Raw genomic sequence first — 57,671 nt, 5'->3', positions numbered from 1 at the left:
CTATGCTAGTATTGTGAAATATTTCCAAAAGATGGAGGGATGTTACATGGCGATCGTAGTTTCTGCACTTAAAGAAGCCGCTGGCGAAAATCGGGTTGCGCTAACCCCAGATGTAGTTAGTCGCTTGGTTAAGGGCAACTATGAAGTGTTAATTGAACAAGGTGCTGGTATTAATGCATTTTATCCTGATCAGGCGTATCAAGATGCCGGTGCAACACTGGTTAGTCGCGATGATGCGATTAAACGAGCAAATTTAATCGCGGTTATTAACCAACCAGATGCGACGACCAGCGGGCAGTTGACTGCTGGACAAACGTTGATTGGGTTACTAGCACCATTAACTGATCCGGATGGTATTGCGGCCTTAGCAAAGCAAAAGGTGACCGCATTAGCTTTTGAATTGTTACCACGAACGGTTTCACGGGCCCAAACCATGGACGTTTTGAGTTCTCAGTCCAGTGTGGCAGGCTACAAAGCCGCTTTATTGGCAGCAGATAAATTCTCCCGCTACTTCCCGATGATGATTACGGCGGCCGGAACAGCTAAACCGGCTAAAGTGCTCGTTTTGGGTACCGGTGTGGCTGGGTTGCAAGCTATTGGGACTGCTAAACGATTAGGTGCCGTCGTTTCCGGATATGATGTGCGTCCTGCCTCACGTGGTGAAGTTGAATCATTGGGGGCCACCTTCCTGACGACTTCAGTTTCTGGTGCCGGCGAAGGTGGTTATGCGCGTCAATTAACACCGGAAGAGACGCAACAGCAACAGGATGAATTGGCCGGATTCATTGCGGAAAACAATGTCATTATTACGACGGCGCAGGTTCCGGGACGAAAGCCACCATTGTTGGTGACGCAAAAATCTGTTGATGAAGCTAAACCAGGCACCATTTTCATTGACTTAGCAGCCAGTGATTTGGGTGGTAATGTGGCTAGTTCTAAGCCGGATGAGACAGTGACGACACCAGCTGGTGCACAAATTATTGGTGCCGGTGACATGGCCAGTCAATTGCCAGCCGCGGCGTCAGATATGTTTTCAAAAAATGTTCAAGCCGTAATTAACTATGTGACGAAAGACGATGCCTTAAGCTTTGACGTTGATGACGATGTTTTAGGTGAATTATTGGCAACCTACAATGGCGATATTATTAGTAACCGTCTAAGAGGAGTCATGAATTTACCTGAACGGTCGTCAAGTCAGCCAGAGCAAACAGCAGCAGAAACAGAGACGAAAGGAGCCGAACAGTCATGAGCCAAGAGTTATACGCGAATTTAGCCATTTTTGTGTTGAGTTTACTAGTTGGATTTGAAGTCATGAGTAAAATTCCATCCACGTTACAAACCCCGATGATGTCTGGTGCGAACGCGATTCATGGTGTCGTTGTCGTCGGTGCCTTTGTCATTGCGGCCGAAGCAAATAATTGGCTATTTTATTGTTTGGCCTTTTTTGGCGCCTTCTTTGCGGCCGTCAATGTGGCCGGTGGGTATACCGTTACCGATCGGATGTTAGGAATGTTTAATCGTCCTAAAAATTCACAACCAAAGGAGGATGATCACAAATGAACGCATTAGTGACAACGTCTTCACTGGTTTACTTAGTTTCAGCTGTTTGTTACGTCATCGGGGTTCACCTGATGCGATCGCCAAAGACCGCCCGTCGAGGGAATGGGCTGTCTGCGATTGGGATGTTTTTAGCCGTAATTATGATTATTATCACGATTATTGCTGAAGGCAAGATTACAGGGACTGGTTGGGTCGTGCTGATTGCTGGACTAGCCCTTGGAATTTGGTACGGTGTGGCGCGAGCTCGCAAAGTCCCAATGACCGATGTGCCTCAACTAGTTAGTCTATTTAATGCTGTTGGTGGGGGTGCCGCTGCCGTCATTGGGATCTTTGACTACATTGTGAAAGATGCCGGTTCCAGCCTCAATTTAGCCTTTTCCTTGCCCGTCTTTTTGGATGTGGTGATTGGGGGAATTACCTTCTCTGGTTCGTTAATTGCCACTGGCAAACTATCAGGTCACGTTTCTGGTAAGCCAATTACCTTTCCTGGGGCGCGGTTGGTCAACGCCTTAATTGTGATTGCGATTTTAATTGCGGCCTGGTTAATGATGGGCGAACCGACCAATGTTTGGTTCGTTGTCCTTGGTTTAGTGGCCAGCTTGATTTTTGGGCTGCTCATGACCATGCCAATCGGTGGGGCGGATATGCCAGTGGTTGTTTCGCTGTTAAACGCGTTTACTGGTTTGGCCGTTGCCTTTGCCGGGTTTGTTATTGACAATCAAGTGCTCATTATTGCTGGGGCATTAGTGGGTGCGGCCGGCACAATTTTAACGTTACAAATGGCTGATGCGATGAATCGTTCAGTTGCCAATATCTTGGCCGGTGGTTTCGGTACCGGTGACAGCGGTAGTAACAGCGCGGCTGCGGATGTACCGGTAAATGTTAAAGAAACCAGTGCCGATGATATTGGTTTACAATTGGCTTATGCTCAAAATGTCATGATCGTACCGGGTTATGGCTTAGCTGCCGCACAGGCTCAACATGAAGTTGCTGAACTAGCCAAGCTATTGACAGATAACGGGATTAACGTGAACTATGCGATTCACCCAGTGGCTGGGCGGATGCCAGGTCACATGAACGTGTTATTAGCTGATGTCAACGTGCCCTATGACCAGATGAAGCAGATGGAAGAAGCAAATTCGATGTTTGAAAATACGGATGTTTCTTTAGTCATTGGTGCTAATGATGTCACCAATCCATTGGCTAGAGAGTCAGGCAATGCCATTTCTGGGATGCCAATTTTAGATGTTGATAAATCGAAGTCTGTGGTCGTGATTAAACGGTCCATGAGTACCGGCTATGCTGGTGTGCAAAATCCATTGTTCTCATTAGACAACACGCAAATGTTCTTCTCAGATGCGAAGAAAGGGTTGCAAGACATTATTGCCTCAACCAAGGAGTACATTAACCAGTGATGAAAAAGGTTTGTGTGCCACGCAGATTTTAACAAGTATTTGATTTTTTGCTTGATCACCGGGTTAATCATCATTTCAATGCGGCACGAAAAAAGTCATCCAAATTGGATGGCTTTTTTTAAATCTCAAAATTGACAAGGTGGCTAAAGTTAACTAGAACTATTGATACTGATCGATTTTGGTTAGTGCTTTGTTAGGGATTTGCGAGCGTTTAACAACATTATAAGATTTAACGCCCTTTTTCTTTGAGTAAATGACCTTCAGGTAAGCCCCTTTCTTTAAGGGCGTGTTGTCTGACTTGACACTATGAAATTGAAGGCGTTGAGACGCACCCTGATTGTCGAAACCGGTTTGGTCATATTTATAAAACACGGATTGTGCGCCCTGACTAGCCGAGCCAGATTGACTGATGGGGGCGTTAACTTTGATATAATACGCGTGACCACCATAAGTGATCTGATTGTCAATCCCAACGCCAACAGCGACTAAGACGACTAATGTGATGAGGATCCATTTGAATCGTTTCATGTGCAGCCTTCCTTCCAAAAATTGGTAGTGTAAGCGTAACAACACAAAAGGGTCCGATGGCTAAAGAAAAGGTTAAGATCTCAACACTGATCACTTGAGACTGTCGATTAAGTTAATCAATTGGGCTGTTTGTGCGTCATTTAAGGGTTGATGTTGTAATAAAGTATCGATTTGCATGCCTGTTTCAACAATATCTTGTTCTTTCGGATTGGAACTGATGAAAAAGGCGGTCATGACGAAGCGTTGTAATTGTTTTTGGGCCATTTCATCGTGATGCAGGGCACCTTGAGCTAAGGTTGCAATGGTCTTGCGGAATTTCGCCTGCCGACGCTTAGACGCGCGAAAATTGTTTATGTAAGGTAAAAATAGGGCAACGCAGACCGCTAACAGTTCAGCGACGGCCGCGACCCATTCTGATAGTGGACCGATTTCCATTGAACCTCTCCTTAATGAAGAATGATGTAGTCAGCTGAAGCTACTTTCTTAATACGTTGATCATAGCATAAAGTAGTTCAATCGGAGAACGGATCAGGCAATGGTCGGGAAAATTTCGGCTTGGGCTAAATTTTGCTATGATGAAGTGGTATAAGGATTTCAGGAGGTTTTTGCGATGTCTTTACAGCTTGATTGGTGTCTTCGCTTACTATTAGCGGCTGCTTGCGGTGGCCTGATCGGTTATGAACGGTCCAGCCGTTTGAAAAATGCTGGCATTCGCACGCACATCATTGTCGCTGTTGGGGCCGCTTTAATTATGATCGTCTCCAAGTATGGCTTTGCTGACGTGCTGACCCGATCTGATGTTGTGTTGGATCCGTCACGGATTGCGGCTCAAATCGTCAGTGGCATCAGCTTTATCGGGGCTGGGACCATTTTGGTCAAACAGGATAATGTCAACGGGTTAACCACCGCTGCAGGCGTGTGGGCCACCGCTGCGGTGGGGATGGCAGCAGGGGCCGGTTTATATTTTATCGCCTTAGCCGCGATGTTAGTGGTCGTGGCAGTGCAATTCTTGTTTCGAGAACGACGGCTATTAAAATATTTTTTGAAACGATTACACATCCACTTTAAACTAACTCTGAGTCAAACGCCGAACGGCTTGGCGCAATTAAAACGCCAGTTGCAACTGGCGGGGCTGACACAAATCCAATTAGACATTAGGACGATTACCCAAACAACTGTCACGGTTGAAATAGACGCGGTGACGCAACAACCAGACCAATTGAATCAATTATTTGAACAATTAATCAATGAGTATGGCGTTCAAAGTGTCGAACGTTCTTAAGCTGCTTTAAGTTGAAATAATGCCACCTTTGAAATCGCTTCCAAAAATCGGTACACTAAAGACGGTTAAACGACCGATCGAAAGGGAGCTTATAAATCAATGGCAATTACAGTGGATAGACAACATAATTATCATTTACAAACCCAATCGACTAGCTATTTGATGGGACTACTTGAGAATGGGGAGTTGGGTCATTTTTATTACGGTGCGCGGTTGGCTGAACCGGTTAACTTTGCAGATCTGCGTCAACGTGATGTGCAATCATTAGAACCAGTCTTATCGACTGAGCACGCCGATTTTTCCAGTGATCGAATCATGCAAGAATATCCTAGCTTTGGCCATGGCGATTTTCATTATCCGGCCTATCAAATTCAGTATGAAAATGGTGCACGGATCTCGGAATGGCAATTTATCGGTGATGAAATTACTAACGGCAAGGCAGAATTAAATGGATTACCTTCAGCCAGTGCGCCAGTCGACGATCGCCACGTCCAAACGTTAAAAGTTCATTTTCAGGAAGCGCAAAGTGGCCTCCAGCTAACTTTAAATTACACTGTCTTCGAACAGACGGATGTCATCGTTCGCAGCGCAACTTTCGAAAATCGGGGCCAACAAGCATTAAAGGTGCCTCGGGCCTTGAGCTTAGCTTTGGATCTGCCAACGGCTCCGTATGACTTGTTACAACTTTCCGGAGCTTGGGCTAGAGAACGGCAGGTGGTTCGTCAACCACTCCGTTCAGGTGTCCAGTCGGTTAGTAGTACACGGACCGCAAGCAGCGCACAACAGAATCCCTTTATTGCGATTTTAGATCCCCAAGCGACGGAACAGAATGGTGCTGTTTACGGGGTTAATCTGATCTACAGCGGCAATTTCTTAGCGCAAGCGGAAGTTGATCAAGATGAACGAGCTCGTGTCACGATCGGCATTAATCCTTTTGAATTTGAGTGGACACTGGCACCTGGGCAAAGTTTTCAGACACCTGAGGCTATGCTAACGTATACAAACAATGGGTTGACTGAGATGAGTCACCATTTTCATCAATTCTTGCGGCAGTATCTCATTTCGAAACGATGGGTTGCTGAGGATCGGCCAATCTTAATCAACAATTGGGAGGCAACTTATTTTGACTTTAATGAGTCAAAACTGGTTCAATTCGCACAAAAAGCTAAACAATTAGGGATCGAATTATTTGTACTGGATGATGGTTGGTTCGGAAAACGCGACGATGATACGTCCTCCCTTGGTGACTGGCAAGTTAATTTGCAGAAATTACCACATGGTTTATCTGGCTTAGCACATAAAGTCCATGACTTAGGCCTGAAGTTTGGCCTCTGGTTCGAACCAGAAATGATTTCGATTGAAAGCAAACTTTACCAGCATCATCCGGAATGGGCAATTCACGTGCCAGACAGAAGGATGAGTCCATCGCGGCATCAATTTATTTTAGATTTTTCGCGGCCGGAGGTGGTTGAAGCTATTTTCAAACAGATGTCAGCAGCAATCAAGGCCACGCATTTGGATTACATTAAATGGGATATGAATCGGTATATGACGGAAGCATACAGTCCGGCTTTGCCAGCTGAGCGTCAATTAGAGTTTGGTCATCGATACATCCTTGGTGTTTATCAGCTGTATGATCGGCTCATCAAAGCGTTTCCAAATGTTTTATTCGAATCCTGCGCATCTGGTGGTGGGCGCTTTGACACGGGGCTGTTGCGTTACGCGCCGCAAGCGTGGACCAGTGATGACACCGATGCAATGGCGCGTTTGCGAATTCAGTGGGGCACATCGCTTGTTTATCCGCTCAATGCAATGGGGGCGCACGTATCGGCTGTACCCAATGCCCAACTTAACCGCGTCACATCTTTAGCAACCCGTGGCGCGGTGGCAGATTTTGGTGATTTAGGTTATGAACTTGATATCACGTCTCTGTCGGCGGTTGAACAGGCCGAGATCGTCCAACAAATTAAATTCTATCGTCAATATCGCGACCTCTTCCAACGCGGAACCTTTTATCGTCTGCAGAGTCCGTTTGCAGGAAATGTCACTACTTGGGAGGTTGTTAATGACGATCAGCAGACGGCGATCGTCGGGCGCTACCAAGTGCTTGCAATCCCCAATCCGGCGAGTGCCCGCGTTTGTTTTGCCGGGTTAAACGCGACACAGTTATATCGTGTCAATGATGGGCCAACAATGACCGGCAGTCAGTTAATGAATGCGGGACTGTGGATTGGCCAACAGACTGACGCAAGTGGTGCATTGACCCACGGAGATTTTGCCAGTCAACTTTTTGTTGCAAAGGCGATTCGATAACTACGTAAAATTTTTGTTGAATAAGTTGTTGATTATCCTTGCCCAAATTAAAAAATAGCGTTACAGTGTAGTCATTGTATTGATAGTTCGGTAGTAAGTGTACTAGTTCTTTGGAATGACAACCTTTCTCGCCCGGCTTTAAATGCAAAATTATAATTGCGCAGGTGCGCATGGAGGTTTCATTCTTATGGAACAAGGTACTGTTAAATGGTTTAACGCTGATAAGGGTTACGGTTTCATTACTCGTGAAAATGGTGACGACGTGTTCGTTCACTTCTCAGCAATTCAAGGCGACGGCTTCAAGACATTGGACGAAGGCCAACACGTAACTTTCGATGTTGAAGACAGCGACCGTGGCCCACAAGCAACCAACGTTGTTAAAGACTAGTTTTTAGTCGATAAAAGGCCATCCTCAAGCGAGGATGGCCTTTTTCTATGCAATCGATTAGTTTTGAGTAGGGGTGATTGCGACGGGAACAAAAGCGCCCTTGGTAAAGTCATAGAGCCCCTGGTCGGTCAGTTTTAATGTCGGAATGACCGGTAAACTTAAAAAGGATAGCGTAATGAACGGATCAAAATTGACCGTCGGCGCGATTTGATGAAAGGCCTGATGTAAGGCTAACAACTGATCATTGACCTGTTGGGCAGGTAACGAACTCATTAAACCGCCTACCGGTAGAGGTAAGGTCGTGACCTGATCGTCATTGACGACGACTAATCCACCATCTAAGTCCGTGATTGCCGCAATGGCCTTCATCATGGCATCATCAGAAGTTCCAGCAACAAGTAAGTTATGTGAGTCATGCCCAACACTACTGGCAAAGGCGCCTCGTCTGAGTTGAAAGCCGCTGACTAAACCAACGCCGACGTGGCCTGTATGGTGGTGGCGTTCCACAACCGCCATTTTGACGACATCTAAATGATCATCCCAGCAGAATTCTCCACGATCGGTGGTAACTTGTTTAGTTAAGGCGGTAGTGGTGATGTGATTTGGCTGGACACCAATCACGCGGGCTAGTCGCTCAGGAATTTTTAACGCTAAGTCTGCTATCTGACAACGATGATCGAGGTGAGTTAAAGTGTAAGGCATTGCTGTTATTGGTTTTGGCGCTAGTGACTGCCATTGACCGGTCTTCATGACCCGCTTGATGGTCACATGTTCAACATCTTGTAAGATGATTAAATCCGCGACCATCCCGGTTGTCAGGACACCTCGGTCAGCCAGCTGTTCACCTTCGGCGGCATGCAGGCTAGCCATGGTGTAAGCAAGTTCTGGGGTTAGGCCATTAGCGATGGCTAAACGAATGTTTTGATCAATAGCGCCTTCTTGAACTAAATCAGTCACTGTTTTGTCATCTGTGCAAAAAGCAATGCGATTTGCATTTTGCGCGTTGACTGCTGGCAAGAGGTTTAACAAATCTCGCTCGACAGTACCTTCTCGCAAGTAAACGTAAAAACCGGCACGCAAGCGTTCGACAAGTTCTTGTGGCGTCGTTGCCTCATGATCACTGCGAATGTGGGCGTGTTGGTACGGTAACAGCTGGTTGCCACTGAGACCAGCCAGGTGACCATCAACAGGTAGTTTTCGTTGATGTGCATCAGCAATTTTAGCCATGAGGTCAGGGTCTTGATGAGCTAACGCCGGAAAATCCATCACTTCAGCAAGGCCGTGAACCATTGGATTGTGATAAAGTGGCGCTAAGTCAGCAGCTGTTAATTTAGCTCCGGCATGTTCAAATGGAGCGCAAGGTACAGCTGAGGGTAACATGAAAAAGTAGTCGACATTAGCTTGCTTCGCATCATCAATTAGATAGGTTATCCCAGCCTGACCAGCGACATTGGCTAACTCATGTGGGTCCGCGACGGCGCTAGTCACGCCATGACTTAATAACAGTGGGCTAAGTTGGCTGGGTGTTAGTAACGAGCTTTCAATATGCATATGAGCATCAATGAACCCAGGAACAATCGTTTGGCCAGTTAAATCAAGCCGTTTTCTCGCTTGAAATTTGAGACCAGGGCGATCACCAACGATGAAGCCGTTGTTAATCCACAAGGTTGTTTGGCGAAAGGTTTGGGTATAAACATCGAGTACGTTGGCGTTAGCAAGTTCATAATCGACGACAATATCAGTGAGTTGTGGCATGTTGGGAGAGCTCCTTTTTGTGGGTCCGAAGGTTTCGAGTAGCTCGACCATAACCAGAACGTCATAATTTATTCATGACCAATGCCAATGATGAATTCAAAGAAAAGACCACCGTCAAAAAAAGAGACAGTGGTCGACGAAAATGGCTTATAGTCCGAAATTACGGTTCCGGGTAGAGACGAGTCGACCAATTACGACGCTTATATAAGCTGTTTTAATTAGATTGTGGTTTACAATAACATAGGTTAGCGTTGAAAACAACGGCCATCTGCATGGCAAATGTTGTTATACTAAAATTATTATCGGCATTTGTTTACTAAGCTAGTCAGCAACATTAGGGAGAGGTACTCGTGGTTCGAAAACAAAAGCAACAACAAACTTTGGGCGTTATTTTGGCCAGCACAGGTGCCCTCCTATGGGGCGTTTCGGGGCCAATTTCACAATTTCTATTTCAACATCGGCAGGTTTCGCCAGAGTGGTTGACGGGTTTAAAAATGTTAATCTCTGGTTGTCTGATTTTGCTGTGGGTTCGACGACAACAAGGGCGTCATGTTTTTGACCTATGGCATCATCGACGCGACGCCATTTTGATGGTGATCTTTTCAATTGTTGGTATGGGAGCTGTTCAATATGTCTTCTTTTTAACAGTTCGGGTCGCTAGTGCGCCAACTGCTACGATTATGCAAACATTAGGCACCGTGATGATTGTTCTATGGGGGATTTTTTATCATCATGATTATCCACGTCCTGCTGATGTGTTGGCTGTCAGTCTGGCTTTGTTCGGCACTTGGATGTTGGTGACAAAGGGGCATTTATTGCATTTAGCCATCTCGCCACTAGCACTGACATTTGGACTATTACTTGGCCTAGCAGGCGCCGTCAATACTTTGTTGCCCGCCAGTTTATTGCAACGCTACGACACGTTAACGGTTGTCGGATGGTCGATGCTGCTTGGTGGTTTACTATTTTCAGTTATTCATCCATTTTGGGTAAATGTGCCGCAATTATCGGGGGTAGAGTGGCTGGGGGTTGGTTTCATTGTTATCTTTGGGACTGGTCTGGCCTATATGACTTTTTTAGGTAGTTTAACCCTCATTTCGCCCACTGCGGCTGGTTTGTTAGATGCGTTTGAGCCACTGTCAGCGACTATCTTATCGGTTATCTTTTTGAAGATGAGCTTTAATGGCGCTCAAATCATTGGTGGCATTTTAATTTTGAGTACGGTGTTTATTCTCTCGCTAGCTAAACCAAAGGATCCACTGGCAGAAGACTTGGATCGTACTGGGGACTAGACGAGGTAATCTTGATAAAGAAAATGACGAAAAAACAATTAATTTTTCAGCAAGATGTGCATCGTTATGAGCATTTTATCTTAATCCTAGTGATCAGTTTATGGTTCGCCATCAGTAATGTTGGCTTATCGGTTCAGGCTGCAAAAGTGCAGGGATATACGTCAACACAAGCTCATCAGATCAAGCAGTGGCAGCATCGATATGATCAACTTAGCCAACAAGCTTATTCTGATCACGATATCTATCAGCAACGTCCGCGCTTTGCACCTAAACTGACGGCAGGTCAATTGCGAGCTTCCTATCAACGTGAGCTACTTGATTATGTCAATTTTTACAGAGCCCTCACTGGTCTGCCAGGTATTCGTTATGGATTAAACGCCAACAACCAGGCTCAGTGGGCGGCAGTTGATATGGCAGCTGCTGACGGATTTAGTCATGGGTTAATCAAACAACGACGTCCCAAACTGGTCACCAAAAATCAGTGGGCGATTGGGCAGCAAGTGACCGAAACGAGCAACATTGGTCAAATGGTGATGCCAGAACGAATCGATCAAACGATGGGTAATTATTTACGGGATAATTTTAACGTGGAAGGAAATAACACCGGGCATCGGGCTTGGCTGTTGTCACCAGTCGTGCATACAATTGGGATTGGGATTGCTCATCGACCCAAATCGACCTTTGGTTATAGTAATATTTATTTTGCCGATCAGAGTCAGCGAGCGATCACGCCTACTCGTAATCAAATTATCAATTATCCGTCCGCTGGTGTATTTCCACGAGCGATGCTAGTAAGTCAGCAACATAACCACCCAATTTATTGGTCAAGCAACTTTACGCTTGATGCGGCGACTAGTGGCCGGGTACGGGTCGAGATTCGCGATGACACGACCCATCAACAGCAATGGGCACACAATGTTCGCGTCAATCGTAGCCAACATTACGGGCAATTTGCGATGATCATCACTTACCGACCACCATTCACGGTTATTAATGGTCATCAATATACAGTGTCAATTACGGGTCTGACTCACCATCCGCATGGCTATCGTTATCGGTTTAGCCCCTTTAAGCTTGCTAATTAAATGGATTGACTTGACCAGGTATTTAGCAAAAAAAACGCACCAAGCGACCATAAATGGGCGGCTGGTGCGTTTTTAGTGGTGCGTTGAATTTAGATGGGGTTAAATCAGTCCACTAAAATGAGCTGATTAAGGACTCTAATTTACTAATAATTCCGTTTACACCACTGTCTTTTAAGGTATCGCTGGCCTGGGTTGGGGAGGTGCTGTTAGCCATGTCAGACATGGTGTCAGATAACTTATTTAACTGAGAGCTAACCGCTCCTCGCACAACAGCGTTAGCATTACTCTGCGAAACTTGGGCTTGCAAGTTGCTGACCTGCTGCTGTAGTGATGAAATCGTGGCCTGATACTGTGCATTGTCATTACTCGTTTTGTAATCAGTGACCGCTTGCTGCAATTGTTTGGTCATCGAGCTCAAGGCCTTGACCTGTTCTTTTAGACTTGAGACCTGACTTGACAGGCCACTATTTTGTGACGTTAACGCCGCCTGACGAGAAGAAGCTTCAGCCGATGAAGCAGCGGCGGCTGATGAACTGGCCGCTAAACTTGACGAAGAAGCCATCGCTGCCTCATTTTGGGCTTGATTATGGGCGTTGACACCCCAAATAATGAGGACTAGGGCGATAATGGCGATTAATCCACCAATGATCAGGTTGCGACGTCGATGGTTAGATTTTGGTTTAACGGCCTGTGTCGCGGCTTGACTAGCTGCTGCTGACGCGGGTGCAGATTCAACAACGATCGGGGATCGGCCATCTAAATCAGCTTCGGTATTGACAATCGTTAGCGTAAAGTAGGCCCGACCAACATTACCACGATCATCCATTACCGCCACCGGAACCTGATGTTGGCCAGCGACTGAGAAATCGATGTTTTCTAAATTGGCGTTTAAATGGGACGTGATATCAGCGCCTCGACTATCAATGGCACGTGCCCCAGCAGCTTGAAGTAGTCGCGCATTGGTTGGTCGACTGATGGCATCCGTTTTAACGATTCTCAGTTGCGGATGTGTAAAGCTAATCTGAGGTTCGGAATTGTTTTGCATAAGTGACTCCTTCATCAGGTGAATTCACAGGTACTTGATTACAGTTAATTTACCATATTAAGACCAGACAACCGACGGCTCCCATAAATCTTGACCAGAGTTTAACCTTCTTAGCAGAAATTATACAAACATGAGCTTCCACTCAGCACAGGTTGATAGAATGAAGATTTTTACGTGTAAAGAAAAACTCCTTGACACCATCGTGATGGTTGGCTAAACTAAGATTCGTTAAGAAATTTAGGAGGAATTTTCAATGTCTGTAAAAATTCGTTTAAAACGTATGGGTTCCAAGAAGCGTCCGTTCTACCGGATTGTGGTTGCTGATTCTCGTTCACCTCGTGATGGTCGGTTCATCGAACAAATTGGGACTTATAACACGCTAGTTAACCCTGCTGAAGTTAAGCTGGATGAAGACTTAGCTATGCAATGGTTAAACAATGGTGCGCAACCTTCTGACACAGTTAAGAACATCTTTTCTCATGAAGGTATTATGAAGAAGTACCATGAAGCTAAGTTCACTAAGAAGTAATTTGAGGCGATTAGCACATGAATTCTAGTCAGGAACACCGATTAACAAGTGAAGAAGTCAGGACGTTTATTGTCACTGTTGTCTCACCACTCGTCGATCATCCTGATGCGATCACGGTCGCAGTCAAGCCTGGAGAACGTTTTACGGACTATGCGCTACAGGTTGATCCCCATGATATTGGGGCTGTTATTGGTCATCATGGTCAGGTTGCTCAGGCAATTCGAACGGTGGTTTATAGCTTGCGGACGATCGATCATCGTCGCGTGCGATTGCTAATCATGGATGAGAATATGTAGTACGTTGGTTTATCGCTAACGTTTAAGTAGCTCGTTCAATTTTTAGACCCTATTTCCTGAGATTTGGGAAATGGGGTCTTTTCAGTTGATACATTGGTGTTTAAACTAACCTATGCATAGCGATTGCCAGATAATCAAAATGAAAGAGGGACTCATTGTGGCCTTTTATAACATCGGTAAAATTGTGAACACCCAAGGTTTAAAGGGTGAACTACGCGTGATTGCCACCACGGATTTTCCAACGCAGCGGTTTGCTAATGGTCAAACGGTTTATGTGACGGCTAACCGACCAGAGGCTAAACAAGAAGCTCTGACAATTGCTGCAGCGCGACCTTACAAATCTTTTATACTCGTGACATTTAAGGGCCTAAATGATATTAATTTGGTCGAACAATACAAGGGATCTGAATTGTACGTCACTGAAGCTCAACAGCAACCCTTGCCGGATGGTCAATATTACTATCATGAGATCATTGGATTGCGCGTTATTGATGAGCACCAACGAGAAATTGGGGTGGTCAAAGAAATTTTGGCACCGGGAGCTAATGACGTCTGGGTGGTTAAACGTCCTGGAAAATCAGATCTATTATTACCAGTTATTGATCCAGTCGTTAAAAAGGTCGATATTCAAGCCGGTTCAATCAAGATTGAAATGATGGCGGGGTTAGATGATGAGGATTGATATTCTAAGTTTATTCCCTGATATGTTTAGCGGCCCTTTGACAGAGTCGATTGTGGGCAAGGCAGTTGATAAGGGAATTCTTGATATTAACGTCACTGATTTTCGTGACTTTACTGCTGACCGCCATCATCATGTAGACGACACGCCCTACGGTGGCGGGGCCGGAATGCTTTTAATGCCACAGCCGATCTTCGATGCGATGGATCATGTTGAGCAGGAAGCGGGAGATCGTGGCCGGGTGATTTTGCTAGATCCGGCCGGAATTCCGTTTACAGAACAGGTGGCTGAATCATTTGCGACAGAACCACATTTAACCTTCATCTGTGGCCACTATGAAGGTTACGATGAACGTATTCGCGAACTAGTGACCGATGAGGTGTCACTGGGGGACTATGTTTTGACTGGTGGTGAATTAGGCGCCATGGTCATGATTGATGCAACCGTCCGTTTGATTCCCGACGTATTAGGCAACACGGATTCAGCTCCTGGTGATTCCTTTAGTAATGGGTTGCTTGAATATCCACAGTACACACGACCAGCTGATTTTCGGGGACGGTTGGTGCCTGAAGTCTTAACCAACGGCAATCATCAACTGATTGATGAGTGGCGCATGCGTGAATCTTTACGGCGCACCTATCAGAGGCGACCGGATTTACTGGCATCAGCGAATCTCACGACGGCACAACAGCGCTTATTAAATGATATTATTGATGAAGAAACTCGTGGTTAATGATTGTGCTTAATGGCCAGTCTACCGATGCCAAATGAATCGTGTTTTGAATTTTGAACTGGGTTGTAAAGGAAATTAGCTTTACAACTACTTGGGTTTTATGGTACGCTTTTTTGTGGCGATTTAGCCCATAATACCGACATTCCGCTGGCAGCGCGACTGTGAATGAATTTCGAGTGAAAGGAAGCTCATTATGAGACAGAACCAATTAATTGAAAAGATCACCGCTAGCCAACTACGCGATGACATGCCTGATTTCCGCGCCGGTGACACCGTACGTGTTTTCGCCCGGATCGTTGAAGGGACCCGTGAACGGATCCAGTTATTCGAAGGGGTTGTCGTTAAGCGTCATGGTGCTGGTATCTCAGCCACCTATACCGTTCGTAAGATTAGTAACGGGATTGGGGTTGAACGGACTTTCCCAGTTAACTCACCACGAGTTGATCATGTGGAAGTTACACGTCATGGTCGCGTTCGTCGCAGTAAGTTATATTACTTACGTGCCTTACATGGTAAAGCGGCTCGAATCAAGGAAGCACGTCGTTAAGATTTGCGCTTGATCCGTGACAAAAGCACGTTAGATTGACTAATCAATGTCAATCTAACGTGCTTTTTATTGTGGATTATTTTGTTGGTTGATTAAGCTGATGATAAATGTGCCTATGTTCGAGCGCACGCGATTTGCGAGTCTCATGAGAATTTTTGCAGGTATGAAGGCTCATTGCGTGCGAATGACGAAAACGGGTCGGCTAAAGTTTAAGCCATTGTCACTAGCATTGCAGGCGCTAGCGTTCTTGTCGTCAATTAAAGTGCCCCAATTAACTGTCTAAATTATTTTCCCGGTTGGCATAGAAAATCCAAGCAATTCCGCCGAAAATGATTGGACCGGCAACAGTTGCAATGGCAGTCACCCAATCTTTAACTAAGAAGGGTTGTAAAATAGTAAAGCCAATTCCGATACTTAAAGTAATCATGACTAGGGTGACGACAAACAGCATCCAGCGATGTGAGTGATAAGCGACGAATGGTCGTGGCAAATCTTCTCGTTTGAAATAAGGGAACGCCCCGACTAAGAACAAGTAAGGTAAAGTCGTCGACACGTTACTCATTGACGTTAAAACATTGTAGAAAAATTTAGCGTCTTGGTGAGTTAAGACTGACGCGATGGAGATTCCAGCAATAAATACAATCACAGCGACTGCCTGCATCCACATCGCAAATTCAGGCATACCATGGCGATTCAAGTGTGTCATTTTCTTTGGCCAAAGTTCTTTTGGCGATCCCAGGATAAAAGATTTTAATGGTGAGTAAATGAGGACAAAGAAAGAACCCAGATAAGCCAAAAACATGCTGACCCCAGCAAAACGGGAGAAGACTTCACCCAGAACATGGGCGTTGGCGACACTGAGACCAAGTGCAATGCCTAAGACATCGCCCAAGTTTCCCATCAAGACATAAGTAATGTTACCCAAATTAACATTTCCGTGGGCAATGACCATGCTCCAGTTTGTCGAAATTCCCCATAAGAAAATCGTTAGTGAGTAACCGATGCCAATCACCAAGGTCCCAATCAGGATGCCTTTCGGGAAAGTCTTTTCCGGTTGATCGAGCGAGTCGGTTACCCCACCGATTGATTCCAGACCACCATAAGCAAAAATGGCATAAATCACGAAGCTGATCATGGCAATGGGGGTTTGAAATTGCGGATTCGGCGAAGTTGCAAAATCTGACAAGTGGTTGATGGGTTGAGCCAGCTGAAAATGATTGGCAATTAAAATAATTAAACTGGCCAAAACTAGAATGACATTTAATGCCATCACCGCGATTCCACCGACCGACGAGACTCTGGCGATGGATTCCATACCTCGAGATGCGGCCCAAGTAATACCAATGATCCACAAAATGGCCAGTAAGCCAATGGTTAGGGTGGAGTTTAATCCAAATAGATGCCAACTGGGCGTCGTATCTTTACCAGTCAGAATGGTCGAAAGTGTAATCCAAACTTTCTGAGAAATCATAACTTGCCAAATGATCCACGCGGATAACCAGATAAAGGTGGCGATAAAGGACCATTGCTCCCCAATTGAAGCATCTAACCAGGAGTAAATCCCACCTTTAGAGCCTTTTAAGGAAGCGCCATACTCAGCAAACATCAAGCCACTCGGCAGGAAGAATAGGAGTGCACCTAATAAATACCAGAAGATTGCTCCATAGCCCATTTGCTCAAAGGCTGTGGGGGTATTACCAAAACCAAAAATAGTCGTAAAGATCATTAAAACAAGTGCACCAAGTGTTAAGGTCTTCTTGTTGCTTGATTCATTTTCCATTGTGAAACCTCATTTCATGTCATCGAGCTTGATTTATCCCATAATTGGAAATTGTGTTATAGTTTTTCATCCGTTTTGAAATTAAGCGGTGAAAAATCAGTACTTTCAGTCACAAGTTGGCTGATTAGCGACTGATACGCGGTTAACGCCTGTTCAGCCATCTGCTCATTTGATTTCGTTAAAAAACTGACTTGATCAGTTGGAGCTTGTTGAACAGCTTGTTGGTCGTTAGTTCGCAGTTGCGCAGCCAGTTGAACAGCCAAATCTGTTTGTACCCGTTGATATAACGGGCTGAAGTGTTGATAGTGCGCATCCCACAAGATACTAGCCAGTTTATAAGTCCAATAAGCGCTCGTGGGTGAATAAGTGCCTTGTCCGCGCTGATAAGCAATCGGCGTATCGCTTACAGCACTGTAAAATGGTACAAATGAACTCTGTGCAGCCACGCCCATTGCTAACCAATGAATGCCTACTAGGTTGGAGTCTTTTTGTGGTCGCAATTGTAGTACATGGGCTTCTTGCGTCTTAGCTAAGCTAATCGGCCGAAAGTCATGATTATGTTGCTGTTCCGGTCCGACCGGATCATAAGGCGTCCCTTCATAATGATTACTGAGGAAGCCTTGAACATCGTGGATAGATAGTTTGTGTTCCGGATAACGGATGAATGGTAATTCTTGATTCATCGGATCTTGAACCGTACTAGGATTGAACAACCGCTGTCCAGCCCACACGCGGGGCATGTTGTAGTGTTCATCGGCCACGGTGTGCGTCCCAAAAATCCGGCGCCAATTAAAACCATCTCGATCCGGATTCAAGTGATTCGTTTTAACAAATTCGGCTAGTCTAGACGCCGTCATGAAGTTATCTGGGTCGTCAAAATCAACCTGTTGAATGGCCAATTGGTTGGCAACCACGGCGTAGCCATCATCTGGGATCCGTTGAGCGACCCATTGATGACCGGCCGCAGTTTCCATATACCAAGCTTCTTGTTGATCGGCAAATAAGATCCCATTTGTTTCTGCGGTACCAGCGGTCTCAATAAGTGAACCCAAACGACTGACCCCTTGGCGCGCGGTCGTGATGTATGGGAGGACCACAGTAATCATAGCTTCTTCGTTTAGTCCGTCAGTGACGAAGGGGTCAGCGGCTAAGACAGTCGAATTCGAATAGGCACTCTCGGTTGCCGACATAGCGACATTGGCCTCGTTGATCCCATCTTCTTCGAACAATCCGAATTTTGACGTCCATTCAGGTGTGGCGGTGTACCGTAAAGCAATTTTAGGCAGGATTGTCTTAAAACCATTATCGTTGGATTGAAATGGTTGAGGGGTATCAAATACTTGATGGGGGTGGACCACGAAATGTTTAGGCCAGGAAGGCTTACTGTCTTCATTACGGCCAATCATAATCGAGCCGTCGATAGTGGCATAACGGCCTACCAAAATACTCGTGCAGGCGGAGGGACGCCGTTCGAAAAGTTGCTCCATTCATCAAAACCTCACTTCATTGATGGGCAAGACGGCAAAAGTCTTGCATAATTTTATAAAATTACATTAAAGTAAATTGTAGCAGAAAAGCGGCGCACCAGTTGATTTCACTCGCTATTCTAAGGGCTTTCATGCTGATTTCTAACCAAGCAACATCTTTGAGCTGACACCATCAATTTTTTTCTGTGATTTACTGGGAAATCTGGTGGTCAGGCATTAGAAGAATGTGGTTTAATTGGAACATTAAAGCAAACGGAGGAGTGCGCTCATGGCACGTTGGCAAAATCAAGATGGTCTCATTAAAAGCGTGATTCTCTTATTTTCATCGATTTGTTGTGCAGTCGCGTTAAATGAATTTTTGATTCCCAGTAATATTTTTTCGGGTGGTCTAAATGGGATTGCCCAGTTGCTACACTGGGGTCTGGTAGCAGCTAACGTCCATGTTTCAACAGGTTGGTTCATCCTGGCCTTTAATTTGCCAATTGGTATTATGGGCTGGCATAAAATCGGACCTAAATTCACTGCTTGGAGTTTTGCTAATGCCATTGTGACCTCGATCTTGGCCATTGTAATTCCTGAGGTGAGTGTATCGCATAACGCGTTGCTCAATGCGCTGTTCGGTGGCATCTTGACGGGCGTTGGGATCGGTTTTCCCTTTCGCTTCGGCTTTTCAACCGGCGGCATGGATATCATCGCGATGGTCTTACAAAAGACGACGGGGCGGTCCATTGGTACCTTGACCTTAGTGTTGAATTCCGGCATTGTGGCCGTTGCTGGTTTTTTTATTGGTTGGGAAAATGCGCTATTTACGATCATCACAATTTATGCAACTTCTCGTATGGTCGACACAATCCATACGCGACACCAAAAAATGACGGCGTTAATCGTCACTAGTCGTCCAGAGGAAATGATTCAGGACTTGCGCAGTCACTTATTTCGCGGCATTACCGTCTTACCCTCACGTGGTGGCTTCAGCAATCAGACGAATGCAACGTTAATGATCGTTATTTCGCGTTATGAACTTTATGATTTAAAGACCACGGTAAACCGCATTGATCCTGAAAGTTTCATGGATCTCGTCACTACCGTGGATGTCACTGGTAATTTCTTTGATGAAGCGACTCAGGAACGTTTACGGCAAACGCACAATCGGGTGGAATAGGGCCCCTGAAATTTGCTAAAATTAGCAAGGGCTTAATTTCATAACGCAGATAGGAGTCAATTTATGAGCGATGAACAGTACGTGATGGCAATTGATCAAGGGACCACGAGTAGTCGGGCCATGATTTTTAATCATCAAGGTCAAGTAATCGGCAAAGCACAGAAGGAATTCCCGCAATATTTTCCCAAACCAGGCTGGGTTGAACACGATCCGGAAGAAATTTGGGAAAGCGTCCAATCGGTGATGGCGGATGCCCTCATCCAAGCTCATATTCCACCGTATAAAATTCGCGGAATTGGGATCACGAATCAGCGCGAAACGACAATCATTTGGGATAAGAAAACGGGTAAGCCGGTCTATCACGCAATCGTATGGCAGTCAAAACAAACAGCCCCGATTGCGGACGAATGGCAAGCAGCCGGCTTGGCGGTTAAAATTCATCAGAAGACAGGGGTGGTCATTGATTCATACTTCTCCGCCTCTAAGATCAAATGGCTTCTTGATCAAGTGCCTGGTTGTCGAACAAGAGCAGAAAATGGCGATTTGTTATTCGGAACAATTGATACGTGGTTGTTATGGAAATTAACTGGCGGCAAAGTCCACGCCACAGACTATACCAATGCTAGTCGAACGATGTTATTTAATATTCATGAGATGCAGTGGGATCAAGAGCTGTTAACGGCTTTTAACATTCCACGAGGTCTGCTGCCGGAGGTGCGCAGCTCATCAGAGATATATGGGTACACAGCTGACTATACAATGTCAGGGGTGTCCGTACCGATCTGTGGGATCGCTGGTGATCAGCAGGCGGCCTTGTTTGGACAGACGGCCTTCGATGAAGGAAATGTCAAAAACACGTATGGTACCGGCGCTTTTATCGTGATGAATACCGGGTTACAGCCGGCATTCTCAAATAAAGGACTCTTGACGACCATTGCTTATGGCTTAAATGGCCAGATTAATTATGCGTTAGAGGGATCCATCTTTGTCGCTGGCTCAGCAGTCCAATGGTTGCGAGACGGCCTTACGTTAGTAACGTCCGCGACTGAAACGGAAACACTAGCCAACCAAGCTGAGGGCGATGATGGCATCTACGTTGTGCCGGCTTTTACCGGATTAGGCGCACCGTATTGGGATCAAGAATTGCGCGGAGCTGTTTTTGGGCTGACTCGTGGCACCAGTAGGGCCGCGTTTGTTCGTGCGACCTTACAAGCCATTGCTTATCAAACCCGTGATGTCGTGGACACGATGGTTGCGGACACGGGACTGGCAATTGAGACCTTACATGTGGACGGTGGTGCTGCTCAAAATGACTACTTGATGCAATTTCAAGCAGATATTTTAAACACGACCATTCAACGGGCAAAAATCAATGAAACGACCGCTTTGGGAGCCGCTTTTCTTGCTGGACTGGCAGTAGATTTTTGGCAGGATCAAGCAGAGTTACGGCAGTTATATGCCAGTGGCGCGCAATTTGCGCCGACCATGTCAGCGGATCGACGGTCAAGTTTGTATCAAGGCTGGCAAATCGCGATTAAAGCCGCGCAAGCCTTTGAGCATTAGTGAACGTTTATTTTCATAAGTCTATTTTGAAGTAAGGAAGTCACATGAAAGCACAAAATTATTCTAAAGGAATTTTTTGGGCCGCGTTTGCCTCCACAATGTGGGGGATTTCGGGGACCATTCTTCAGTACATCTCGCAAGGACAAAATATTCCCGCCACTTGGTTTTTATCAGTTCGTACATTAGGCGCCGGCACGATTTTGTTGATTATTGGCTGGTTTCAAGAACGAAATCGGATTTTTTCACTATTTAAATCTTGGCGATTGGTCGGCTGGCTGGTGGCCTATGCATTGCTAGGTCTGATGGCAAATCTCTTTACTTTTTATATGAGTATCAAAACAGGTAACGCTTCGGCGGCGACAATTTTGCAGTACTTGAGCCCATTATTCATTGTCTTAGGGGCTCTGGTCTTTAAACGAGAATTGCCAATGCGCTCAGACTTGATTGCCTTTGCGATTGCGCTGGTGGGGGTATTCTTAGCGATTACAAAAGGGAACATCCATACGCTGGCGGTCCCAGTTCCGTCGATTATTTGGGGCATTTTATCTGGGGTCACCGCCGCTTGTTATGTCGTTTTACCACGTGCCATTGTGGCGGAACATTCGCCAATTGTGGTGTTAGGGTGGGGAATGTTCATCAGTGGCATCCTATTTAATTTAGCTCATCCATTTTGGGTGGATACGCCGCCCATTACGCCACAGCTAGTTGCTTCCGTTAGCAGCGTTATTTTGGTGGGGACCATTTTGGCATTTTCAACGCTACTTTATAGTTTGAATTTTGCCCCCTCGGCTGTCATCAGTATCGTGGATGCTGTTCAGCCGGTCGTTACCTTTATCCTCAGTATTATTTTTTTCCACTTACAAATTAGCGTCATGGAAGTTATTGGCTCAGTGCTGGTCATCGTTGCTGTCTATCTATTGCAGCGATTGAGACAGACTGGAGCTAATTAGGTTTAATCAAAAAAGATCGTTTCCAAGCTGTTGGGCTAAGGAAACGATCTTTTTTTGAAACTACATTTTTTTAATCACGCGATATTTCTTTTGATTCTGGCCCTGATTGCTAACCGCATCTTGATCAAATAAAACATACGGTTTGCCATCACTTTCCGAAACAATAAAGAGGGTATGCGGATTATGATGTTTATAAATCTGAGCGCTTTGATAAACTTCATTGTAATCGTGGGCATTAGCGATCGCATCCCCTGGGTTAAACAGAACGTTTTCCTCAGTCATGAAAATTCCCCCTTAGATGGCGGTTATCACTGATAAACAACAATTCATCTGATTAGTTAACTTTATGATGACGCTATCGCAGACAAATTGCAATCATTGCGCTTCTGCCAGCGCGGTTGGTAAACTTAAATAGTCTTGCAGATAGTGGGCGAGGCCATCATGATCGTTGTCGACGGAGGTAACATCTTGAGCGATGGCTTTTAAATCATCAATGCCATTGGCCATTGCGACACCCCAACCGGCGTAAGCAATCATCGATTGATCATTGCCCTCATCACCGAAGGCCAGAATATTCTCGCGATCAATTTGATAAGTTTGGGCCAGAAATTCAAGACCGGTCGCTTTTTCGACGCCTTTATGGGCCACCTCTAAAACGGGCCATGGGCCACCCCAGACGTTTAAATCAATCTGATTACCATAACGAGAAAGCAAGTCTTCAATGAGCTGTTTTCGATGTGATTCAGAGAAATAAAGTGTCAGCGCGGTCGGATTATCGGTTAAATTTGTTGCATTAAGGACTTGTTGTTGTCGCAAGATGGTTGGGAAAAAATCAATCGTACCATCACTTTGATGATTGGCCCACACGTGGGCTTTGTTTTCTGCAGCAATCGTTTCAATGCCAAGATCCTGTTGATGGGCTAACAAGTCTAGCGCAATTTCGCGATCGATCGTATATTGATATTCTTTAGCCCATTCGTGATGGGGTAAATGACCCAAAGACCCATTGAAATTAATCATCGCGGAATGAAGACCTAGTTGATCGTAAAATTGTCGTGAAATTCGATAAGGACGCCCAGTCACAATACTGACGATATGTCCGGCTGCACTTGCTTGCTGTAAGACCTGTTTAGTTAACGGTGAAATCACGGACTGGTTGTTTAGGGTGGTCCCATCTAAATCAATGGCAATTAATTTACGACTCACGGCTCAATTCCTCCTGGCAGGCTGGTTTAACTTAATTTATGATAACCACCATACCGAAAAAAATAGGAATCGGCAACCAATCTTGAACAAGTCGTTGCCTAACAAGGACATCAGACGTGACGTGACGTCCATGTCGGTGTAAAATTATTCGATGTTTGTAAGATGAGAAAGGAGAATTTGATGCGTTTACCGGATGGTTATGCAGAAAAATATCAGCATTTGATGGGAGCAGACGAAGCGGCGGATTTTTTGGCGAGTTTTGACCAACCAGTCCAACATGGTTTTCGCACTAATCCATTAAAGGAGAATCCAGTGCCAGCCGATTATAGCCAGACCAAGCCAACCGGCGTACCTAATGGTTATTTCGGTCAAGTCGGCGGGCACACACCAGATCACACGACGGGCGTTGTTTATAGTCAAGAACCGTCAGCAATGTTAGTCGGGGCAATTGCTGACGCGCAGCCCGGTGAACGGATCTTAGACTTATGTGCCGCTCCTGGTGGTAAGACGACCCAGTTGGCGGCGGGATTGGCTGGACAAGGTCTATTAGTCACTAACGAAATATTTGCTAAACGGGCAGCGGTGTTGTCAGAAAACGTGGAGCGGTTTGGGATTGCTAATGCTGTGGTAACTAATGAGACTCCAGAACACCTAGCCACACAACTGCCTGATTTTTTTGATAAAGTCGTGGTTGACGCGCCTTGCTCAGGAGAAGGCATGTTTCGTAAAGATCCAGCGGCGATGACATTTTGGTCGCTAGACTATCCGAAGCTCTGTGCCCAACGGCAAAAAGAAATCTTGCGTGAAGCCGTTAAGATGGTCAAACCCGGTGGACGCCTCATTTACTCAACGTGTACTTTTGCGCCCGAGGAAGATGAACAAATGATGGCTTGGCTATTGTGCGCTTATCCCGAATTTGAATTAGTCGACTTACCGTCATTTCCAGGATTAGAAGCTGCACGTCCAGCTTGGGGGGATCATCAACCTCAGTTAGCGCGAGCTGGGCGAGTTTTTCCACATCACGCTACCGGTGAGGGGCATTTTATCGCCGTGCTTGTTCGCCGCAGTGATCGCGAAGTTGCCGAACGAAAACAGACTAAGCACCGGTTGCCAAGACCAGATGCTGCCGCAATATCTCTGTGGCATGATTTCGCTCAACAACACGGTTTAACAGATATTGATGATGACCAACTGGTTGTTTTCGGCGATCAGTTGTCAGCTTTGCCAGCTGCCACACCAGATCTAGGTCATTTGCGAATTATCCGCCCCGGCCTGCACTTAGGAACATTAAAGAAGAACCGGTTTGAGCCGGCATTCGCGTTGGCTTTAGCGCTACAACCGAGCCAGTATCGTCCACGTGTGGCGCTGGATCGCTCACAGTGGGCGGCCTTTGTTCATGGTGATACGGTGTCCCTCGCGCAACCAGGGCACGGATGGACATTAGCGACGATCAATGGTAACGGGATTGGCTTTGGTAAAGTTGTGGGGCAAACGCTAAAGAATGGGTATCCCAAAGGTTTGCGCTTTCAGCCACATCTCACTGATTAGATCACGCAATTGATGAACTTAAAAACGGCTTTTCCGATTTTGGTGGGAAAAGCCGTTTTTTGAGTTGGAATTTTTAAAATTGCCGAACTAATTGACTAACTGCGTGTAAACCTGCTCATAACTGACGTTGCTGACGATAGGTTAACAGGTCAGAACTCAAAACATAAGGAACCTGCCGTAAGTCAGTAGTGGTCTGACAACCGGTTAACAGGTAAAGCTGACGTAGATCTTGTTGCCATTGCTGAATTAAAGCCAGTAGTGCCGTTTCCCCGTTGGTCATCAGTTCATGCAAAAAGAAACCAGCCACACCCACTGCATCAGCGCCTAATACTAATGATTTAAGGACATCTAATGGTGTTCGCACACCTCCTGAGGCTGCAACATGCAGGGGGCTTTGCTGAACCTCTAACAAGGACTCTACCGTGGTTTGACCCCAATCGTGTAGATAGTCTAAGTGGTGGTCAATAAGTCGCTCATTTTCGATTTGGGCAAAATTTGTGCCGCCACGGCCACTAATATTTACATATTGGACACCACTTTGTTCAATTTGGGCCGCAGTTTCTCGACTCATCCCAAAACCAACTTCTTTGACAATCACCGGGATATCGACGGCATTAACCAATTTAGTCAAGTGGGCCAACCAGTGAAAGCTACGATCGCCCTCAGGCATGATCAGTTCCTGACCACTGTTGATATGAACCTCTAGGGCATTGGCTTCAATCATCTCAACAGCTTGCTGAGCGGCCGTGATGGAAACGCCGGCACCAACATTGGCAAAAATAATCCCACCAGGATTGTTTTCGCGGACGGTTTTAAACGTGTCCAGTTGTTCTGGTTCACTAATGGCAATGCTTTGCGAACCGACTGCCATGCCAATGCCACTTGCAGCAGCTACACGGGCCAGCTGTTCATTGATAACGCCAGTTCGAGGCGATCCACCGGTCATTGCCTCAATGTAAAAGGGCCAGTCCAACGACAAATCGCCAAACTGACTTTTCAAATGAATATCATTTTGATCCAATTCGGGTAAGCCTCGATGAATCAGACGAACTTGATCAAACCCGGCTGTGGCTGTTACTTGGAAACGTTTTTCAGCAATGGCCAGATGTTCATCCTTACGATGGGCGTGAGCCGAGGGGGTTGTTTTTGCCATAGGGGCACTCCATATCTTCACTCACCAATTTATAACCGTTTGACAACTAAACTAAGTCTAACACGTTGTGAACACTCAACGGTAGAGTGGTGATTCCTTCTGCTTCCCAGTCTTGGAGGAGGGTGTCAATTGCTTCATGTCGGTTGATCAAAACGATCCCACAATCACCGCCACCAGCACCTGATGTCTTGGCGGCACCACCATGATCTTCAGCAATTGCACAAAGCGTGTTTAACGCAACGGTTTCAATCGGAACATGACTAAATGAACTTAAATGTTGTAAGAGTTGGCGGTTAATACGAATTTCGTGTTGAATAATATCAATCGCACCACGACGAAAACCGTCAATCATTCGATTCAAACAATCCCGGCTCGCCGTCAAAAAATGTCGATATTCGATCTGGTCCACACTTTTGGCCCACGTTACTTTATCAACTAGATGAGAAGTAGACGCTGGTGAACCGGTCCAACCGATTAACAAGCGCAAATCGTCAGGCGGCGTCAACAATTCAATGGATAATCCTGGCCAATCTAAGGCGAGCAGATCAATTAAGGATAATTGTTGACGTTGTTCAGCTAACCACTGGTGATCAAAGGAATGATAGGCAATCCAGCCGCCATAAACGGACGCAGCAATATCGCCCAAAGAGCCATTTCCTTGGACATCAAGGTGCGCGATAGCCGCTAATTTAAATAATGTATCCTTTGTGATCGGTAATTGATAAAACTTGCAGAGAGCTTTAACGGTGCCCACCGTGACGGCAGCTGATGAACCTAAGCCAAATTTTTTGCCATCTTTACTATCCAATTGAGAGTTAACGGATAGATGATAGAATTTCAGATCACGACCACAGGCACGCGCATATGTTTCAGTTAAGCGAATTGCCGACAACAGATAGTGAAAAGGATTGTCGCGATTATCAAAAACCAATTCATCGCCAGAGCGGCGCCAATTGACCGATGTTTCTTTGTACTGTTCAGAATCGATCGTACCAAAGTTTTGACTTTCTTCAATTGTTACCGTTACAAATTGATTTAAGGCAACGATAATGGCTGGGTAGCCTGCTTCCACAACCGCATATTCTCCCGCGAGATAAAGCTTTCCGGGTGCTTGCACGCTAATCAATTAATCATGTCCTTTCAAAGACAAAAAATGTATGCACCGGCAAACTGCGTGCAAACATCGTCAAGAATTAAATTTAAACTTATCGAAAGGTTAGTCCAGGGCCTGGTTTTGCAACCACTAACTTATTTTGACCAAATGTTGGTCGTAAGCGACCTAAGACCGTTTCAACATCCTGATCCTCGCAAATAATTTTAACGTTTGGACCGGCATCCATCGTATAATAGCAGTTTACGCCCTCACTACGCAAGTCGCTGACAATATCGAGGACGCGTAAAGTGTCGGCATTAAAGTATGTAAACGGTGGGGTCGCGCTAAGCGTCGTCGCGTGCATCGACATCGCGTTATGCTCAGCAATCCGACCAACTTGGTTTATATCTTTTTTAAGTAATGCGGCTGTCATCGGCGCAATATCTGCATTGGCCAGTTGGACCCAGTCTTGAAAATAGGGAGACTGTTGCGAAGCTTTCATGCCAGCTCGGCTACTCATTTTTTTCTTCTGACGGGAAACGACGACGGCAATCATTCGAATCGGCCAATCCATGGTTTCAACAATTGGTTCGGCAAAAGAGGTTTCGTCGTTATGCCCAGCGTGCCATTGGACGAAGCCACCAAAGATTGAGCGACTCGCGGAACCAGATCCACGTCGAGCCAGCCGTGACAAATCACGAAGATCCGTCGATAAGCCCGCTGCTTTAGCGGCCGCCCCAGCTAAAGCAGCAAAACCTGAAGCTGATGATGCCAATCCTGCTGCAGTTGGGACGTGGTTGGTTGTCGTGATGTGCGCAAACATGGTCTGGTGCGCTTGTTGACGAATTAAATCCATGAACTGACGAATTCGTTGTTGTCCATCGGCCGGTAACGAAATCCCATCCAAATTAATTTCGTCAATGGCCAATGTCGGATCGAATTGAACCGTAGTTGTCGAAAAAAACTGATCCAGGGTTAAAGAAATTGAATCATTGGTTGGCAGCATCAAATGCTCGTCGGCTTTTCCCCAATACTTCACCAGTGCAATATTCGTATGTGCGCGGGCGGTGACTGGTATGGTTGAAATGGTCATTAAAAATTCCTCTTTAAGTGAATTAGTTAGGACATGATGGCTAATCTAGTGGCTGAACGTGATTGGCAGTTTCTATCCCAGCTTAGTGGAATGCTCAAAAGGTTCGATCCAAGTGGCAATTGCGCCGGCGCTCAATAGTGCTTGCTGGATTTTTTGCGCGCTTTGCCGATTGGCGGCGAGACTAATCATGCAGCCCCCTAAACCGCCACCGGTCAGTTTGCTACCTAAGGCGCCAGCTTGATTGGCGGCTGACAATAGGTGTTCAAGAACCGGGTGGCTAACACCCAGTGCCGCCAAGTCGAGTTGCGCCTGATTCAATAGGTGCCCAAGTCGCGCAGGCTGGTTGTCTCGCAAACAAGTCGCTGCTTGCCAAGTTAATTGACCTAAATGATCGACCAAATTTTGACCGACATGCGGCCGTTCACGGTCAGTCAGAAGTTCATTCACCGAATTTACGGCGAGACTAGTTTGCCCAGTGACGCCGGTGTCACCGACCACTAAGGCAGCCGATAAATTAACGGGTAACTGTTGGAGTGGCTGGCCTTTAATAAACCAAATAGGTTGATTTGCGCTAACGGTTGCCGCATCAATACCTGATGGGGTTCCGTGGGTAATCACTTCTTCAATGTTAACCGTTTTAAGCAGTGTCGCCTGGTCAAGTGGCTTGTCGAAAAAGTCATAGACGGCACGCGTGATGGCGGTTGCAACCGCTGCCGAGGATCCCATCCCACGTTCTTCAGGAATAGTACTGGTTAGTTCCAAGTTAAAGCCTAGGTTAGGGACGTGGAAACGATTGAGGAGCCGTTCAAGCAGCACATGAATGCCGGCAAATTGTCCTGGCAAATCAGATAACGCGCCACTAAAGTAGTCACTGACTAATCGTTGCTCAGAATCGTGAGTTGTTAAAGTGGCTGTTACCGGTAGTCCTTGCAGTGGCAAGGCAATGGCCGGCTGCTGATGAACAACGCTATGTTCGCCAATTAAAATTATTTTGGCATGGGCGCGGCCGTGACCAGTTTGCATAATCGTTCACCCCTTTTGATAATTTACGAACATTATCATACCACAGCCGTGGGCGTGTGAATAATGGATGAAGTCTTTGCCAGCGTCATCAATCAGAGTAGAATAGGACTAGATTAAGGATTAGATAAATGAAATCAAGACACTAAGCTGTTAATTTACGGTATGTTTGCTGCAGGCAGGGTGTTTTGATGAAAGGCGTTTGTAAAATCGATGAAGACTGACACAATCTATGCTGTTGTTGATATTGAAACAACAGGAACCAGTGTAAATGATGGTGATCGCGTTATCCAGATTGGCTGTGCTTTCGTGCAGTCTGGTCGCGTCATTAATCGGTATAGTACCAAAGTTAATCCGGGGCGCACCATTCCCAATAATATTACTCACTTAACCGGCATTACGAATAAGGCCGTCAGTCATGCACCTTATTTTGACGACATTGCAGGTTCTTTGTACGCCATGCTGCAAGGAACCGTATTCGTAGCACATAATGTAAATTTTGATTTTCCATTCTTAAATGCCGAATTTAGCCGAGTCGGCTATCCGACTTTAACCATTTCGGCCATTGATACGGTGACATTGACGCAAATTTTGTTTCCAACCTTAACTAGTTTTCGGTTACGAGACCTTAGTGCCCACTTTAAAATTGAGCACGACCAGCCTCATACTGCCGACTCGGATGCGGATGCAACGGCAATTTTACTCATTGATCTGTTGGCTCGCTTACGTGAACTACCTATTAATACTTTGCGCCAATTGATCGCTTTACATTTATCTTTACCGGCTGACACGGCCACGATGTTTCAAACGGCTTTGACGATGGCCCGCCGCCAAACGACTAAATTACCAGCAGGACAGTATGTTCGTGCTCGGTTAGTTTTGCATGAACCGGATCCGATTAAACCCGTTGATCTAGGGCAACCCCGTGCGTTCCCAAAATCAAAAGTCGCTAAACAAAGACAATGGGGAACTGTCATCGATTGGCGCGATGGTCAGGCGAAGATGATGAACGCGATTTTTAATAATTACAGTCATCCAGATACCCACAATCTAATTATCGAGGCCCCCACCGGCATTGGCAAATCGTTAGGTTACGCAGTTCCATTTGCTTATTTATCGCAAACAGGAACGGCCACCGTCATTTCCACGCAAACGACATTACTTCAAGAACAATTTATGACTGAAACCGTCCCTAAATTACGGCAAATGCTGCCATTTGCTTTCAATGTCGTCGTGGTTAAGGGAAGCCATCACTATCTTGATTTAGCCCGTTTTTCGGCGGTACTAAATGTTCCCGACCATTCACAACAGAGTCAATTTTTAAAGGCTCGGATCTTAGTCTGGTTGCTTGATACTCGAACCGGTGATTTAGATGAGCTTCACTTAAATTCATATCGGGCACCGCTATTTGACGAAATTACCCACCGTGGATTGGCTAGCTTATCCAAGCAGAATCCTTTCTATGAGGATGATTATTTGCGGCGCCTGGATAATCGTGTTCGCCAAGCCAACCTGGTGATCGTTAATCATGCGTATTTAAGTCAAAATGCGGCGCAACTGGAAACGTTATTAGGCCATCAACCCTTTTTATTGGTTGATGAGGCCCAACACTTGCCAGATGTCGCGGCAACCCGTCATCGCGAGACAGTCCGGTTCCACGACTGGATCTCATTGCTGCATCACGCGCAAGCGAATATCTTTAATCAACATGAACATCACCTGACAGCGATGTTTGATGAAGATAGTGCGGCCACCAATGCACTGCGGCAATTGTCGACGATTTTAGTCCGCTTAGATGCCGACCTTGATCAATTTGCTCAAGCGCTATATCGGCAATTTCTGATGGGGGCGCAAATGACCGCCAAGGGCACACGCATTGTTGAACAACTGGTAGATAATGCAGCCCTGCGCCAGCTCTTCCACAATGAATCTGGCGCCTTTGCTGCCTTGATGGGTGCGCGAACGCCACTACAGACCAACCTGGTCAAGTTGCGTCGGCGTTTTGCTGCCAATCAGCGTAAGTGGCTGACTTCTGATCAGGCATTAATGCATGAATTCGAACAAACCTTGGCGCAAATTGACGGTTTATTTGCCCAATTACAACTTTTTTATGAGCAATTAGGCGAAGAAAAAACGAGTCATGTCTACTGGCTTAAACAAAATCAATATGGAGATTCCACAAGCTTAGAGTTAAGTGGCGGGTTATTGATGGCCGCTGGTTGGTTAAGTGACCATGTCTATCATCATTTTCAACGGCCAACCTTTACGGGGGCAACGTTGTTTACCTCAAGTCGGGCAAATTACCTCATGGCGCAACTAGATCTGGATAAAGACGTCACCACGACTAAACGTTTACCAGAGGCCTTTGATTATGAACATCAGGCACGCTTGTTCGTGGCCAGTGACGCGCCAGCGATGAATTTGGGGCGGCCCGATGTGCAATATCATTATTGGGCAGCAACGATTGCCAAGTTAGCGATGGCAACGAAACGGCAGACCTTAGTATTATTTAATTCGTTAGCTGCTATTGGCGAAGTTTATCGCGAATTAACGCATGGCTTGTTGGATGAGACGCAAACGGTCTATGCTCAAGGAGTGACTGGCAGTCGCGAGAAGAATCTAAAACGCTTTACGACAGAAAATAATGCCATTTTATTAGGGGCAGCCAGCTATTGGGAAGGGATCGATTTGCCCAATGAGGCATTGGAGCTTGTCATCATTACGCGATTGCCGTTTGACTCACCAACTGATTTACTCGTGGCAGCGACTAATGCACAGTTGGAAGCTAATGGACATAATCCCTTTTATGCGTCAGCACTGCCTAAAGCTACATTACGGTTACGGCAAGGTATTGGCCGCTTGATCCGTTCTGAGACAGATCGGGGGGTGGTTGTGGTTTTGGATGCCCGTTTAACTGCCAAACGATATGGGTTAACAATGCAAAAGGCGTTGCCAAAATCTTTACGCGTCACAAACCAGTCAACTGCCGAAATCATTAAGCAAACACAAAATTTTTTCAGATCCTGAGTGGGCCATTGTTTGACCGGGTAAGTTTGCTATAATTAATTCCGTTATTGCAGACAGGATGGAGGGTGACTATGCAGCGTCGTCGACGGCAACGAAAAAATTGGGGTCAAATTATCCTGTGGAGTGTGCTGGCGGTTATCCTAGTTGTTGGCAGTGTACTGATCGTCTTTCATGAGGCCCTACGACCGGCGAATACCGCCGCTAAACAGACGGTCCAGATTGCACGAAAAGCCGGTGTTAATGATGCTAAGGGCTTTTTAACGTTCAACCGGCAGCAGACGTATTATGCTGTTAGCGGCCATAACCGTGAAGGTAAGCCGGTTTATGTGATTGTTGCCAAAAAAACCGGCCATGTCACGACTGTCCATGTCAAGACCAGTCAGAATAAGACCGCTATTTTGCAACGAGTTTGGTCGCAGCAGCACCCCAAAAGGGTCCTGAACGTTGGCTTAGGTCTCCGGAATGGACAACCTGTTTGGGAAGTGACTTACTTGAATCAAAAAGGTAACCTCTGTTATAACCTCATTCGATATCGCGATGGCAAGACGATCCAATCCATTCAAAATCTGTAGGACTTAAATTTAAATGAGTTGATCGCAAATGCCGATCAATGAACAAAGGGGAGCTTTCTGTGGAAACCATTAGTATCATGCACGCACCAGAGCATGTTGATGAAAAGGTTCGCATCGGGGTCTGGTTAAGTAATAAACGTTCTAGCGGTAAAATTGCCTTTTTGCAACTGCGAGATGGCACGGCCTTCTTTCAAGGGGTCATCCGCAAAAATGACGTTGGTGAGGAAAAATTTGAAGCAGCCAAGGAATTACGTCAAGAGACCAGTTTATACGTAACGGGCACGATTCATGAAGATGCACGTTCCAAGTTTGGCTATGAAATGGCAATCGAAGACTTTGAAGTCGTCGGCGAAAGTGAAGACTACCCGATTACACCTAAGGAACACGGGATTGACTTTCTAATGGATCACCGGCATCTTTGGTTACGTTCCTCGCGACCCAATGCCTTATTACGAATTCGAAATGAAGTGATCCGTGCGACATTTGAATTCTTCAATGAAAATGATTTTATTAAAATTGATGCGCCGCTACTGACGGGTTCAGCCCCCGAGGGAACCACTGAATTATTCGAAACGGACTATTTTGGTCAAGATGCTTATTTGTCACAAACGGGGCAGTTGTACGAAGAAGCCGCGGCGATGGCGTTTGGTCGGGTCTTTTCCTTTGGCCCTAGCTTTAGAGCTGAAAAATCCAAGACTCGCCGTCATTTAACAGAATTTTGGATGGTTGAGCCAGAGATGGCGTGGATGCATCAAGAAGAAAGTTTAGCGCTACAGGAACGTTACATTGCCTTTTTAGTGCAAGCAGTGATTGATAATTGCCAGCGGGAACTAGAAACTATTGGACGTGACGTGGAGACGTTGAAGAAATACACACACTTGCCTTATCCACGAATTTCTTATGATGATGCAATCAAACTCTTACAGGAAAATGATTTTGACGTTGAATGGGGCGTTGATTTTGGATCACCTGAAGAGACGTTCCTCGCCAACCATTTTGATAAACCAGTCTTCGTGTTGAACTATCCGAAAGCAATCAAAGCCTTTTACATGAAGCGGCACCCAACGCGTGATGACGTCGTGATTTGTGCCGATCTACTCGCACCTGAAGGTTATGGTGAAATCATCGGTGGTTCAGAACGTGATACCGACTTTGATTACTTGACTCAACAAATTCTAGACGCTGGGCAAGACCCTAAGAATTATGACTGGTACCTAGACTTACGCAAATTTGGCAGTGTACCACATTCTGGCTTCGGCCTAGGCCTTGAACGTTTCTTAACGTGGATCACGCTACAGGATCATCTACGTGAAACGATTCCATTCCCACGCATGATTAATCGAATTTATCCGTAAACACTTCGGACGTCGTTGTCGTATCGCGCAGCGGCGTCTCTTTACATTCATAATCGAAAGGGGTTGCTAAATGTATGGAAGCTTTTGCACAATCACTTATCCAGGCTGGCGAGACGACGATTAGTAATTTGTTACTAGGTCGTTATCGCGAGTTAGGAATGACCAACGATGAGCTAGTAGTCTATTTACAGTACAAGCGTTCATTAGACCGCGGGATTGATTTTCCTGATGCGCAAGCAGTCGCTGATGTGATGGGCACGACTGCAGCAGAGATTTTCAATCAATTAGATCAGTTACTGAAAAAACAACTACTAGTCATTAACTCGACGACAGATGCCGATGGCAAGCTTCACGATCAATATGATTTCACCCCACTTTATGAGCGGTTGGCAGCCTTGCCGGATTCGATGAGTGGTGTGGAGGCCCATCAAGCTACCATTGCAGCACCGACGACGACCTCAGCGCGAGCCGACGTATTCAATCGCATTGAGGTTGAATTTGGGCGGCCATTAAGTCCGACCGAGCTGCAAACAATCAGTCGCTGGTTTGATGAGGATCAGTTCAAGCCAGAATTAATTTTATTAGCCTTACGCGAGGCCGTGTTGAACCAAGCCTACAACTTACGGTATATTGATCGAATCTTATTAACTTGGCGGCAGAAGAACCTAACTACTGCTGGCCAAGTAGAGCGCGAGTTGGGACAACATCGAAAACAACAGGTGGCTAACGATATGGCATCTAACGCTAAACCAACTGGACCGGCTATTCCAATTATGAAAATCTCCGAGCCAACGGATCCAACCCCTAAATAAAGTCAATTGGATGATTTGAAACCCATCAAGTGGCTTGCCAGTAGCTTTATACCAAAAGAAAGAACCAGCCAGGCACATGCTGTGCTTGCTGGTTCTTTCTTTGTTTGTTGAGACTGTCATCGGCGTTCGAAGTGAAATTGATTAAGGACGCGACGTTGTTGATTGCCCCGTTGTGGTACTCGTACTATTGGTGTTACTAACACTACTGCTACTTGAATTCTCATTGTTGTTGCCGTTATTACCACCTTGTGTGGCACTAGATTCGGACAAGCGTGTGTCACTTTCACTTGTTTGTGCAGAGCTACTTTGCGAGGAGCTAGACGAAACAATGACACTCGATGACGATGATCCAGTGGAACTACTTTGATCGCGATCAGTCAAGTACTGCCGCCAGTTAGAACCGCGAATAACGAGTTCATCGACGCCGTTGTGCCGTACAACATCCACATTGCTTGGGCGAGACCAATCGTCATTATCTTGGGTTTGTGCCATATACAACTCCAAGTTCTTGTAGATCCCCTCAGCAATGGATAGCTGGGCCGTTGTCATGTAATGACCTGGTTCATTTGGCTGATCATAACCGGTCCAAACGGAAATTGAACTATGCTTGGTATAACCAGAATACCAGGCATCCATGACGGCGGTTGATGGAACCGTCGTGACACTACTTGGGTAACCGGATTGTCCCGTTTTACCGGCTTGATGCAGGCCACTGATTTGCGCACCAGGGGCCCAATTTGCAGTTGGAACACCTTTCAACATGTCGGTCAGCATGTAGGCGGTTGCTTTGGACATCGACCGATGCGAGGCGACTTTAAAGTTGTGTGTTTGACCGTCTTGGGTGACGACCTTGTTGACTAAGTGAGGCGCGTTATAAGTTCCGTCATTAGCGATGGCAGCAAAGGCCGCCGATTCTTGTTCGCTAGAGACATAAGCGCCAATCCCATTTGAGTAAACAAGGGGATCTTTAAAGGTCATCCCGTTTTGGGCCATAAATTGAGTTGCATGGCTTAACCCTACAGAAGCAAGGGTTCGAATTGCCGGAATGTTTCGTGACTCAACCAAGGCCTTACGCATCGTGATGTTGCCTTGATATTGACCATCCCAGTCGTTAACTGGCGTATTGGTGCCTGGATAATTATATTTCGTATCTGAGACAGATTTAAAGGTTGGCCATTCGTCATACTCGATAGCTGGACCGTAGTCCATAAATGGTTTGATGGTTGAACCAGAGGAGCGATCCGTCTGGGTGGCTCGGTTTAACCCAAAAGCGACATTTTGCTTACGGCCACCAATCATGGCAGTTACCGCACCAGTCTCAGGATCAGTCATGGTCACCCCAACTTGGAGTAAGTCGCTAGGAAAGTTGACGTACTGGTCAGTATTAACAATGTCATATAACCGTTTTTGCGCTCCCATATTTAGGTTGGTATAAACTTTAATCCCAGATTTATATGGATTGTATCCCTTGGCATTCAACTCTTTAATCACTTGTTGTAGATAGGCATCAATCACTTTGTCATCGCTATCCGTGTTATTAACCGAGTGATTAACATTTAAGCCGGTACTGATCGGTGTGGCAAGATCTTGCGTCAATTGGGCGTTAGAAATCACTTTATTTTGGTTCATCGCCCTAAGCACCGTATTTCGCCGTTCTTTCGCATAGTTTGGATGAGCAATTGGATCATAATAAGTCGGAGATTGTGGCATACCAGCCAGGGTGGCTAACTGTACATCGGTCAATTGTTTTAAGGACTTGTTGTAGTAATACTTAGCCGCCGTGCCCATTCCGTAGACACCATTGCCCATGTAAACTTTATTGATGTAGAACTCTAGGATCTGATTCTTAGAATAATGCTTCTCAACATAGTAGGCTAAAGCTGCCTCTTGAGCTTTTCGTTTTAAAGTTCGATCTGAAGCAGCCGTGGAGAACACCGATAGCTTAACCAGTTGCTGAGTTAACGTTGACCCGCCTTGTAACCCAAGGGAGCTACCGTGAATGTTCGCAAAGGTGGCACTGATAATCCGGATTGGGTCAACGCCAAAATGGTGCTTGTAAAAGCGACGATCTTCGATAGAAACGACAGATTGTTTTAACCGATCCGGGATCTGATCTGAACGAACATAGGTCCGATTTTGTGAACCAAGATTTGAGACGACATTGCCTTTGGCATCTAAAATTTCTGTCGAATTTTGGCTGGTTAGTTGAGCCGTTGTAATTTTGGGGGCGCTTGAAGCATAGTAAGTGAATAAGCCAACCCCCGCTAAGAAAGCGACGAGCATAACCCCAAGCACCCAATACAAGATGGTTCGCCATAATGGCCGGGAACGTTTGGGACCGGTCGGCGTGGTGTTGTCATCGCCGTCATGATAGCGGGCGATGCGAGATTGTGGTTGATCATTATTGTCAGACATGTTGAACTCCTTAATCAATTAACTCATTTTTTTGTGGCGGTGATTAATTGATCAACCGCGTTTAGATAGGGAACCAGTGGGTTAAGTGCTGGGGTGATTTGGTAACCATGCGCTTCAATTGTCGTACGACGAATTGATTTTCGTCCATTAGTTTGAAGTGCATCATCCCAGCATTGAAAGAGAAATGAGGCCGGTAAGAGAAATGTTGCTGCGTCATCAGTAAAACGAATAATGGCAAAGCCAATACCACCAGCTGCAACGCAGGCACGCAGATGGGTGATTTGATGGGCATGAAAGTTTTTCAAGGGAAATGAGGTTTTATTCTTGGTTTCTTTCGCATCAAAATCAAGATAGTACCCTTGATAAACGCCATTGTAATCTGTCGTTGAAGGCTGGCGAAAATAGGCCTCTCTAATTGTTGCAGCTGAACGCTTCGGATAGTCAACTTTTACAATTTGGACGGGGGTCGGCTTTTTATGAATCACCGCGACACCTCGATTCAAATAGTATTGATTACTTTCATTCAATTCTGCTTCTAGTGACATACCACGATCCCCATAGTTAGTCGCTTGGGACATGGCTGTGGCATGTTGTTTTGCAGACTGATGATAAGCGGTCCCATTAGGATAACGAATGTTCAAAAAAGACCACACTCCTTTATAATGAGCTTATTATATCAGATTTGCTATCTAGGCAACGTTTTGGCGCTGATGTTAACACAGGTGTAATATTTAGAGTGCTTAAGCAAATCAGAGGTTGGTTGATAATTAAAAACTAAACCCATCAAAATATGCTTTAAAGACAGTGGAAGAGGGCGTTAAAGATGAGCCGGTTGTGGGTGAGTGGCTATCGCAATTATGAATTAGGTGTTTTTTCAGAAAATGATTTGAAACTGACGGTAATTAAATATGCTTTAAAAACTGCCTTTAAAACGCAAATTGAAAACGGTGTGGATTGGTTCATCACTGGTGGACAGTTAGGTATTGAACAGTGGACGATCCCGATCGTCAACGAATTAAAGGAAGATTATCCTGAAGTGCAGGTTGCCATGATGCTGCCGTTCGCTCAGTTCGGTGAACAATGGAATGAACAGAATCAAATGAAATTGACGACGTTAAAGCAACAAGTCGATTTTACGGCGACAATTTCGCAACAACCTTACCAATCGCCTCAACAATTAAAAAATTATCAAGGCTTCATGCTAGATCACACAGACGCGGCGATGTTGGTATATGATATAGAACATGAAGGAAAGCCAACGTATGACTATACAGCCATCCAAGCTTTTCAAGCGCATCATCCATACGATGTGACACTGATTGATTTTGATTGGCTACAAGAAAGTGCCACTGAATATCAAGAAAATCAACATTCGACATTTTAATTTGATGTAACATGCGCTACAATAGTTCAAGTCGTGTTTCGACAGATAATCAATGAGGTGTAACAGTCATGCAAGAAATCAACTTTACTACACAGGACATCCTGCAAAAGGAATTCAAAGAAAAACGGATGGGGACGGCCTATGACCCCACAGACGTGGACAGCTTCCTTGACCTAGTGATTAAGGATTATGAAACGTTCAACCGCGAAATTTCGCAACTGCGGAACGAAAATGAACAATTGTCGGGCAAAGTTGACGACTTGACACGGCAGGTTAGCGCACGTCAATCCGTGCCTAGTCAACCGGAATCAGCGAACTCGACGACCAGTAGCGTGACCAACATGGACATTTTAAAACGACTTAGCAATTTAGAACGTCATGTTTTTGGTTCGCAATTAGATAATGGGAACAATCAAGGCCCGTTGGATAACGGTGGGTCAATGTCTCAGTCTGGTTGGAATAGTTAATTTTTCGGCAATGATTTGCAAATTTCGGGTAATTGGGCGTGACTCTTGTTGCGTCAGGAAAGTCCATGCTCGCACAGGCTGCGATGCCTGTAGTGTTCGTGCTCAGTGAAAAAATAAGCTGGGGTGCCTCTTTGGAGGTAACGGCGGGAAAACACGGCTAACGTTTCGACTATGCCCTAGTATCCCTGAAAAGTGCCACAGTGACGAAACCAGTTCGGAAACGAGCTGGGTGGAACGCGGTAAACCCCTCGAGCGGGAAACCCAAACTACGGTAGGGGAGCTTCACATAGGTAATTGAACTGATTGTGGGGGAGGACTTTATGTCCTGAGATAGATGATTACCACGGCGTAGACCGCGCCTGAGGTCTACAAAGTACAAAACATGGCTTACAGAAATTTGCAACAGGCAGAGACCACTCAGTGATGAGGGGTCTCTTTTTTTAGTCGCAAATGGTAAGATGAAAACCAGCAATAACGAAATCAAGTTTGACGGGAGTTTACATGCAGAAATTTAAATTGATGGCCACATGCGCCGCAGGAATTGAAGCCTTAGTAGGGCGCGAATTACGAGATCTAGGCTACGAAGTTAATGTTGAAAATGGCCGAGTTCGCTTTGAAGGAACGGTTAAGGACATCTTAACGACCAACTTGTGGTTGCGAACAGCGGATCGCGTCAAAATCATCGTGGCGGAATTCCCAGCGGTGACGTTCACCGAATTATTCGATGCTACTAAAGCGGTCGCGTGGGATGAATTATTACCGATGGACGCGGCCTTTCCTGTTGAAGGACGCTCACATAATTCACAACTACATAGCGTGCCAGATGCTCAGGCGATCGTGAAGAAGGCGATTGCGGTGCAGTTAAGTGAAACTTACCACCGGCGCAGCCGATTACCTGAAACTGGGGCCACTTTTCCATTAGAAGTGGCGATCAATAAAGATCAGGTCATGTTAACACTAGATACAACTGGCGATTCTTTATTTAAACGTGGCTATCGGGTTGCTAAAGGTAGTGCACCGCTGAAAGAGAATATGGCGGCAGCTTTAATCTTATTAACCCATTGGCATCCAGTGGACATGCCTTTTTTGGACCCAGTTTGCGGATCGGGGACGATCCCTATTGAAGCCGCTCTGATTGCGCGCAACATTGCCCCAGGTTACAAGCGCCAATTTATTTGTGAAACGTGGCCTTGGGTTGATGCCGAAGTAGCCGATTTAGTGCGCGATGAAGCCGATGATCAAGCGGATTATGACCGTCAGTTCGATATTGCTGGTTCTGACATTGACCCCACAATGATTGAAGCCGCGAAGGCCAATGCGCGAGCAGCTGGCTTAAGTAATGATGTCACTTTTAGCGTGGCTGATGTTACAGAGTTTGCGACAACCAAAATCAATGGTGTGATTGTGGCCAATCCACCTTATGGGGAACGATTAAGCGATGAGGCGAGTGTTCGCCGTCTGTATCAAGGGATGGGTCGCTCTTTTTCGCCACTCAAAACCTGGAGTAAATATATTTTAACTAGTGACCTCGATTTTGAAACAAGTTATGGTCAACGGGCGACTAAAAAACGCAAGTTATACAACGGGGCGCTACGGACAGATTTATATCAATATTGGGGAAAACCAATTTGGCACCATGACTGATTTTTAACGAGTGAGACATAAGTCGTCAAGCGACGAACACTAAAGGCGAATTTCAAATGGTGCAGGGGGTATCCCTATTCACCGTTTGAAATTCGCCTTTGAGTAATGCCTCCTGACTGATATTCTGTGGTTTAGTCAAGTTAGCTGTGGTCCGATGTTGCTAATTGATGAGCCCCTAGCCTGTTTTTTAGCGGATTAATTGACTGCTTGACTCTTGTTGTTTTGCTAAATTTTTTTGAGCCGTAATCGTGGATAAGCACACTTGTGTTAGGCTAGCTTTGATGAAGTGCCTGTAGAGCTAACTGATGGGCGCCATGATTTTGTCGTTCTGGAATCCACTGGGTCACCACCAATTGGAACGTATCCTGTAACGTCAATAATGCTTTGGTCAGTTCAGGGTAATGTTTAGTGATGCCTTTTCCAACCGCGTCAGCAACAAGGCGACTGTCCGTAAAAAACATGACGGTATCAGTTGCCTCCGCGTGCTGTTTGACGGCTTCAAAACCAGCGATCGCTGCCAAAAATTCTGCTTCATGATTATTACCAGAAGCAACAATCTGCTTGAGCTGATATTGGTGGTGATCTTGAACAATCAACAGGCCAGCGCCGCTTGATTGTGCGGCAGGTACCTGGGCAACAGGGCTAGCTGCATCTGTATACAGTTTAATAATCATTTTCGACCTCAAATTTGTTAAAATAAGACTTGTGTTCTTGAAAGGTGGTTCTAAACCATGAGTCAACAGCGGTTCTATTATCAACCAAGCGGTCTATCCGCTGTCATCATCTGGTCTTGGGTGGCAATTTTCTTGTTCGGCGGGATCATTTTTCAATATGAAATGGCCAAATTCAATTGGCCGGCCATCATCATTGCCATTGTGTTCGTTTTGTTACTAACTTGGCAATTAGTTGGGCGACAATTGTTGATTAATGGTGAAACATTAGTCGTTCGCCGACTATTGGCGCCGCGTGCTTTGACAGTTAATCTTCGTCAGTTGGAACAAGTGCGGATTTCAGGCCATACCTTAACTTTTTATATTCATGGCCAACGTTTTTCCTATCGATTATCTAAACGAGCTTTAACCAAGCTTTCAAAACAATTGCCGGAAAGCTAAGGCTTGGCTCGAGTATAGCATTTAACTGTTGATGTAAAAAAGTTTTACAAATAACTGGGGGGCATTGATTTGACACAATTAACAGATATTGAAATCGCACAGAAGACCCATTTGCAACCGATTAAAGAAATTGCCCAACGTGCTGGTTTAACAGAAGACGAGATTGAACCTTACGGCCATTTTAAAGCCAAGATTACGTTACCGTTGACTCGGTCTCAACAACCCGGAAAATTAATTTTAGTGACCTCAATCAATCCCACTCCCGCCGGCGAGGGCAAGACCACGGTAACGGTTGGATTGGGGGATGGGTTGCGACAGATTGGCAAAAAGGCGATTTTGGCCCTACGTGAACCATCACTTGGTCCCGTCATGGGCATGAAGGGCGGCGCTACTGGTGGTGGTTACGCACAGGTCGCGCCAATGGAAGATATTAACTTGCACTTCAACGGTGACTTTCATGCACTAACGACGGCCAATAACACGTTAGCAGCGTTAATCGACAATCACATTCAACAAGGTAACGACTTGCGAATCGATCCACGACGCATCTCCTTGCATCGTGTACTTGATATCAACGATCGAGCACTACGCAATACAGTCATTGGAATGGGTGGACCAACGTCGGGAATGCCACGCGAGGACCATTTTGATATCACAGTAGCTAGTGAGTTAATGGCGATTTTATGCTTAGCAACGGACTTACATGACTTAAAAGACCGCATTAATCGGATGGTAGTCGCTGAAACATTCGATCGACAACCAATCACGGTTGCCGACCTGCATGTTGGCGGAGCCATTGCGTTACTTTTGAAGGATGCGATCAAACCCAACCTAGTACAGACCCTAGAGGGGACCCCGGCAATCATTCATGGTGGACCGTTTGCCAATATCGCCCATGGCTGTAATAGTGTCCTTGCCACGAGAACTGCACTTCAGCTAGGCGATTATGCCGTAACCGAAGCGGGTTTTGGCGCTGATTTAGGTGGCGAGAAATTTCTTGATATTAAGGTTCCTGTTTTAGGACAGGCCCCGAATGCGATTGTTTTGGTTGCCACTGTCCGGGCTTTGAAATTACATGGTGGGCAAGCCCTAGCCGATCTAACCACGCCCAACTTAACTTCTTTGCAAAAGGGTTTGGCTAATTTAGGTCAACATATTAAGAGTATGCAACGTTATCAAATTCCAGTAGTAGTGGCGATCAACGCATTCACATCAGATACACCAGATGAAATTAAAATGATTCAAACGTACTGCCAACAATTCGATGTCCCTGCCGTGGAGGCTGATGAATGGGCAAACGGAGGGACTGGGACAACCGCCCTGGCTCATGCCGTTGTGCGAGCAGCCCAGGAGCCGGCACACTTTACGCCTTTAATGGCCGACGGTGACGATTTGATGACGCGTGCTAAAAAAATCGTTACGACTATCTATGGCGGTCGAAATGTTGTCTTAGAACCTCATGCCCAAGCACAGTTGCGCCGTTTCGCCAAACGCGGCTGGGATAAGCTACCGTTATGTATGGCCAAAACTCAGTATTCACTTTCTGATCAACCCAAATTATTGGGTGCACCAACCGATTTTGATATTCATATTCGTGAATTCCAGCCGCGGTTGGGTGCAGGCTTTATGGTCGCGTTAACTGGCGCAATTTTAACAATGCCCGGCTTACCAAAGCAGCCCGCTGCCTTAAATATGACGATCTCAGACGACGGCGTCATTGCCGGTATCTTCTAAATTAACGACAGACATTAAACTTGTATTTTCAAAAACCTTGAGAAGGAGCCGTGGGGAACCACGAATCGCCATGCTATTTTATTGGATTTTCATTCTTTTATTAGTTGCTGTCGACCAAAGCATTAAGTATTTCATCGCCACGCAATTTGCATTGGGCAGTACACATGCTTTTATTCCGGGTGTACTCTCTTTAACAAGTCTGCGTAATAATGGGGCGGCTTGGTCCATTTTATCCGGTCGTATTGATATTTTTATCATTATCACTATCGTTGCGGTGGCCGTTCTACTTTATGCGATGTGGCGTTTGTCGACACATCGTCTCTATATGTGGGGGATCAGCCTGATGATGGCCGGCACGTTAGGCAACTTTATCGATCGGTTGCGCTTAGGCTATGTGGTTGATATGTTTCAATTTGATTTCTTAAAGGGATTTCCCATCAGTAATTTTGCCGACTGGTGCCTCACGTTTGGTGTAATTTTACTGATTGTCGCCGTCATGACAGATCGAGACGACTCACCGACTGGACCACGACATGCCGCTGGTCACGGACGGCATTAGGAGGCTTCAATGGCTAAAAATCAAGTAAATAAGCCGTTGGGCGATAACAATTTATCGGACAAACAAGTTTTTGTTGTTGCTGAAGGTAATCAGAGTCAACGTTTCGATAAAACGCTCAGCCAGCTAGCCGGAATTACCCGTTCACAGGCGCAAATTGCCATTAATGACCGGCAAGCGCTTATTAATAATCGGCCACAGAAAAATCGCTTCGAAGTTTCGATTGGTGATCAAATCACTTATCAACCAGCTTCAGTGACCCCAATTGCGTTAGTGCCGGAACCGATCGACTTAGATATCGTCTATGAAGATGACGATGTGTTAGTGGTTAACAAGCCTCAGGGAATGGTCGTTCATCCGGCGCCAGGTCATCCAAATCATACGCTAGTCAACGCATTACTCGCACATTCGCCCTTATCATCAATTAATGGCAGTTTGCGGCCCGGCATTGTGCACCGGATCGATAAGGATACCTCCGGGTTATTGATGGTTGCTAAAAATGATATTGCTCAGCAAAGCCTGACAGCTCAATTGAAAGCGAAGACTAATGAGCGACAATATGTGGCGTTAGTTCATGGTGTCATCAAGGAAAACGAAGGCACGATTGATGCACCTATTGGTCGGTCACCCAAGGATCGCAAAAAAATGGCCGTCGTGAAAGATGGTCGGCATGCAATCACGCATTTTAAAGTGCTAAAACGATATCCTAAGTTCACGTTGGTCAATTGCCGTCTTGAAACTGGGCGTACCCACCAGATTAGGGTACACATGGCTTACATTGGTCACCCACTGGCGGGGGACCCGCTTTATGGGCCTAAGAAAACCTTACCAGGACAGGGGCAGTATTTGACGGCGCAGACACTTGGTTTTAAACAACCACGAACAGGTGAACTTTTGCGCTTTGAAATACCGTTACCCGCGTGGTTTACTCAGATGTTAGATCAACTAGACGCACAGACACAGTCATAATTAATAGTGGAGGCTCAAAATATGTCAAAAGAGGTTGTTGATGCGATGGCAATGCAACGCGCGCTGACACGGATCACGTACGAAATTATTGAACGAAATCGCGGTATTGGAAATTTAGTTTTAATCGGCGTTAAAACTCGCGGCGTGTTTTTAGCTCAGCGCATCGCATCACGCTTACATCAACTGGAGAATACCGTCGTTCCGGTTGGGAAATTAGACGTTAGTGGTTATCGTGACGACATTCATCATAAAGAACCAGCGACGAAAAGTGCTATCACGAATTTGAATACGCCGATTACAGATAAAAAAGTCGTACTAGTTGACGATGTGTTATATACCGGACGGACAATTCGTGCAGCCTTAGATGCCATCATGGACTTAGGCCGACCTAATAGCATAAATCTTGCCGTATTAGTTGATCGTGGGCATCGTGAACTTCCAATTAGGGCCGATTTTGTTGGTAAGAATATTCCAACAGCTCAAAACGAGCATATTCGGGTTGCGGTTGACGAGATCGACGGAAAAGATAGCATTGAGATTGTCACCAACGATTAGGACTTAAGCAAGGTGAGAAAGGACTGAGAAGATGGCAGAACGCTACTTAATTCTCTCAGACGGTACCGCTTATAAGGGTCAGGCCTTCGGTTCACCTGCAACAACCAGTGGCAACATTGTTTTTAACACGAGTGTTACTGGTTACCAAGAATTGCTGACTGATCCAATTTATCATAATCAAATCATTGTTTTCACGACGCCAACAATCGGCGCCGTGGGCGTTAACCATGAGAGTTATGAATCAATTTTACCAACAACTAAAGGGGTCGTTGTGCGGGAGGTTGCTAATGTTTCAACTAATCGACAGCGTTCGCTAAGTTTGGACCAATTTTTACGGGTGCACAACATTCCTGGTATTTCAGGGATTGATACGCGGCAATTGGTTCGCAAGCTTCGTCGTAACCCCGGACTTAATGCAAGCATTGTGGATGTTGCGGACGAGCACGCCTTCGATCAACTTAATGCAACGGTTCTCACTAATCAACAGGTCGCTCAAGTCGCCACACCTCGCCCGTATGCTAATCCGGGAATGGGCCACAATATTGTGGTGATCGATTTTGGTTTAAAGAGTGGCATTTTAAGAGAACTGGCGGTCCGCTCTGCTAACGTGACCGTGGTGCCGTTCACTAGTAGTGCTGAGGAAATTCTTAATTTGGATCCAGATGGAGTCGTCTTATCGAGCGGTCCTGGTGATCCGCGGGATTTGTCAACTGATATTTTGACCATGATTCAGCAAATACAAACCCGAGTGCCATTGTTAGGTATCGGACTTGGCCATGAATTATTTGCTTTAGCCAATGAGGCGAAAATCACGCGTTTACCTGTGGCACACCAGGGGATGAACCATCCAATTCGCGAAATTATTACCAATCAAATTATGTATGCAGCTCAAGCTGAGGAATTCGGGGTTGATCGGGAAAGTATTGATCGTAATCAATTGTTGATTACGCATATTGACCTGATCGATGGGTCAATTCAAGGATTACGGCACCGGGATTATCCCGCATTTTCCGTACAATTTTTCCCAGATGCTGCCCCAGGGCCGTGGGAGACCACGCAAGTCTTCGATGACTTCATTGAGTTAACTGGAATTCGAGGTGATCGATTCTAATGGCAGAATCCACGCAGACAGACACATCACAAACCAGTGCACAACAAACAGCATTTAGTGAAGCTGCTCGCACTGCCGAAATCAAAACAAGTACTCATCAACGCATTCTTATTTTGGGTGATGGCCCCAATGGTTTCGGTCATGAGAGTGAGCTTGATGCGGCCACGTATCAGACCTTACTGGTTCTCAAGCGACGCGGTCTTGACGCAGTGTATTTGAATAATAATCCTTATTCCTTTTCGATGGATAATGCGTGCGGTGCCACGGTTATCGCCGGTGATCCGAGTGATCCAGCGGTTGTTCGGCAAGTTATTGAGAGTGAAAACATCACCACCTTGTTAGTCACTGTGGGTGGTTTAACCGCCATGCGCACAGTGGAGGAATTAATTGCCCATGATTATTTGGATGACAAACAGATTAATGTGCTAGGCACGCCGTTAACTACTGTGCGACTCATTAACAATCCTTCTTTGATGAATCAAGCACTACGCGATCTCGGTGAACCGGTGATTCAATCACAGGTCGCTAGTGACACTTCAGCGGCTTTTGATTTCGCACGACAGGTCGGATTCCCGGTGATTGTTAAATCAGTTGCTCCCAAAGGTGAGGGAGATCGAGTACTCGCTGAAACAGCCGATCAACTAGATGGTGCCTTAACCGCTGCCTTTGACCGATCACGAACAAAACAGGTCATTATTGATCAAAGCATCGTCGAACTAAAAGAAGTATCATTTGAAGTCATGCGTGACATTCGTGGCACGGAATTACTACTTGGCGCTACCGAGGATATGGATCCGGTTGGCATTCATGCGGCTGATTCGATTGAGCTAACGCCCATCCAAACCCTGACAGATCGTGAGTATCAAAAATTACGACAGGCTGCTTTCCGTGTTGCACGCCAGCTGCATATTGTCGGAGTTCTGCATGTTCAATTCGCACTCGATCCAGCGGCTGATCGTTACTTCATCATGAAGGTCAATCCATACTATGATCGCGTTTCCGCCCTCCTGGCAAGGGCCAGCGGTTATCCGATTGCTCAAGTTGCGGCCAATGTGATGACTGGTGTGCCATTGCCTGAGGTAAAGTTACCCACCGGATTTGCTAAACGAACAGCCTTAATTGAACCTGTTTTGGACCATGTTGTGGTTCGGTTTCCAATTTTTGCTTTCGATGAAGCGGAACGCCGTGGGGTCAGTGTGGATCGTCAATTAACGACGGTCCAAAAATCGGTTGGCACGACTCTTGGCATCGGTCGTTCCGTGGAGGAAGCCTTGATCAAGGCCATGCGTGGCGCACACTATCATGATCGTGACTTTGCCTTTGATGCCTTAGCCAAACTGTCGGATAATGCCTTGATCCAACAGTTGATTCATCCATTGGATAATCGAATCATGCTTTTATTAGAAGCCATTCGTCGAGGTTATCAGTCTGATGAGTTGGCTGAGTTAACTCAGATCAATGAATTTTATTTTAATAAGTTGCGCCATATTTATGAACTAGAAATTGATGTCGCTGCTCATCCGCATGATAACCACTGGTTAGCCCAGGCGAAGTATTACGGATTTAGTGATGGTCTGATCGCACAATTGTGGCACACTCACGCCGATGCAATCATGAACGCCGCACAAGCCGCCGGTATTCAGGCAACTTTTAAGACAGTTGAGCCAACTGCTGGTGAGTTTTCTGAAGCGGTGCCAGCTTTTTATTCGACCTATGAGTTAGAAAACGAAAGCTCACCCTTATCAGACCAAGCAGCACTCGTTGTAACGACCGGACCTTTTCGACTAGGTGATGGTGCGGCTGGCGACTATGTCATGAGTACAGTCGTCAGTGAATTGCATCAGCAAGGAATTAAAACCATTGTGGTTAACAATAATCCGAATGCGATTAGTCTTATTCCACAATTGGCGGACAAACAGTATCTCGAACCGCAAGAAATTTCTGACATCATGACATTGGTTGATTTGGAGCGGCCCAAGTGGATCTTTGTTCCTGGCAATCGGCTGAAGTTGATTGGTGCCTTGCGGCTACATCATGAAAATGTTGTTGTAATCAATAAGGATAAGGCCCTCAATCCGGTGCAGGATGGGGCACACTTCTTATCCAGAATTGTCTACCATTCGAATAAAATTGGCGTCAACGATCCGCAAGAAGTCGGTCAACTAGCTTATGACCAACCAATTCACACACTTAAAGCGCAACCACAGGGCATTCCTGGGATTGCAGCCGAACCAGGTGCGATGCGACATTCAGGTTTCTACAGTACTTTGTTCTCGGCATTTAGCGGTCACTCACGTATGATTACCACGGCATTGCCGTTTACCGAACTGGCCTTGTTAAATAAGGGGACCGGAATCAATTGGATTCGCTTATTGGTTCGTGCACTGATTAACAAAACCACCAGTGCCGATCGCACTCACCTGGGCCAAGGCGCGTTCAAAACACTCACGGCAGCGGATATTTCAATGACCGACTTACCGACTGATATCGATATGCGCTGGCGTCCCAATCTGCCACTTACTAGTCCACAATTTAGACTGGGAGCCAAACTCGTCATCGCGTTTCCCGGCGAATTACACATGACTTGATTTCACTAAACAGACATCAGGCTTGTGTAGCTCGACAATCAGGGACGCTGCAGCCTAAGTTAAGCTCATTAAAAACGATGCTTACGGGCTAAATCAATTTAATAAAAAAGTAGGTCCAAATGCGGTGATTTGCATTTTGGACCTACTTTTTTATTCATAATCAACTTATACCGTTGAGATTCAGGTCTGTTGACTAACGCTCGATGGCCAAACGGTTTAAACCATTGATGCCAGACCGAATTTTCAAAGCCGAAAACGGATTAACCATGAAGTTGATCAACGATATGCGCATCAGGGGTGACAAATAAAGTTCGTTGCCCCTCATAGATCACAAATCCAGGTTTTGCCCCGTTAGGTTTTCGAATCTTTTTGACGGGTACGTAGTCTACCGGTACACTCGCTGAAGCCCGGGCTTTGGAGAAGTAAGCGGCTAACAAAGCAGCCTCGGTCAGTGTTTGTTCTTGGGGGGTGGCTTGATGAATAATGACATGCGAGCCGGGCAAGTTCTTGACATGAAGCCAAATGTCATTTTTGTTGGCCGTGTGAAGCGTTAATTTATCATTTTGCAGATTGTTTTTACCCACTGAAATCAAAGTGCCATCGCTAGCGTGAAATTGTTCGGGCTGACTAATCTGTAAACGCGGTTTCTTGCGACCCTTAGTCTTAGGTAATCGAATATAGCCTTGTTGCTGTAATTCAAGGCGAATTTCGTTAATGTCTTTAGGACTGGCCAGTTCAATTTGAGCCTGAATATTTTCTAAATAGCTAATTTCTGCCTCAGTTTTTGTCATTTGATCGTTCACGTAAGCAACGGCGTTCTTCAATTTCTGATAGCGATTAAAATATTTTTGAGCATTCTGGGAAGGGCCGATTTGATTTGAAAGACTGATCTTTAATGGCCGATCCTCATCGTAAAAATTAGGCAATTGAATTTCGGTCATGCCGCGAGTCACTTGGCCTAAATAGGTCGTTAACAGCTCACCCTTAACGCGATATTCGTCAGCATGATCCGATTCAGCCAAAGTTTCTTGTAATTTTTTCAACTTCGTTCGATTTTTCTTCAGCTCATTGCGAACAATGTGAATTAAATTGCCGGCCTGTTCATTAACTCGTTCCCGCTCTGCTCGATCTTGATAGAAAAAGTCTAATAATTGGCTTAAACTAGCAAACGACTGTGACCGGAGCGTGGCATATTCGATTGCGATTGCACTGAAAGCCGTTTTTCCAGCAGTTGTCTCAGTTAAAGTTGGCACAGGGTGATCAAACTGATTGAAGAAAGCGTGAAAATTTTGCTCGACGGATTGCGAATTATTATGCAATGCCTGCGCCAATAATAATGCCGTATCATGTGCTAAGCCCTGAAATGTTAGCTGTAGTTGTTTGGCCAACACTTCAGCGGCCGGGAAATCATGCACTAGCGTTTCGATATTGTCAGCGCTGACAAAAGGATTGACCGTATTTTGAGCCGGTGGTGCTTGATAAGTGGCCCCCGGCAGCAGCGGTCGCACGCGGTTTTGGTCAGGATTCACATGTTTAATCAGATCTAAAATTCGCTGATCACCTAGATCTAACAAAAAGAGATTACTGTGTCGGCCCATCATTTCAAGCACTAGGCTGATCTGTTGACGATCACCTAATTCGTTACGTGTGTTGAAGTTCAAGCGGACAATTCGATCATTGTCCACTTGAACCAATTCAGCCAAGATCGCACCATCCAAATACTTACGTAACATCATCGTGAAATTGGTTGGGGTCGCCGGATTGGCGTATGGAATCTCAGTAATTTGAATGCGAGCATAGCTAGGGTGGGCGGATAGTAATAATGGATAATTTTTCGATTGGCTACGAATCGTTAACATCACTTCATTAGGATAGGGCTGTGATATTTTGGCCACCCGGCCACCTGTTAATTGCTGACTCAATTCGTGGACCATTGCATGTGTAAAAGCGCCATCAAATGACATGCCGCTACCTCCTTTTAATCCGTTCAATTTAACTCAATGATAATTATTATAAGCGTCGATAAATAACAACGCAAAACAAAGAATTGCTAATGGCAACTTGTAAAATGCAATTTCGTTATTGTATAATGCAATATAGATTAAGAAAATATTATGATTGCAGGTGACTTCATGAAACCAAGCTTGTCAGCACTCCAGGATAGCGAAAAAATTCATCGAACTCAATTATTGGCCATTACTAAAATGCAACAGCTAACGATTGCTGAATGGCAGCTATTGGCCAATCTAGATCAAGGCTATACGACGCAAGAACAACTTGCTACCGCCACTGAACTCGATACCTCAACGCTGAGCCGTCAGCTTAAGAGTTTAGGTAACAAGGAAATGATTGACAAGGAAGCAACAGGTCGCGATCACCGCCAGCTGATTTACTCAGTTACACCAGCCGGTAGTGCAGCGCTGACCGCGATTAACGCTGCAGCGGAGAAATTGACTGAGCAAGTGTTCGACAAATGGACAGATGAGGAAAAAAACTTACTTCAAATCCTCCTGAATCGGTTAGAAACGAGCTTATCTCGTTTATCCCAAATCGAGTAACGTTTTAGCTAATTATTTATGAAAGGGGAAAAGCGAATGAGTACAACGCGATTAGTCGTCATTTCTTTAGATGCGCTGGGTGCCGATGATTTACGAGATCATCTGCATGAGTTGCCTCATCTGGCTCAATTAGTTGCCACGGGCACACATGTCAAAACGGTCATGGGAATTTACCCGACCTTGACTTACCCATCACATACAACGATTGTGACTGGCATGTGGCCTAAGCATCATGGCATCGTTAATAATACCAAACGCCAACCACAACGGCGCTCACCAGATTGGTTCTGGTATCGAAAAGCAGTTAAGGTGCCGACCATTTATGACCTTGCTCGCCAAGCTAATTTAACAACAGCTGCTTTTTTATGGCCAGTTACGGCCGCGGCGCAGATTAATTGGAACGTGGCGGAGATTTTCCCCAATCGAATTTGGACGAATCAATACTTGGTCTCTTTTCGGGCTAGCTCACCGTTATTTTTATTACATATGAATGCGAAGTATGGCGGATTACGCCGTGGCATTCACCAACCCCAGCTAGACGACTTCATTACGGCTGTCACTGCAGATACGTTGCTCCGTCATCGGCCAAATTTAACATTGGTCCATTTGGTCGACATGGACAGTATGCGACATCGTTACGGTGTCCGTTCACCTGAAGCCATGGCAGCTTTAAAGCGCCTAGATAAACGTGTCGGTCGATTAATCGACGCAACCAAACAGGCGGGAACATTTGCTGAGACGAATTTTGCTATTCTCGGTGACCACTATCAAATTGACGTGACCAAGATGATCCACCTGAATCATTTGTTTGCCGAACAAGGTTGGTTACAACCAAACAAGCGTGGCGGCATTCGTAGGTGGCAAGTCTTAGCAAAAACGGCGGACGGCTCAACATATGTTTACATCAAAGAGCCGACTCTGCTTAAAAAAGTTCGCGACCTCATTGGATCAGTCAACGGTGTGACCCGTATTTATTCGCATTCCGAGCTGATTAAAGCTGGTGCCGATCCGCAAGCAGCCTTGATGGTGGAGGCCCAAGCTGGCTATTACTTCACCGATGAAGTTGCGGTAACGGCCACGGTTGAATGTGTTAATCCACACGATATTGGTTCGCCAGATCGTTATCGAGCGGTTCATGGGTATTCGCCACAGAAACCAGATTACGCAACGACGCTGATCCTAAATGGACCCGACATCAAAAGCGGTTACGAAATTGCTACAGCCCGTTTAATTGATGAGGCGCCAACTTTCGCACGGTTGCTAGGGTTGCGGTTTCCACAGCCAACTGATGGGAGCGCCCTGGATGATGCATTTAATTAAAGGTTAATTAAGGAAACCTGGTGGCGCCAGGTTAGGCATGCATGGGAGGGGCCCAGAGAGTGACTAAATCAAACACATTTACGAAAGCAGAGTGGAGCTGGATCTTTTATGATTGGGCCAATTCTGGTTACGGCATCATCGTGGTGACAGCGGTGTTGCCGATTTTCTTTAAACATATCGCCGCTTTAGACGGCCTTGCACATACAACGGCAACCGCCTACTGGGCTTATGCAGATACTTTTGGCACACTAATTGTTTCATTACTGGCACCATTACTGGGCGCGTTAGCTGATTATCAGCATTATAAAAAGCGCTTATTTGCGTGGTTTACTGGTCTGGGTATCATAACGACTGCTGGAATGACCCTTATTCCACAGCAGGCTTGGTTATTACTCCTTGGCATCTACATTTTGACTGCCATTGGGTACTCCGGTGCAAATATTTTTTATGATAGCTTCTTAACTGATGTCACAACTAATCGACGGATGGATCGTGTTTCCTCAGCGGGATATGGTTTTGGCTACGCTGGTGGGGTGGTTCCATTTATATTATTTATGGTGGTGCAGTTGTCGCATGGTTTCCATATTTTGTCGACCCGTGGCATCGTTAATTTTGCCTTTTTATTGGCCGCCCTTTGGTGGTTGGTTTTTAGTTTACCAATGTTTAAACATGTGCATCAACTGCATTTTTTACCGCCAGTGGAGCGACCAATTCGAACAAGTTTGCACCGGCTAAAACAAACGGTGAGTCACATTAGACAGTATCGACAAATCGCTATCTTTTTACTCGCTTATTTCTTTTACATTGATGGCGTTGATACGATCTATACGATGGCTAGTCCATTTGGCTTAGACATGGGGGTTAAAACGGATGAATTAATCATCGTCTTGTTGGTAGTTCAACTCGTGGCTTTCCCATTTACACTAATCTATGGTTGGCTAGCTAAGCGATGGGGCACAAAGCGTGTCTTAATGGTGGGTGTGCTCATTTACCTGGGCATTTGTCTTTATGCCTTGATGATTCATAACGTCATTGGCTTCTGGGTCCTAGCGGTTCTGGTCGGAACTTCTCAAGGAGGGGTGCAGGCCTTAAGTCGCAGTTACTTTGCCCAACTTGTGCCTAAGGAGCAGGCTAGCGAATTTTTTGGTTTTTATAACATTTTCGGTAAATTCTCGGCAATTATTGGTCCAGCCATGTTTGGGATCGTCGCCCAGCTCACCGGCCGCTCACAGATGGGGGCGAGTTCGCTGTCACTGCTGTTTTTAATCGGTTTGGTTTGTCTTTGGCTGCTGCCCGCACAAAAGGGTGAGCAACGCTAGTTACTATTTTTTAGGTGTGGTAGAATTGACGAATACTTTTCGAAAAAGAAGGTCGACGACGTTATGAAGATTGCCGTGGTTACAGATAGCACTTGTTATCTGTCCCAAACTGAAATTGCCGATAACCATATCCATGTCATTCCCATTCCGTTTGTTGTAGATGGGAAGACTTTCAACGAGGGTGTTGATATTTCCACGGAAGGGTTTTACCAATTACTACGAGAATCCAAATCATTTCCTAGTACATCGCAACCCCCGTTAGGTTCAATGATTGAGCTGTATAATCATTTAGCCGATGAAGGTTATGACACAGTCATCAGTATTCACTTGGCTAGCACAATTTCAGGCTTTGTTGGTTCGTTACAGGGCGTCGCTGCTGAAGTCGCGGATCGGATTCGGGTGATTCCGTACGATTCACAAATTACGGTTCGCCTGATGGGGTATTTAGTCCTCGCAGCCGCTCGTATGGTACAGTCTGGGGCTGATCCGGATGAAATTGTGCACCAACTAGACAAAATTCGGGCCACCATGGGGGAATACTTTGTTGTTGATGATCTGCAAAATCTCGTTCGGGGTGGCCGGTTGTCCAATGCCTCAGCTTTTATTGGCTCTGTTTTAAAAATCAAACCCTTACTGACTTTTGATGATCAAACACATGAGATCGTAGCCTTTGAAAAAGTGCGCTCCACTAAAAAGGCATTAGCCCGCGTGGAAACACTCTTTTCAGAGGCCCAGGCGCAGGTTGATTATCCGCTCCGCGGCATCGTGATTCATGCTAACGATCCCGTTGCTGGGCAGACCTGGCGAGATAAACTAGCCAAGCAATTTCCCTCGATGCCATTTGACCTCAGTTATTTCGGGCCAGTCATTGGCACCCATTTAGGTGAAAAGGCCTTGGCCTTGGCCTGGATGATTGATATCGATCAGATGGATCATTTGAAGTAACAGCTAGTTAAACCCGAGAAAACAAACACCTTATCCCCGCATAGTTGTGGGAATAAGGTGTTTTTTTGAGGCAGTTCGCATCTGAAATTGTAATGCTTAGCATTTGGTCAAAATTCATTGCCGAAATTGAGGCAGTTTTGTATCGGTCGTCGTGATATCAATAAAACGAGCTTCTTGAGGATCGTCGTTAACCGCTTTTCGCAATCGATTCCGAGCAGCCTCGGCCAACGGCAGTTTGAGCAAGGATTCGGTTGCCGCCAGCAATTCATCTACATCTGCGACAGAGTCTTTCAGAGGGCGCGGATTTGTTTGATCTAATGCACGAATCACCACTGGTTTTAGGGGACCGACTTGGAGTAAATCAAGGACCGTTTCATAGTCAATGCCATACGCGTCGGCCAAATCGAGGGTCTCACGAATACCGGCCTCAGCTGCCATGATTCCAACATTAGTAATCAATTTGAGTTTGGCACCATTTCCTAATGCACCAGTATATTTAACGTTGCCCAACAAACTCAAGATGGGTGAGACAACTTCGAAGGCCTTGGTTGGTCCAGCGGCGATTAAATTAAGCTGAGCTTCGCGAGCGTATCGAACACCGCCAATCATTGGAACATCTAATAATTTGGTCGTCGTTGGCATGGCTTGATTAATGGTGAAAATTTTCTCTGGATCAAGTGTCGAAGTGATGATCAAAATACTGTCCGGTTGCAAATAGTTGATGATGCCTGGCGTTTGATTATCGCCAAGATGTAAGGCTAAGACGTCCTCAGACATGACCGAAGTAATAACCACTTTAGCCGCCTTAACGACATTTTCTAAGGAGGTTCCCACGATAATGCGGTCACTTTCAATCGCCGCCATTTTATCCGAATCGCGATCCCAAACTGTGACGGTGTGGCCTGCCTCAGCTAAGTGTGGCACCATCTGACTACCCATATCGCCAATGCCAATAAACGAAATATTCATATCAATCAACTTCCTCTCTTGATTAAACTAACTAAACGGACCGCTTTCTAAGATGATGTTGGAAAAAGGGGTCATTTCTCCTGTTCGAATGACTGCCGAGGCTTGCCCGAGCCGTTGCTTGAAAACACTGTGTGGAATAAAAACGATCGGGATTTTCGGCAATAGATGCTTAATCGTAGTCAACTGCTGCGGATTGACCGTTTTAATTTCTTCAGCGACATAGACACGCTCAACGGATAACTCAGTTAAAACATTTTGCAAAACATCGCTAAAAGTCGGCACTTGCCTAGTGATAGCGACATCAATTTTAGGAACTTGTTTTGGAATTGGTAAGCCCACATCGCTTACGACTAGCCAATCGGTGTAGCCAAGTTCAGCAATTGCCGTTGCAATCTGACCATTAATGACCGGTGTGCGTTTCACAGTGATTACCTCCTCACATGATTTTATCAACCTAAATCACCGTCACCATCATATAAATTCACCGTTTTGTTTGCTATTTTTAGTAATTGTGAATTAACAAAACAACGCCAATTAAAAACGCGTGGGCACTTGAAGATCAGCACGCCAACGCGTTTTGCACGGTTTCATTTAATGTTGTATTGATTTGAACGAAATTAATGATTCATTTTGGCCCCTTGGTTAACGTAACTCAGTGTCCCAATTGGACCGGACACCTGTAGCTTGCCGTGCTTATAGATCAATTTCGTCACAGCAGCATTTTTCAATGGTTTACCGTCATATTTGGAACTCATCG

54 protein-coding genes, 1 other RNA gene and 1 riboswitch (1 of these 56 running past the window's edge) are annotated in these 57,671 nt (G+C 45.7%); of the genes, 36 read left to right on the top strand and 19 right to left on the bottom strand.

Annotated features, from left to right (window positions below; translation table 11 throughout):
- Positions 1-46: 46 nt before the first annotated feature.
- From AC27FN_RS01905 to AC27FN_RS01895, 3 genes are read left to right on the top strand one after another with little or no spacing between them, the layout of a single operon-like run.
- Positions 47-1,249 carry an NAD(P) transhydrogenase subunit alpha gene (locus AC27FN_RS01905; RefSeq protein WP_487166336.1) on the top strand — a complete coding sequence of 401 codons (1,203 nt, stop codon included), beginning with the start codon at positions 47-49 and terminating at the stop codon, positions 1,247-1,249.
- Positions 1,246-1,560, top strand: coding sequence for an NAD(P) transhydrogenase subunit alpha part 2 (locus AC27FN_RS01900; protein WP_407882247.1), 315 nt, complete (start codon positions 1,246-1,248; stop codon positions 1,558-1,560). Before AC27FN_RS01905 ends, AC27FN_RS01900 begins: the two co-directional genes overlap by 4 nt.
- The gene (locus AC27FN_RS01895; protein WP_487166335.1) at positions 1,557-2,975 is read left to right on the top strand and encodes an NAD(P)(+) transhydrogenase (Re/Si-specific) subunit beta; all 1,419 of its coding nucleotides are present in this window, start codon (positions 1,557-1,559) and stop codon (positions 2,973-2,975) included. Before AC27FN_RS01900 ends, AC27FN_RS01895 begins: the two co-directional genes overlap by 4 nt.
- Before the next feature lie 159 nt (positions 2,976-3,134).
- On the opposite strand, the gene AC27FN_RS01890 is transcribed toward AC27FN_RS01895, so the two are convergent.
- Together AC27FN_RS01890 and AC27FN_RS01885 are read right to left on the bottom strand one after the other, a co-directional pair.
- Entirely contained in the window at positions 3,135-3,503 is a 369-nt protein-coding gene (locus AC27FN_RS01890) for a YxeA family protein (RefSeq protein ID WP_487166334.1), read from the bottom strand.
- A gap of 90 nt (positions 3,504-3,593) precedes the next feature.
- The gene (locus tag AC27FN_RS01885) at positions 3,594-3,938 is read right to left on the bottom strand and encodes a hypothetical protein (protein ID WP_487166333.1); all 345 of its coding nucleotides are present in this window, start codon (positions 3,936-3,938) and stop codon (positions 3,594-3,596) included.
- Between the two features lie 175 nt (positions 3,939-4,113).
- Here AC27FN_RS01885 and AC27FN_RS01880 point away from each other — a divergent pair, with 175 nt between their 5' ends.
- The 3 genes from AC27FN_RS01880 (at position 4,114) to AC27FN_RS01870 (ending at position 7,486) form a co-directional block, all read left to right on the top strand.
- Positions 4,114-4,785 (top strand): MgtC/SapB family protein, encoded by a 672-nt coding sequence (locus AC27FN_RS01880; protein WP_487166332.1) that lies wholly within the window; start codon positions 4,114-4,116, stop codon positions 4,783-4,785.
- Between the two features lie 99 nt (positions 4,786-4,884).
- Positions 4,885-7,098, top strand: a complete 2,214-nt coding sequence (locus AC27FN_RS01875; protein WP_487166331.1) for an alpha-galactosidase — start codon at positions 4,885-4,887, stop codon at positions 7,096-7,098.
- A gap of 187 nt (positions 7,099-7,285) precedes the next feature.
- Positions 7,286-7,486 (top strand): cold-shock protein, encoded by a 201-nt coding sequence (locus AC27FN_RS01870; RefSeq protein ID WP_407882253.1) that lies wholly within the window; start codon positions 7,286-7,288, stop codon positions 7,484-7,486.
- Positions 7,487-7,543: 57 nt separating this feature from the next.
- On the opposite strand, the gene ade is transcribed toward AC27FN_RS01870, so the two are convergent.
- Positions 7,544-9,241 (bottom strand): adenine deaminase, encoded by a 1,698-nt coding sequence (ade, locus tag AC27FN_RS01865; RefSeq protein WP_487166330.1) that lies wholly within the window; start codon positions 9,239-9,241, stop codon positions 7,544-7,546.
- A 130-nt stretch (positions 9,242-9,371) separates the two neighbouring features.
- Positions 9,372-9,469, bottom strand: a riboswitch (purine riboswitch).
- Between the two features lie 122 nt (positions 9,470-9,591).
- Between ade and AC27FN_RS01860 the strand changes: the two genes are divergently transcribed.
- The gene (locus AC27FN_RS01860; protein WP_487166329.1) at positions 9,592-10,533 is read left to right on the top strand and encodes a DMT family transporter; all 942 of its coding nucleotides are present in this window, start codon (positions 9,592-9,594) and stop codon (positions 10,531-10,533) included.
- An 11-nt stretch (positions 10,534-10,544) separates the two neighbouring features.
- On the top strand, positions 10,545-11,618 hold the full coding sequence (locus AC27FN_RS01855) for a CAP domain-containing protein (protein ID WP_487166328.1): 1,074 nt from the start codon (positions 10,545-10,547) through the stop codon (positions 11,616-11,618).
- Positions 11,619-11,730: 112 nt separating this feature from the next.
- Here AC27FN_RS01855 and AC27FN_RS01850 read toward each other — a convergent pair whose 3' ends face one another.
- Positions 11,731-12,663 carry a hypothetical protein gene (locus AC27FN_RS01850; RefSeq protein WP_487166327.1) on the bottom strand — a complete coding sequence of 311 codons (933 nt, stop codon included), beginning with the start codon at positions 12,661-12,663 and terminating at the stop codon, positions 11,731-11,733.
- A 253-nt stretch (positions 12,664-12,916) separates the two neighbouring features.
- Here AC27FN_RS01850 and rpsP point away from each other — a divergent pair, with 253 nt between their 5' ends.
- The 5 genes from rpsP to rplS all read left to right on the top strand — a co-directional run bounded on the left by rpsP (position 12,917) and on the right by rplS (position 15,447).
- Positions 12,917-13,192, top strand: a complete 276-nt coding sequence (rpsP, locus tag AC27FN_RS01845) for a 30S ribosomal protein S16 (protein WP_487166326.1) — start codon at positions 12,917-12,919, stop codon at positions 13,190-13,192.
- A gap of 17 nt (positions 13,193-13,209) precedes the next feature.
- Positions 13,210-13,488, top strand: a complete 279-nt coding sequence (locus AC27FN_RS01840) for a KH domain-containing protein (RefSeq protein WP_487166325.1) — start codon at positions 13,210-13,212, stop codon at positions 13,486-13,488.
- A 157-nt stretch (positions 13,489-13,645) separates the two neighbouring features.
- Positions 13,646-14,170: a ribosome maturation factor RimM gene (gene rimM, locus AC27FN_RS01835; protein ID WP_487166324.1), complete on the top strand. Its 525-nt coding sequence runs from the start codon at positions 13,646-13,648 to the stop codon at positions 14,168-14,170.
- Positions 14,160-14,900: a tRNA (guanosine(37)-N1)-methyltransferase TrmD gene (gene trmD, locus AC27FN_RS01830; RefSeq protein WP_487166583.1), complete on the top strand. Its 741-nt coding sequence runs from the start codon at positions 14,160-14,162 to the stop codon at positions 14,898-14,900. The genes rimM and trmD overlap by 11 nt, the downstream gene beginning before the upstream one ends.
- A gap of 193 nt (positions 14,901-15,093) precedes the next feature.
- The gene (gene rplS / locus AC27FN_RS01825) at positions 15,094-15,447 is read left to right on the top strand and encodes a 50S ribosomal protein L19 (protein ID WP_407882261.1); all 354 of its coding nucleotides are present in this window, start codon (positions 15,094-15,096) and stop codon (positions 15,445-15,447) included.
- Positions 15,448-15,718: 271 nt separating this feature from the next.
- Here rplS and yjeM read toward each other — a convergent pair whose 3' ends face one another.
- Both yjeM and AC27FN_RS01815 read right to left on the bottom strand, forming a co-directional pair.
- Entirely contained in the window at positions 15,719-17,227 is a 1,509-nt protein-coding gene (yjeM, locus tag AC27FN_RS01820; RefSeq protein WP_487166323.1) for a glutamate/gamma-aminobutyrate family transporter YjeM, read from the bottom strand.
- A 56-nt stretch (positions 17,228-17,283) separates the two neighbouring features.
- A complete protein-coding gene (locus AC27FN_RS01815) occupies positions 17,284-18,714 on the bottom strand; it encodes a C69 family dipeptidase (protein WP_487166322.1) in 1,431 nt (476 codons plus the stop codon).
- A 268-nt stretch (positions 18,715-18,982) separates the two neighbouring features.
- On the opposite strand from AC27FN_RS01815, the gene AC27FN_RS01810 reads away from it, so the two are divergent.
- The 3 genes from AC27FN_RS01810 to AC27FN_RS01800 all read left to right on the top strand — a co-directional run bounded on the left by AC27FN_RS01810 (position 18,983) and on the right by AC27FN_RS01800 (position 22,389).
- Positions 18,983-19,876 (top strand): YitT family protein, encoded by an 894-nt coding sequence (locus AC27FN_RS01810; RefSeq protein ID WP_487166321.1) that lies wholly within the window; start codon positions 18,983-18,985, stop codon positions 19,874-19,876.
- Between the two features lie 63 nt (positions 19,877-19,939).
- Positions 19,940-21,439 (top strand): glycerol kinase GlpK, encoded by a 1,500-nt coding sequence (glpK, locus tag AC27FN_RS01805; protein ID WP_487166320.1) that lies wholly within the window; start codon positions 19,940-19,942, stop codon positions 21,437-21,439.
- Positions 21,440-21,483: 44 nt separating this feature from the next.
- Complete coding sequence (locus tag AC27FN_RS01800; protein ID WP_487166319.1) at positions 21,484-22,389, top strand: DMT family transporter; 906 nt, start codon at positions 21,484-21,486, stop codon at positions 22,387-22,389.
- A 60-nt stretch (positions 22,390-22,449) separates the two neighbouring features.
- Here AC27FN_RS01800 and AC27FN_RS01795 read toward each other — a convergent pair whose 3' ends face one another.
- Positions 22,450-22,671 carry a hypothetical protein gene (locus AC27FN_RS01795; RefSeq protein WP_487166318.1) on the bottom strand — a complete coding sequence of 74 codons (222 nt, stop codon included), beginning with the start codon at positions 22,669-22,671 and terminating at the stop codon, positions 22,450-22,452.
- A 93-nt stretch (positions 22,672-22,764) separates the two neighbouring features.
- Positions 22,765-23,595, bottom strand: a complete 831-nt coding sequence (locus AC27FN_RS01790) for a Cof-type HAD-IIB family hydrolase (RefSeq protein ID WP_487166317.1) — start codon at positions 23,593-23,595, stop codon at positions 22,765-22,767.
- A gap of 162 nt (positions 23,596-23,757) precedes the next feature.
- Between AC27FN_RS01790 and AC27FN_RS01785 the strand changes: the two genes are divergently transcribed.
- Positions 23,758-25,143: an RsmF rRNA methyltransferase first C-terminal domain-containing protein gene (locus AC27FN_RS01785; protein WP_487166316.1), complete on the top strand. Its 1,386-nt coding sequence runs from the start codon at positions 23,758-23,760 to the stop codon at positions 25,141-25,143.
- A gap of 115 nt (positions 25,144-25,258) precedes the next feature.
- Here the strand turns inward: AC27FN_RS01785 and fni are convergent, their stop codons facing one another.
- The 4 genes from fni to mvk form a co-directional block, all read right to left on the bottom strand.
- Entirely contained in the window at positions 25,259-26,296 is a 1,038-nt protein-coding gene (fni, locus tag AC27FN_RS01780; RefSeq protein ID WP_487166315.1) for a type 2 isopentenyl-diphosphate Delta-isomerase, read from the bottom strand.
- Between the two features lie 46 nt (positions 26,297-26,342).
- The gene (locus AC27FN_RS01775) at positions 26,343-27,422 is read right to left on the bottom strand and encodes a phosphomevalonate kinase (protein WP_487166314.1); all 1,080 of its coding nucleotides are present in this window, start codon (positions 27,420-27,422) and stop codon (positions 26,343-26,345) included.
- A 79-nt stretch (positions 27,423-27,501) separates the two neighbouring features.
- Positions 27,502-28,482, bottom strand: a complete 981-nt coding sequence (gene mvaD / locus AC27FN_RS01770) for a diphosphomevalonate decarboxylase (protein ID WP_487166313.1) — start codon at positions 28,480-28,482, stop codon at positions 27,502-27,504.
- 72 nt (positions 28,483-28,554) lie between these two features.
- A complete protein-coding gene (mvk, locus tag AC27FN_RS01765) occupies positions 28,555-29,505 on the bottom strand; it encodes a mevalonate kinase (protein WP_487166312.1) in 951 nt (316 codons plus the stop codon).
- A 210-nt stretch (positions 29,506-29,715) separates the two neighbouring features.
- Between mvk and AC27FN_RS01760 the strand changes: the two genes are divergently transcribed.
- The 4 genes from AC27FN_RS01760 to AC27FN_RS01745 all read left to right on the top strand — a co-directional run bounded on the left by AC27FN_RS01760 (position 29,716) and on the right by AC27FN_RS01745 (position 35,268).
- Positions 29,716-32,529, top strand: coding sequence for a helicase C-terminal domain-containing protein (locus tag AC27FN_RS01760; protein WP_487166311.1), 2,814 nt, complete (start codon positions 29,716-29,718; stop codon positions 32,527-32,529).
- 71 nt (positions 32,530-32,600) lie between these two features.
- The gene (locus AC27FN_RS01755; RefSeq protein ID WP_487166310.1) at positions 32,601-33,101 is read left to right on the top strand and encodes a cell wall elongation regulator TseB-like domain-containing protein; all 501 of its coding nucleotides are present in this window, start codon (positions 32,601-32,603) and stop codon (positions 33,099-33,101) included.
- A gap of 59 nt (positions 33,102-33,160) precedes the next feature.
- Positions 33,161-34,456, top strand: a complete 1,296-nt coding sequence (gene asnS, locus AC27FN_RS01750; protein WP_487166309.1) for an asparagine--tRNA ligase — start codon at positions 33,161-33,163, stop codon at positions 34,454-34,456.
- A gap of 74 nt (positions 34,457-34,530) precedes the next feature.
- Positions 34,531-35,268, top strand: a complete 738-nt coding sequence (locus AC27FN_RS01745) for a DnaD domain-containing protein (protein ID WP_487166308.1) — start codon at positions 34,531-34,533, stop codon at positions 35,266-35,268.
- A gap of 141 nt (positions 35,269-35,409) precedes the next feature.
- Here AC27FN_RS01745 and AC27FN_RS01740 read toward each other — a convergent pair whose 3' ends face one another.
- Together AC27FN_RS01740 and recU are read right to left on the bottom strand one after the other, a co-directional pair.
- Positions 35,410-37,683 carry a transglycosylase domain-containing protein gene (locus tag AC27FN_RS01740; RefSeq protein ID WP_487166307.1) on the bottom strand — a complete coding sequence of 758 codons (2,274 nt, stop codon included), beginning with the start codon at positions 37,681-37,683 and terminating at the stop codon, positions 35,410-35,412.
- A gap of 23 nt (positions 37,684-37,706) precedes the next feature.
- A complete protein-coding gene (gene recU / locus AC27FN_RS01735; protein ID WP_487166306.1) occupies positions 37,707-38,324 on the bottom strand; it encodes a Holliday junction resolvase RecU in 618 nt (205 codons plus the stop codon).
- A gap of 182 nt (positions 38,325-38,506) precedes the next feature.
- On the opposite strand from recU, the gene AC27FN_RS01730 reads away from it, so the two are divergent.
- The 4 genes from AC27FN_RS01730 (at position 38,507) to AC27FN_RS01715 (ending at position 41,178) form a co-directional block, all read left to right on the top strand.
- On the top strand, positions 38,507-39,067 hold the full coding sequence (locus AC27FN_RS01730) for an SLOG family protein (RefSeq protein WP_487166305.1): 561 nt from the start codon (positions 38,507-38,509) through the stop codon (positions 39,065-39,067).
- A gap of 68 nt (positions 39,068-39,135) precedes the next feature.
- Positions 39,136-39,534 (top strand): cell division regulator GpsB, encoded by a 399-nt coding sequence (gene gpsB / locus AC27FN_RS01725; RefSeq protein WP_487166304.1) that lies wholly within the window; start codon positions 39,136-39,138, stop codon positions 39,532-39,534.
- Between the two features lie 20 nt (positions 39,535-39,554).
- Positions 39,555-39,929: RNase P RNA component class B (gene rnpB, locus AC27FN_RS01720), an RNA gene on the top strand.
- A 106-nt stretch (positions 39,930-40,035) separates the two neighbouring features.
- Positions 40,036-41,178, top strand: a complete 1,143-nt coding sequence (locus AC27FN_RS01715; protein WP_487166303.1) for a THUMP domain-containing class I SAM-dependent RNA methyltransferase — start codon at positions 40,036-40,038, stop codon at positions 41,176-41,178.
- Between the two features lie 272 nt (positions 41,179-41,450).
- On the opposite strand, the gene AC27FN_RS01710 is transcribed toward AC27FN_RS01715, so the two are convergent.
- Positions 41,451-41,852, bottom strand: coding sequence for a reverse transcriptase-like protein (locus AC27FN_RS01710; RefSeq protein ID WP_487166302.1), 402 nt, complete (start codon positions 41,850-41,852; stop codon positions 41,451-41,453).
- A 57-nt stretch (positions 41,853-41,909) separates the two neighbouring features.
- Between AC27FN_RS01710 and AC27FN_RS01705 the strand changes: the two genes are divergently transcribed.
- The 7 genes from AC27FN_RS01705 to AC27FN_RS01675 all read left to right on the top strand — a co-directional run bounded on the left by AC27FN_RS01705 (position 41,910) and on the right by AC27FN_RS01675 (position 49,803).
- Positions 41,910-42,290, top strand: coding sequence for an EbsA family protein (locus AC27FN_RS01705; RefSeq protein ID WP_487166301.1), 381 nt, complete (start codon positions 41,910-41,912; stop codon positions 42,288-42,290).
- 69 nt (positions 42,291-42,359) lie between these two features.
- Positions 42,360-44,024, top strand: a complete 1,665-nt coding sequence (locus AC27FN_RS01700; protein ID WP_487166300.1) for a formate--tetrahydrofolate ligase — start codon at positions 42,360-42,362, stop codon at positions 44,022-44,024.
- A 70-nt stretch (positions 44,025-44,094) separates the two neighbouring features.
- A complete protein-coding gene (lspA, locus tag AC27FN_RS01695) occupies positions 44,095-44,583 on the top strand; it encodes a signal peptidase II (protein WP_487166299.1) in 489 nt (162 codons plus the stop codon).
- Between the two features lie 9 nt (positions 44,584-44,592).
- On the top strand, positions 44,593-45,549 hold the full coding sequence (locus AC27FN_RS01690) for an RluA family pseudouridine synthase (protein WP_487166298.1): 957 nt from the start codon (positions 44,593-44,595) through the stop codon (positions 45,547-45,549).
- Between the two features lie 21 nt (positions 45,550-45,570).
- The gene (gene pyrR, locus AC27FN_RS01685) at positions 45,571-46,104 is read left to right on the top strand and encodes a bifunctional pyr operon transcriptional regulator/uracil phosphoribosyltransferase PyrR (protein WP_487166297.1); all 534 of its coding nucleotides are present in this window, start codon (positions 45,571-45,573) and stop codon (positions 46,102-46,104) included.
- Positions 46,105-46,135: 31 nt separating this feature from the next.
- A complete protein-coding gene (locus tag AC27FN_RS01680; protein WP_487166296.1) occupies positions 46,136-47,215 on the top strand; it encodes a carbamoyl phosphate synthase small subunit in 1,080 nt (359 codons plus the stop codon).
- Positions 47,215-49,803 carry a carbamoyl phosphate synthase preATP-grasp domain-containing protein gene (locus AC27FN_RS01675; RefSeq protein ID WP_487166295.1) on the top strand — a complete coding sequence of 863 codons (2,589 nt, stop codon included), beginning with the start codon at positions 47,215-47,217 and terminating at the stop codon, positions 49,801-49,803. Before AC27FN_RS01680 ends, AC27FN_RS01675 begins: the two co-directional genes overlap by 1 nt.
- A gap of 260 nt (positions 49,804-50,063) precedes the next feature.
- On the opposite strand, the gene AC27FN_RS01670 is transcribed toward AC27FN_RS01675, so the two are convergent.
- Positions 50,064-51,767, bottom strand: a complete 1,704-nt coding sequence (locus tag AC27FN_RS01670; protein WP_487166294.1) for an NFACT RNA binding domain-containing protein — start codon at positions 51,765-51,767, stop codon at positions 50,064-50,066.
- A 168-nt stretch (positions 51,768-51,935) separates the two neighbouring features.
- Here AC27FN_RS01670 and AC27FN_RS01665 point away from each other — a divergent pair, with 168 nt between their 5' ends.
- The 4 genes from AC27FN_RS01665 (at position 51,936) to AC27FN_RS01650 (ending at position 55,945) form a co-directional block, all read left to right on the top strand.
- Complete coding sequence (locus tag AC27FN_RS01665; protein ID WP_487166293.1) at positions 51,936-52,361, top strand: MarR family winged helix-turn-helix transcriptional regulator; 426 nt, start codon at positions 51,936-51,938, stop codon at positions 52,359-52,361.
- 36 nt (positions 52,362-52,397) lie between these two features.
- Entirely contained in the window at positions 52,398-53,681 is a 1,284-nt protein-coding gene (locus AC27FN_RS01660; protein ID WP_487166292.1) for an alkaline phosphatase family protein, read from the top strand.
- Between the two features lie 59 nt (positions 53,682-53,740).
- The gene (locus AC27FN_RS01655; protein ID WP_487166291.1) at positions 53,741-55,000 is read left to right on the top strand and encodes an MFS transporter; all 1,260 of its coding nucleotides are present in this window, start codon (positions 53,741-53,743) and stop codon (positions 54,998-55,000) included.
- A gap of 63 nt (positions 55,001-55,063) precedes the next feature.
- Positions 55,064-55,945, top strand: coding sequence for a DegV family protein (locus AC27FN_RS01650; RefSeq protein WP_487166290.1), 882 nt, complete (start codon positions 55,064-55,066; stop codon positions 55,943-55,945).
- A gap of 114 nt (positions 55,946-56,059) precedes the next feature.
- Here AC27FN_RS01650 and AC27FN_RS01645 read toward each other — a convergent pair whose 3' ends face one another.
- The 3 genes from AC27FN_RS01645 to AC27FN_RS01635 form a co-directional block, all read right to left on the bottom strand.
- A complete protein-coding gene (locus tag AC27FN_RS01645; RefSeq protein ID WP_487166289.1) occupies positions 56,060-56,914 on the bottom strand; it encodes an NAD(P)-dependent oxidoreductase in 855 nt (284 codons plus the stop codon).
- Between the two features lie 27 nt (positions 56,915-56,941).
- Positions 56,942-57,337, bottom strand: a complete 396-nt coding sequence (gene rbsD, locus AC27FN_RS01640; protein ID WP_487166288.1) for a D-ribose pyranase — start codon at positions 57,335-57,337, stop codon at positions 56,942-56,944.
- 194 nt (positions 57,338-57,531) lie between these two features.
- On the bottom strand, positions 57,532-57,671 hold the 3' end of the coding sequence (locus AC27FN_RS01635) for a histidine phosphatase family protein (protein ID WP_487166287.1). Its footprint extends 685 nt past the window's final position; the window shows 140 of its 825 coding nt (coding positions 686-825); its start codon lies beyond the right edge, outside the window — the gene reads right to left on this strand; its stop codon occupies positions 57,532-57,534.

The organism is Furfurilactobacillus sp. W61-4 (assembly GCF_057545565.1).
Note: the sequence above shows the minus strand (reverse complement) of the source record. Positions and strands in the feature narration are given on the sequence as shown.

Coding starts and splice junctions, on each gene's coding strand:
- glpK (WP_487166320.1), top strand. CDS start 19,940: ATGAGCGATGAACAGTACGTGATGGCAATTGATCAAGGGACCACGAGT.
- AC27FN_RS01665 (WP_487166293.1), top strand. CDS start 51,936: ATGAAACCAAGCTTGTCAGCACTCCAGGATAGCGAAAAAATTCATCGA.
- AC27FN_RS01650 (WP_487166290.1), top strand. CDS start 55,064: ATGAAGATTGCCGTGGTTACAGATAGCACTTGTTATCTGTCCCAAACT.
- AC27FN_RS01705 (WP_487166301.1), top strand. CDS start 41,910: ATGAGTCAACAGCGGTTCTATTATCAACCAAGCGGTCTATCCGCTGTC.
- AC27FN_RS01740 (WP_487166307.1), bottom strand. CDS start 37,683: ATGTCTGACAATAATGATCAACCACAATCTCGCATCGCCCGCTATCAT.
- AC27FN_RS01800 (WP_487166319.1), top strand. CDS start 21,484: ATGAAAGCACAAAATTATTCTAAAGGAATTTTTTGGGCCGCGTTTGCC.
- trmD (WP_487166583.1), top strand. CDS start 14,160: ATGAGGATTGATATTCTAAGTTTATTCCCTGATATGTTTAGCGGCCCT.
- lspA (WP_487166299.1), top strand. CDS start 44,095: ATGCTATTTTATTGGATTTTCATTCTTTTATTAGTTGCTGTCGACCAA.
- fni (WP_487166315.1), bottom strand. CDS start 26,296: ATGGCAAAAACAACCCCCTCGGCTCACGCCCATCGTAAGGATGAACAT.
- AC27FN_RS01710 (WP_487166302.1), bottom strand. CDS start 41,852: ATGATTATTAAACTGTATACAGATGCAGCTAGCCCTGTTGCCCAGGTA.
- mvaD (WP_487166313.1), bottom strand. CDS start 28,482: ATGACCATTTCAACCATACCAGTCACCGCCCGCGCACATACGAATATT.
- AC27FN_RS01840 (WP_487166325.1), top strand. CDS start 13,210: ATGAATTCTAGTCAGGAACACCGATTAACAAGTGAAGAAGTCAGGACG.
- AC27FN_RS01675 (WP_487166295.1), top strand. CDS start 47,215: ATGGCAGAATCCACGCAGACAGACACATCACAAACCAGTGCACAACAA.
- AC27FN_RS01670 (WP_487166294.1), bottom strand. CDS start 51,767: ATGTCATTTGATGGCGCTTTTACACATGCAATGGTCCACGAATTGAGT.
- AC27FN_RS01880 (WP_487166332.1), top strand. CDS start 4,114: ATGTCTTTACAGCTTGATTGGTGTCTTCGCTTACTATTAGCGGCTGCT.
- AC27FN_RS01905 (WP_487166336.1), top strand. CDS start 47: ATGGCGATCGTAGTTTCTGCACTTAAAGAAGCCGCTGGCGAAAATCGG.
- AC27FN_RS01690 (WP_487166298.1), top strand. CDS start 44,593: ATGGCTAAAAATCAAGTAAATAAGCCGTTGGGCGATAACAATTTATCG.
- AC27FN_RS01785 (WP_487166316.1), top strand. CDS start 23,758: ATGAGAAAGGAGAATTTGATGCGTTTACCGGATGGTTATGCAGAAAAA.
- AC27FN_RS01815 (WP_487166322.1), bottom strand. CDS start 18,714: ATGGAGCAACTTTTCGAACGGCGTCCCTCCGCCTGCACGAGTATTTTG.
- AC27FN_RS01875 (WP_487166331.1), top strand. CDS start 4,885: ATGGCAATTACAGTGGATAGACAACATAATTATCATTTACAAACCCAA.
- mvk (WP_487166312.1), bottom strand. CDS start 29,505: ATGCAAACTGGTCACGGCCGCGCCCATGCCAAAATAATTTTAATTGGC.
- AC27FN_RS01900 (WP_407882247.1), top strand. CDS start 1,246: ATGAGCCAAGAGTTATACGCGAATTTAGCCATTTTTGTGTTGAGTTTA.
- pyrR (WP_487166297.1), top strand. CDS start 45,571: ATGTCAAAAGAGGTTGTTGATGCGATGGCAATGCAACGCGCGCTGACA.
- AC27FN_RS01850 (WP_487166327.1), bottom strand. CDS start 12,663: ATGCAAAACAATTCCGAACCTCAGATTAGCTTTACACATCCGCAACTG.
- AC27FN_RS01645 (WP_487166289.1), bottom strand. CDS start 56,914: ATGAATATTTCGTTTATTGGCATTGGCGATATGGGTAGTCAGATGGTG.
- yjeM (WP_487166323.1), bottom strand. CDS start 17,227: ATGGAAAATGAATCAAGCAACAAGAAGACCTTAACACTTGGTGCACTT.
- AC27FN_RS01745 (WP_487166308.1), top strand. CDS start 34,531: ATGGAAGCTTTTGCACAATCACTTATCCAGGCTGGCGAGACGACGATT.
- rpsP (WP_487166326.1), top strand. CDS start 12,917: ATGTCTGTAAAAATTCGTTTAAAACGTATGGGTTCCAAGAAGCGTCCG.
- rplS (WP_407882261.1), top strand. CDS start 15,094: ATGAGACAGAACCAATTAATTGAAAAGATCACCGCTAGCCAACTACGC.
- AC27FN_RS01680 (WP_487166296.1), top strand. CDS start 46,136: ATGGCAGAACGCTACTTAATTCTCTCAGACGGTACCGCTTATAAGGGT.
- AC27FN_RS01890 (WP_487166334.1), bottom strand. CDS start 3,503: ATGAAACGATTCAAATGGATCCTCATCACATTAGTCGTCTTAGTCGCT.
- AC27FN_RS01885 (WP_487166333.1), bottom strand. CDS start 3,938: ATGGAAATCGGTCCACTATCAGAATGGGTCGCGGCCGTCGCTGAACTG.
- AC27FN_RS01660 (WP_487166292.1), top strand. CDS start 52,398: ATGAGTACAACGCGATTAGTCGTCATTTCTTTAGATGCGCTGGGTGCC.
- ade (WP_487166330.1), bottom strand. CDS start 9,241: ATGCCACAACTCACTGATATTGTCGTCGATTATGAACTTGCTAACGCC.
- AC27FN_RS01895 (WP_487166335.1), top strand. CDS start 1,557: ATGAACGCATTAGTGACAACGTCTTCACTGGTTTACTTAGTTTCAGCT.
- AC27FN_RS01715 (WP_487166303.1), top strand. CDS start 40,036: ATGCAGAAATTTAAATTGATGGCCACATGCGCCGCAGGAATTGAAGCC.
- AC27FN_RS01795 (WP_487166318.1), bottom strand. CDS start 22,671: ATGACTGAGGAAAACGTTCTGTTTAACCCAGGGGATGCGATCGCTAAT.
- AC27FN_RS01870 (WP_407882253.1), top strand. CDS start 7,286: ATGGAACAAGGTACTGTTAAATGGTTTAACGCTGATAAGGGTTACGGT.
- AC27FN_RS01760 (WP_487166311.1), top strand. CDS start 29,716: ATGAAGACTGACACAATCTATGCTGTTGTTGATATTGAAACAACAGGA.
- gpsB (WP_487166304.1), top strand. CDS start 39,136: ATGCAAGAAATCAACTTTACTACACAGGACATCCTGCAAAAGGAATTC.
- AC27FN_RS01755 (WP_487166310.1), top strand. CDS start 32,601: ATGCAGCGTCGTCGACGGCAACGAAAAAATTGGGGTCAAATTATCCTG.
- AC27FN_RS01810 (WP_487166321.1), top strand. CDS start 18,983: ATGGCACGTTGGCAAAATCAAGATGGTCTCATTAAAAGCGTGATTCTC.
- AC27FN_RS01730 (WP_487166305.1), top strand. CDS start 38,507: ATGAGCCGGTTGTGGGTGAGTGGCTATCGCAATTATGAATTAGGTGTT.